Annotated in this window: 49 protein-coding genes, 1 tRNA gene, 4 pseudogenes and 1 other annotated feature; of the genes and pseudogenes, 18 read left to right on the forward strand and 36 right to left on the reverse strand. The window is 61.7% G+C overall.

The window, feature by feature from the left end:
• Positions 1-563: 563 nt before the first annotated feature.
• Positions 564-1025 (reverse strand): Lrp/AsnC ligand binding domain-containing protein, encoded by a 462-nt coding sequence (locus tag ACUXUR_RS04140; RefSeq protein ID WP_445501079.1) that lies wholly within the window; start codon positions 1023-1025, stop codon positions 564-566.
• A gap of 112 nt (positions 1026-1137) precedes the next feature.
• Between ACUXUR_RS04140 and putA the strand changes: the two genes are divergently transcribed.
• Complete coding sequence (gene putA / locus ACUXUR_RS04145) at positions 1138-4236, forward strand: bifunctional proline dehydrogenase/L-glutamate gamma-semialdehyde dehydrogenase PutA (RefSeq protein ID WP_445501080.1); 3099 nt, start codon at positions 1138-1140, stop codon at positions 4234-4236.
• Between the two features lie 337 nt (positions 4237-4573).
• Here the strand turns inward: putA and ACUXUR_RS04150 are convergent, their stop codons facing one another.
• From ACUXUR_RS04150 to ACUXUR_RS04175, 6 genes are all read right to left on the reverse strand, one after another.
• Positions 4574-4975 (reverse strand): F0F1 ATP synthase subunit epsilon, encoded by a 402-nt coding sequence (locus tag ACUXUR_RS04150; RefSeq protein WP_445501081.1) that lies wholly within the window; start codon positions 4973-4975, stop codon positions 4574-4576.
• 117 nt (positions 4976-5092) lie between these two features.
• The gene (gene atpD / locus ACUXUR_RS04155) at positions 5093-6547 is read right to left on the reverse strand and encodes a F0F1 ATP synthase subunit beta (protein WP_445501082.1); all 1455 of its coding nucleotides are present in this window, start codon (positions 6545-6547) and stop codon (positions 5093-5095) included.
• 21 nt (positions 6548-6568) lie between these two features.
• The gene (locus ACUXUR_RS04160) at positions 6569-7441 is read right to left on the reverse strand and encodes a F0F1 ATP synthase subunit gamma (protein WP_445501083.1); all 873 of its coding nucleotides are present in this window, start codon (positions 7439-7441) and stop codon (positions 6569-6571) included.
• 54 nt (positions 7442-7495) lie between these two features.
• Complete coding sequence (gene atpA / locus ACUXUR_RS04165; protein WP_445501084.1) at positions 7496-9025, reverse strand: F0F1 ATP synthase subunit alpha; 1530 nt, start codon at positions 9023-9025, stop codon at positions 7496-7498.
• A complete protein-coding gene (locus ACUXUR_RS04170; protein WP_445501085.1) occupies positions 9025-9597 on the reverse strand; it encodes a F0F1 ATP synthase subunit delta in 573 nt (190 codons plus the stop codon). The genes atpA and ACUXUR_RS04170 overlap by 1 nt, the downstream gene beginning before the upstream one ends.
• 214 nt (positions 9598-9811) lie before the next feature.
• On the reverse strand, positions 9812-10372 hold the full coding sequence (locus ACUXUR_RS04175; RefSeq protein WP_445501086.1) for a histidine phosphatase family protein: 561 nt from the start codon (positions 10370-10372) through the stop codon (positions 9812-9814).
• Between the two features lie 170 nt (positions 10373-10542).
• Between ACUXUR_RS04175 and ACUXUR_RS04180 the strand changes: the two genes are divergently transcribed.
• A complete protein-coding gene (locus ACUXUR_RS04180) occupies positions 10543-10761 on the forward strand; it encodes a hypothetical protein (RefSeq protein WP_445501087.1) in 219 nt (72 codons plus the stop codon).
• Here the strand turns inward: ACUXUR_RS04180 and ACUXUR_RS04185 are convergent.
• Positions 10730-12892: a primosomal protein N' gene (locus ACUXUR_RS04185; RefSeq protein ID WP_445501088.1), complete on the reverse strand. Its 2163-nt coding sequence runs from the start codon at positions 12890-12892 to the stop codon at positions 10730-10732. The genes ACUXUR_RS04180 and ACUXUR_RS04185 overlap by 32 nt on opposite strands.
• 72 nt (positions 12893-12964) lie before the next feature.
• Between ACUXUR_RS04185 and ACUXUR_RS04190 the strand changes: the two genes are divergently transcribed.
• Positions 12965-13945, forward strand: a complete 981-nt coding sequence (locus ACUXUR_RS04190; protein WP_445501089.1) for a tyrosine recombinase XerC — start codon at positions 12965-12967, stop codon at positions 13943-13945.
• Between the two features lie 4 nt (positions 13946-13949).
• Here ACUXUR_RS04190 and ACUXUR_RS04195 read toward each other — a convergent pair whose 3' ends face one another.
• From ACUXUR_RS04195 to sdhC, 14 genes are all read right to left on the reverse strand, one after another.
• Positions 13950-14576: a thymidine kinase gene (locus ACUXUR_RS04195; RefSeq protein WP_445501090.1), complete on the reverse strand. Its 627-nt coding sequence runs from the start codon at positions 14574-14576 to the stop codon at positions 13950-13952.
• 9 nt (positions 14577-14585) lie between these two features.
• A complete protein-coding gene (gene lpdA, locus ACUXUR_RS04200) occupies positions 14586-15986 on the reverse strand; it encodes a dihydrolipoyl dehydrogenase (protein ID WP_445501091.1) in 1401 nt (466 codons plus the stop codon).
• Between the two features lie 118 nt (positions 15987-16104).
• A complete protein-coding gene (gene odhB, locus ACUXUR_RS04205) occupies positions 16105-17340 on the reverse strand; it encodes a 2-oxoglutarate dehydrogenase complex dihydrolipoyllysine-residue succinyltransferase (RefSeq protein ID WP_445501092.1) in 1236 nt (411 codons plus the stop codon).
• 63 nt (positions 17341-17403) lie between these two features.
• On the reverse strand, positions 17404-20364 hold the full coding sequence (locus tag ACUXUR_RS04210; RefSeq protein WP_445501093.1) for a 2-oxoglutarate dehydrogenase E1 component: 2961 nt from the start codon (positions 20362-20364) through the stop codon (positions 17404-17406).
• 59 nt (positions 20365-20423) lie between these two features.
• Positions 20424-21311: a succinate--CoA ligase subunit alpha gene (gene sucD, locus ACUXUR_RS04215; protein WP_445501094.1), complete on the reverse strand. Its 888-nt coding sequence runs from the start codon at positions 21309-21311 to the stop codon at positions 20424-20426.
• A 12-nt stretch (positions 21312-21323) separates the two neighbouring features.
• On the reverse strand, positions 21324-22523 hold the full coding sequence (sucC, locus tag ACUXUR_RS04220) for an ADP-forming succinate--CoA ligase subunit beta (RefSeq protein ID WP_445501095.1): 1200 nt from the start codon (positions 22521-22523) through the stop codon (positions 21324-21326).
• Between the two features lie 110 nt (positions 22524-22633).
• Entirely contained in the window at positions 22634-23596 is a 963-nt protein-coding gene (gene mdh / locus ACUXUR_RS04225; protein ID WP_445501096.1) for a malate dehydrogenase, read from the reverse strand.
• 228 nt (positions 23597-23824) lie between these two features.
• Positions 23825-24457, reverse strand: a complete 633-nt coding sequence (locus ACUXUR_RS04230; RefSeq protein WP_445501097.1) for a TetR/AcrR family transcriptional regulator — start codon at positions 24455-24457, stop codon at positions 23825-23827.
• Positions 24454-25635 (reverse strand): cell division protein ZapE, encoded by a 1182-nt coding sequence (gene zapE / locus ACUXUR_RS04235; protein WP_445501098.1) that lies wholly within the window; start codon positions 25633-25635, stop codon positions 24454-24456. The genes ACUXUR_RS04230 and zapE overlap by 4 nt, the downstream gene beginning before the upstream one ends.
• A gap of 149 nt (positions 25636-25784) precedes the next feature.
• Positions 25785-26369 carry an AprI/Inh family metalloprotease inhibitor gene (locus tag ACUXUR_RS04240; protein WP_445501099.1) on the reverse strand — a complete coding sequence of 195 codons (585 nt, stop codon included), beginning with the start codon at positions 26367-26369 and terminating at the stop codon, positions 25785-25787.
• Positions 26370-26534: 165 nt separating this feature from the next.
• Positions 26535-27317: a succinate dehydrogenase iron-sulfur subunit gene (locus ACUXUR_RS04245; RefSeq protein ID WP_445501100.1), complete on the reverse strand. Its 783-nt coding sequence runs from the start codon at positions 27315-27317 to the stop codon at positions 26535-26537.
• A gap of 14 nt (positions 27318-27331) precedes the next feature.
• Positions 27332-29155 carry a succinate dehydrogenase flavoprotein subunit gene (sdhA, locus tag ACUXUR_RS04250; protein ID WP_445501101.1) on the reverse strand — a complete coding sequence of 608 codons (1824 nt, stop codon included), beginning with the start codon at positions 29153-29155 and terminating at the stop codon, positions 27332-27334.
• Positions 29156-29166: 11 nt separating this feature from the next.
• Positions 29167-29583, reverse strand: a complete 417-nt coding sequence (gene sdhD, locus ACUXUR_RS04255) for a succinate dehydrogenase, hydrophobic membrane anchor protein (protein WP_445501102.1) — start codon at positions 29581-29583, stop codon at positions 29167-29169.
• Between the two features lie 12 nt (positions 29584-29595).
• Positions 29596-29991, reverse strand: a complete 396-nt coding sequence (sdhC, locus tag ACUXUR_RS04260; protein ID WP_445501103.1) for a succinate dehydrogenase, cytochrome b556 subunit — start codon at positions 29989-29991, stop codon at positions 29596-29598.
• A gap of 203 nt (positions 29992-30194) precedes the next feature.
• On the opposite strand from sdhC, the gene ACUXUR_RS04265 reads away from it, so the two are divergent.
• Together ACUXUR_RS04265 and ACUXUR_RS04270 are read left to right on the forward strand one after the other, a co-directional pair.
• Complete coding sequence (locus ACUXUR_RS04265; protein ID WP_445501104.1) at positions 30195-31082, forward strand: LysR substrate-binding domain-containing protein; 888 nt, start codon at positions 30195-30197, stop codon at positions 31080-31082.
• A 118-nt stretch (positions 31083-31200) separates the two neighbouring features.
• Positions 31201-31875 carry a hypothetical protein gene (locus ACUXUR_RS04270; protein ID WP_445501105.1) on the forward strand — a complete coding sequence of 225 codons (675 nt, stop codon included), beginning with the start codon at positions 31201-31203 and terminating at the stop codon, positions 31873-31875.
• Here ACUXUR_RS04270 and folD read toward each other — a convergent pair whose 3' ends face one another.
• Genes folD through ACUXUR_RS04285 form a run of 3 tightly spaced genes read right to left on the reverse strand, consistent with a single transcriptional unit; the run spans position 31876 to position 33398 of the window.
• A complete protein-coding gene (gene folD / locus ACUXUR_RS04275) occupies positions 31876-32778 on the reverse strand; it encodes a bifunctional methylenetetrahydrofolate dehydrogenase/methenyltetrahydrofolate cyclohydrolase FolD (protein WP_445501106.1) in 903 nt (300 codons plus the stop codon).
• A 3-nt stretch (positions 32779-32781) separates the two neighbouring features.
• Positions 32782-33096 (reverse strand): DUF167 family protein, encoded by a 315-nt coding sequence (locus tag ACUXUR_RS04280; RefSeq protein ID WP_445501267.1) that lies wholly within the window; start codon positions 33094-33096, stop codon positions 32782-32784.
• An 11-nt stretch (positions 33097-33107) separates the two neighbouring features.
• A complete protein-coding gene (locus ACUXUR_RS04285; protein ID WP_445501107.1) occupies positions 33108-33398 on the reverse strand; it encodes a YggT family protein in 291 nt (96 codons plus the stop codon).
• 180 nt (positions 33399-33578) lie between these two features.
• On the opposite strand from ACUXUR_RS04285, the gene ACUXUR_RS04290 reads away from it, so the two are divergent.
• Positions 33579-33654: transfer RNA gene (locus ACUXUR_RS04290), tRNA-Ala, on the forward strand.
• 133 nt (positions 33655-33787) lie between these two features.
• Positions 33788-34102 (forward strand): hypothetical protein, encoded by a 315-nt coding sequence (locus ACUXUR_RS04295; protein ID WP_445501108.1) that lies wholly within the window; start codon positions 33788-33790, stop codon positions 34100-34102.
• 599 nt (positions 34103-34701) lie between these two features.
• Here ACUXUR_RS04295 and ACUXUR_RS04300 read toward each other — a convergent pair.
• The 4 genes from ACUXUR_RS04300 to ACUXUR_RS04315 form a co-directional block, all read right to left on the reverse strand.
• A complete protein-coding gene (locus ACUXUR_RS04300) occupies positions 34702-35001 on the reverse strand; it encodes a P27 family phage terminase small subunit (RefSeq protein WP_445501109.1) in 300 nt (99 codons plus the stop codon).
• 257 nt (positions 35002-35258) lie between these two features.
• Entirely contained in the window at positions 35259-35999 is a 741-nt protein-coding gene (locus ACUXUR_RS04305) for a hypothetical protein (protein WP_445501110.1), read from the reverse strand.
• The gene (locus tag ACUXUR_RS04310; protein ID WP_445501111.1) at positions 35987-36241 is read right to left on the reverse strand and encodes a DUF927 domain-containing protein; all 255 of its coding nucleotides are present in this window, start codon (positions 36239-36241) and stop codon (positions 35987-35989) included. Before ACUXUR_RS04310 ends, ACUXUR_RS04305 begins: the two co-directional genes overlap by 13 nt.
• Complete coding sequence (locus tag ACUXUR_RS04315; RefSeq protein WP_445501112.1) at positions 36234-36659, reverse strand: DUF927 domain-containing protein; 426 nt, start codon at positions 36657-36659, stop codon at positions 36234-36236. Before ACUXUR_RS04315 ends, ACUXUR_RS04310 begins: the two co-directional genes overlap by 8 nt.
• 847 nt (positions 36660-37506) lie before the next feature.
• On the opposite strand from ACUXUR_RS04315, the gene ACUXUR_RS04320 reads away from it, so the two are divergent.
• A complete protein-coding gene (locus tag ACUXUR_RS04320) occupies positions 37507-38217 on the forward strand; it encodes a L,D-transpeptidase family protein (protein ID WP_445501113.1) in 711 nt (236 codons plus the stop codon).
• Positions 38218-38262: 45 nt separating this feature from the next.
• On the opposite strand, the gene ACUXUR_RS04325 is transcribed toward ACUXUR_RS04320, so the two are convergent.
• Both ACUXUR_RS04325 and ACUXUR_RS04330 read right to left on the reverse strand, forming a co-directional pair.
• On the reverse strand, positions 38263-39747 hold the full coding sequence (locus tag ACUXUR_RS04325) for a SulP family inorganic anion transporter (RefSeq protein WP_445501114.1): 1485 nt from the start codon (positions 39745-39747) through the stop codon (positions 38263-38265).
• Between the two features lie 69 nt (positions 39748-39816).
• Positions 39817-39872, reverse strand: a sequence feature (sul1 is cis-regulatory element that is thought to sense ions involved in sulfur or methionine metabolism; They are found in Alphaproteobacteria).
• 269 nt (positions 39873-40141) lie between these two features.
• Positions 40142-41158 carry an AraC-like ligand-binding domain-containing protein gene (locus tag ACUXUR_RS04330; RefSeq protein ID WP_445501115.1) on the reverse strand — a complete coding sequence of 339 codons (1017 nt, stop codon included), beginning with the start codon at positions 41156-41158 and terminating at the stop codon, positions 40142-40144.
• Positions 41159-41304: 146 nt separating this feature from the next.
• On the opposite strand from ACUXUR_RS04330, the gene ACUXUR_RS04335 reads away from it, so the two are divergent.
• From ACUXUR_RS04335 to ACUXUR_RS04370, 8 genes and pseudogenes are all read left to right on the forward strand, one after another.
• A complete protein-coding gene (locus ACUXUR_RS04335) occupies positions 41305-41556 on the forward strand; it encodes a DUF6894 family protein (protein WP_445501116.1) in 252 nt (83 codons plus the stop codon).
• 166 nt (positions 41557-41722) lie between these two features.
• Entirely contained in the window at positions 41723-42040 is a 318-nt protein-coding gene (locus tag ACUXUR_RS04340) for a hypothetical protein (protein WP_445501117.1), read from the forward strand.
• Between the two features lie 168 nt (positions 42041-42208).
• Positions 42209-43705, forward strand: a complete 1497-nt coding sequence (locus tag ACUXUR_RS04345) for a diguanylate cyclase domain-containing protein (RefSeq protein WP_445501118.1) — start codon at positions 42209-42211, stop codon at positions 43703-43705.
• Positions 43621-43996: pseudogene (locus ACUXUR_RS04350) on the forward strand (dihydropteroate synthase). The gene ACUXUR_RS04345 and the pseudogene ACUXUR_RS04350 overlap by 85 nt, the downstream one beginning before the upstream one ends.
• Positions 43993-44361, forward strand: coding sequence for a dihydroneopterin aldolase (gene folB / locus ACUXUR_RS04355; RefSeq protein ID WP_445501119.1), 369 nt, complete (start codon positions 43993-43995; stop codon positions 44359-44361). Before ACUXUR_RS04350 ends, folB begins: the two are co-directional and overlap by 4 nt.
• Positions 44354-44826 (forward strand): annotated as a pseudogene (folK, locus tag ACUXUR_RS04360) (2-amino-4-hydroxy-6-hydroxymethyldihydropteridine diphosphokinase). Before folB ends, folK begins: the two are co-directional and overlap by 8 nt.
• A gap of 324 nt (positions 44827-45150) precedes the next feature.
• Positions 45151-45348: pseudogene (locus ACUXUR_RS04365) on the forward strand (alpha/beta fold hydrolase); the annotation flags it as partial.
• Positions 45349-45682 (forward strand): annotated as a pseudogene (locus ACUXUR_RS04370) (transposase); the annotation flags it as partial.
• A 337-nt stretch (positions 45683-46019) separates the two neighbouring features.
• Here ACUXUR_RS04370 and ACUXUR_RS04375 read toward each other — a convergent pair.
• The 5 genes from ACUXUR_RS04375 to ACUXUR_RS04395 form a co-directional block, all read right to left on the reverse strand.
• Complete coding sequence (locus ACUXUR_RS04375; RefSeq protein WP_445501268.1) at positions 46020-48308, reverse strand: xanthine dehydrogenase family protein molybdopterin-binding subunit; 2289 nt, start codon at positions 48306-48308, stop codon at positions 46020-46022.
• A gap of 19 nt (positions 48309-48327) precedes the next feature.
• Positions 48328-49314: an FAD binding domain-containing protein gene (locus ACUXUR_RS04380; RefSeq protein WP_445501120.1), complete on the reverse strand. Its 987-nt coding sequence runs from the start codon at positions 49312-49314 to the stop codon at positions 48328-48330.
• Entirely contained in the window at positions 49311-49862 is a 552-nt protein-coding gene (locus tag ACUXUR_RS04385; protein ID WP_445501269.1) for a 2Fe-2S iron-sulfur cluster-binding protein, read from the reverse strand. Before ACUXUR_RS04385 ends, ACUXUR_RS04380 begins: the two co-directional genes overlap by 4 nt.
• Positions 49863-50180: 318 nt before the next feature.
• On the reverse strand, positions 50181-51095 hold the full coding sequence (locus ACUXUR_RS04390) for an AraC family transcriptional regulator (RefSeq protein WP_445501121.1): 915 nt from the start codon (positions 51093-51095) through the stop codon (positions 50181-50183).
• A 2782-nt stretch (positions 51096-53877) separates the two neighbouring features.
• Positions 53878-54129: a hypothetical protein gene (locus tag ACUXUR_RS04395; protein ID WP_445501122.1), complete on the reverse strand. Its 252-nt coding sequence runs from the start codon at positions 54127-54129 to the stop codon at positions 53878-53880.
• Between the two features lie 1165 nt (positions 54130-55294).
• Here ACUXUR_RS04395 and ACUXUR_RS04400 point away from each other — a divergent pair.
• Together ACUXUR_RS04400 and ACUXUR_RS04405 are read left to right on the forward strand one after the other, a co-directional pair.
• Positions 55295-55594, forward strand: a complete 300-nt coding sequence (locus ACUXUR_RS04400) for a hypothetical protein (RefSeq protein WP_445501281.1) — start codon at positions 55295-55297, stop codon at positions 55592-55594.
• A gap of 173 nt (positions 55595-55767) precedes the next feature.
• On the forward strand, positions 55768-55971 hold the full coding sequence (locus tag ACUXUR_RS04405) for an integrase core domain-containing protein (protein WP_445501270.1): 204 nt from the start codon (positions 55768-55770) through the stop codon (positions 55969-55971).
• Positions 55972-56188: the final 217 nt, after the last annotated feature.

Consider the following 56188-nt stretch of genomic DNA (forward strand, 5'->3'; position numbering starts at 1 on the left):
CCGACGCTTGAGCCATGATCGCCGTACCTCGGGATGGCCGGGCGTGTCCCGGCCCTCCCCGTCGTGGACCCGCTGAGCCATGAAGACGTGGATCCCCGGCCCACGGCCGGGGATGACGCGAGAGGCTGCGGCAGGCGGGAGGGCGCAGCCGGAACATGTTCCCACTTTGTTCTTGACAATATGCCTAAACTGAGTTACATCTGCTGCATCCCAACCTGCTGGGGGCGCGCTCGCGAGGCGTCGTGACTGCGGGGTCGGGAGCGGTCCCGTGCCGGAGGTGAACGCAGGCTCGTGTGACGGGAGGCCCAGGCTGTGCCCGGGGTTCAGGATTGGTCCGGAGCCGCCCGCTGAAAGCGATGCGGTGGCCGCTTCGGGCAGTTGCTGGGACCGCGCCGCCTGTCCGCCTAAAAGAACCGTGCGCGAGGAGCCGTTCGGTTCCACGCTTCACCTCACAGATCGAGCCGGACCGCTCCTCGCGCCCCCCTCGACTGCTCACCCTCGGAACGCCACCGGCCCCGGGGATGCTACCGCTTGGCTCTTTGACAAATAACGGACGAGTGGCCTCAGACCGGCAGCACTCCGTCGCTCTTCACTTCCTCCATCACCGCGTAGGTGCGGGTTTCCTTGACGCCGGGCAGCGCCAGCAGGATCTCGCCGAGGAAGTGGCGGTAGGCAGCCATGTCGGCAACACGCGTTTTGACCAGATAATCGAAGCCGCCCGCGACCATGTGGCATTCGAGAACTTCCGGAGCGCGCTTCACGGCTTCGGCGAACTTTTCAAAGACATCCGGCGTCGTCTTGTCGAGGGAGACCTCCACGAAGACCAGGAGCTCCAAGCCCAGCCGATGCGGATCGAGCCGCGCTCCGAAGCCTGCGATGAAGCCCTCCCGCTGCAGGCGCTTCACCCGATCGCTGGTGGAGGTGGGTGAGAGGCCCACCTTCTCGGCGAGGTCCACCGTGGAAATCCGGCCATCCTGCTGCAGGAACTTCAGGATCTTCCGATCGATTCGGTCAATCTCCGTCATTTTCACGCCTATTTAGCTTCTTTCCCTAAAATATTAAGGCAAGAACCGCAATATTGCCATCGAAACGCGGTATGGGAGCCCGTATATTCCCGGGAAACTCCCAGAGGAAACCATGGCTCAGAATTTCAACGCCGCCCTGCCCTTCAACCCGCCCTTCGCCGAGGATGACAAGGCCATTGCCGCCCGCCTCCTGGCGAGCTCTCGCCTGTCCCCTGAGCGTGAGCGCCGCATCGACGAGCAGGCGACCCGCCTGGTCGAGGCGATCCGCGCCAAAGGCGGCGGTCTCGGCGGTGTCGAGGAAATGCTGCGCGAATATGCACTCTCCACCAAGGAGGGTCTCGCCCTCATGGTGCTGGCGGAAGCGCTTCTTCGCGTGCCGGATGCCGCCACCGCCGACAAGCTCATCGAGGACAAGCTCGGCCAAGCGGATTTCGCGAGCCACGAAGCCAAGTCCGACGCCTTCCTCGTGTCCGCCTCGGCCTGGGCGCTCGGCATCACCGCGCGCGTGATCCAGCCCGGTGAGACGCCGGAGAGCATTCTCGGCCAGCTCACGAAGCGCATCGGCCTTCCCGCCGTACGCGCCGCCACCCGCCAGGCCATGCGCGTGATGGGCAACCACTTCGTGCTGGGTCAGACCATCGAGGAAGCGCTGAAGCGCGCCACCTCCACCAAGGGCCGCATCTATCGCTATTCCTTCGACATGCTGGGCGAGGGTGCCCGCACGGCGGACGACGCCCGCCGCTATTTCGAATCCTATTCCTCCGCCATTGACGCCATCGGCCGCTCCGCGGGCAACGAGCCCCTGCCGAATCGCCCCGGCATCTCGGTGAAGCTCTCAGCACTGCATCCGCGCTATGAGGCGACGAGCCGTGAGCGCGTGATGCGCGAACTCGTGCCGCTCGTCATCGCGTTGGCGCAGAAGGCGAAGTCCTACGACCTCAATTTCACCATCGACGCGGAGGAGGCGGATCGTCTCGAACTGTCGCTCGACGTGATCGAGGCCGTGATCGCCGATCCGTCACTGGCGGACTGGAAAGGTTTCGGGCTTGCCATCCAGTCTTATCAGAAGCGGGCGGGCAGCGTGATCGATGCGATCGCCGCCATGGCCGAGCGCCATGATCGTCAGATGATGGTCCGTCTCGTGAAAGGCGCCTATTGGGATACGGAAGTGAAGCGCGCGCAGGAGCGTGGGCTCGACGATTATCCGGTCTTCACCCGCAAGGCGATGACGGACCTGCATTACATGGCCTGCGCCGAGAAGATGCTTTCGCTTCGTCCGCGCATCTTCCCGCAATTCGCAACCCACAATGCGCTGACCGTCGCCTCCATCCTCGAGCGCGCAGGCGGCACGGACGGTTTCGAGTTCCAGCGGCTGCACGGCATGGGCGAAGCGCTTTACGCCCGTCTCCTCGAAGATAATCCGGGCCTTGGCTGCCGCGCCTATGCGCCGGTCGGCGGCCATCGCGATCTCCTGGCCTATCTCGTGAGGCGGCTCCTCGAGAACGGCGCGAATTCCTCCTTCGTGTCGGTCGCCGCCGACCCCAATGTCCCGGTGCAGGCCTTGCTGAAGCGTCCTGCCGACATCATCGTCTCTGCCGATCAGGCCCGTCATCCCAAGCTCCCGTTGCCGCGCGATCTCTATGGTACCGAGCGCCCGAACTCGAAGGGCGTGGAGTTCGGCCATCAGGCTTCGCTCGATGCGCTGCTGAACCAAATCAAACAGGCGGCTTCGCAGACCTACCGCGCCGATCCGCTCCTCGACGGCAAGGTTGCTTCCGGCGAGACGCGCCCGGTCGTCAGCCCCATCGACGGCACGACCGTTGCCGGCCAAGTGACGGAAGCAACTCCCGAGGTCGCCGACCGCGCCATTGCGTCCGCCCGCGCAGGCTTTGCTATGTGGAGCCGTACGGATGCTGCAACTCGCGCGAAGGCGCTGGAGCGCGCAGCCGCTCTGCTCGAAGAGCGCCGCGGTGCGGCGTTGCATCTCCTGCAGACGGAAGCGGGCAAGACGCTCGACGACGCGCTCTCCGAAGTTCGCGAAGCGGTCGATTTCTGCCGCTACTACGCGGCGCAGGGCCGCACGCTCTTCGGCTCCGGCGAGCCGATGCCCGGCCCGACCGGCGAGAGCAACGTGCTGCGCCTTCGCGGACGCGGCGTTTTCGTGGCGATCTCGCCCTGGAACTTCCCGCTCGCGATCTTCCTGGGGCAGGTGAGCGCCGCGCTGATGGCCGGCAACGCGGTTGTGGCGAAGCCCGCCGAGCAGACGCCCCTGATCGCCGATCTCGCGGTGCGCATCCTGCATGAGGCCGGGGTCAGCAAGAGCGCGCTGCACCTCGTTCCAGGCGATGGTCGCGTGGGCGCCCGTCTCGTCGAGCATAAGGATGTGGCCGGCGTCGTCTTCACCGGCTCGACGGAGGTGGCGCGCATCATCAACCGCACACTGGCGGGCAAGGATGCGGCGATCGTTCCGCTGATCGCGGAAACCGGCGGCATCAATGCGATGATCGTCGATGCCACCGCGCTGCCGGAACAGGTTGCCGACGACGTCGTGACCTCTGCGTTCCGCTCGGCGGGTCAGCGCTGTTCGGCGCTGCGACTGCTCTGCGTGCAGGAGGATGTGGCCGACCGCATGATCGAGATGATCGCAGGTAGCGCGCGCGAGTTGAAGCTCGGCGATCCGCGCGACGTCTCGGTCCATATCGGCCCGGTGATCGACCGCGAGGCCAAGGACAAGCTCGACGCGCATGTCGAAGCCATGAAGCGCCAGGCGAAGGTGCATTATGCCGGCACCGCACCGGCGAATGGCACCTATGTCGCGCCGCATATCTTCGAGCTCAACAAGCCGCACGATCTCGCACAGGAAGTGTTCGGCCCCATCCTCCACGTGGTGCGCTACAAGGCCGATCGTCTCGAAGAGGTCATCCAGGCCATCGAGGGCACCGGCTATGGCCTCACGCTCGGCGTGCATTCGCGCATCGATGCTACCGTGAACCGGGTTGTCGAGGCTCTGTCGGTCGGCAACGTCTATGTGAACCGCAACATGATCGGCGCAGTGGTCGGCGTGCAGCCCTTCGGCGGTCATGGTCTCTCCGGCACCGGCCCGAAGGCTGGCGGCCCGCACTACCTCCTGCGTTTCGCCACCGAGCAGACGGTAACCATCAACACGGCTGCAGCCGGCGGCAACGCGAACCTGATCGCGATGGGGGAGTGAGGGCCTCGGCTCTCGCCCTCCTCCACCGCTCCGGGACACGTCATCACCGGCCCCGTGCCGGTGATCTCGTTTTCAGCCCTGCTCCGCCCTCATCCTGAGGAGGATTGCGCGAACAATCCGTCTCGAAGAATGTTTCAGTGCGCTCTGGACCCTCCTTTGAGACGGCGCTACGCGCCTCCTCAGGATGAGGTGAGAGGCATTAAAACGAGATGGCCGGGACAAGCCCGGCCATGACAAAGTGGATCTTCATCAGCATGCGAGGTGGAAACCTCACGCCGTCTCCGGGAAGCGATGCCATGAAAAGAAAAACCCGGCTCGGGGCCGGGTTTGCTTCAAATCAGTAGTTCAGCGCCTCTTTGGCTTCGCGCAGCTGGGCGATGGCGGATTCCGCCGCGTGCTTCGCGGCCGGGTCGCTGGTGGCATCCCAGTGCATCTCCGCCGTCAGGATTTCCTGGTCGAGAATTGCCTGGGTCAGCTCCTCCTCAGGAAGAGCGCGCTCGGCAAGAACCGTAAGGCCGTTCTGGTTGACGTCGGCGAAGCCGCCGCGCACCAGAACCCGGCGGCCATTGCCGGGATTGCTCGTGATGACGAGGAAGCCGGTCTTGAGGGTCGTCATCACCGGCGAGTGGCCGGCGAGAACCGTCATGTCGCCTTCGGTCGCAGGCAGGACGACCGCATCGACGGCGCCTGAGAAAAGCACGCGCTCGGGAGAGACGAGTTCGAAAGTGAAGGTGGCCATCTGAGCTTCTCGTCATCCGTCCGCTCTCAGGGAAGCGGTCCGGGATCGTTGGAGACAGGCTTTTACAAAGCAGTCCCGGAGCGTGCGGGCACGCTCCGGGACAATGCCGATTTCAGTTTAAGCAGCTTCCGCTGCGAGGCGCTGGGCCTTCTCGACGGCTTCCTCGATGGTGCCGACCATGTAGAAGGCGGCCTCGGGGAGGTGATCGTAATCGCCGTTCACGAGCCCCTTGAAGCCCTTGATGGTGTCTTCAAGCGCAACGAGCTTGCCGGGCGAACCGGTGAACACTTCCGCCACGTGGAACGGCTGGCTGAGGAAGCGCTCGATCTTGCGGGCGCGGGCAACCGTGAGCTTGTCCTCTTCGGAGAGCTCGTCCATGCCCAGGATCGCGATGATGTCCTGAAGCGCCTTGTAGCGCTGCAGCACCTGCTGAACCTGACGGGCGACGTTGTAGTGCTCCTCGCCGACGATCGCGGCGGACAGCATGCGCGAGGTCGAGTCGAGCGGGTCTACGGCAGGATAAATGCCCTTCTCGGCGATCGAACGCGAGAGCACGGTCGTGGCGTCGAGATGGGCGAACGAGGTGGCAGGAGCAGGGTCCGTCAGGTCGTCGGCGGGCACGTAGATGGCCTGCACCGAGGTGATCGAGCCCTTGGTGGTGGTGGTGATTCGCTCTTGCAAGGCGCCCATGTCGGTGGAGAGCGTCGGCTGATAGCCCACGGCCGAAGGAATACGGCCGAGAAGCGCCGACACTTCAGAGCCTGCCTGGGTGAAGCGGAAGATGTTGTCCACGAAGAACAGCACGTCCTGGCCCTGATCGCGGAAGTGCTCGGCGACGGTCAGGCCGGTCAAAGCGACGCGAGCGCGAGCGCCCGGGGGCTCGTTCATCTGGCCGTACACGAGAGCGCACTTGGAGCCGGTGGCCGAGCCGTTGTTCTCGCGCGGGTCGACGTTCACGCGGGACTCGATCATCTCGTGATAGAGATCGTTGCCCTCGCGGGTACGCTCGCCGACGCCTGCGAACACGGAGTAACCGCCATGCGCCTTCGCGACGTTGTTGATGAGCTCCATGATGAGCACGGTCTTGCCGACGCCTGCGCCGCCGAAGAGGCCGATCTTACCACCCTTGGCGTAGGGAGCGAGCAGGTCGACGACCTTGATGCCCGTGACGAGGATCTGACCCTCGGTGGACTGCTCGGCATAAGACGGAGCCGGCTGGTGAATGGCGCGCTGGGCCTCACCGGTGATCGGGCCGGCTTCGTCCACCGGCTCGCCAATGACGTTCATGATGCGGCCGAGGGTGGCCGCGCCGACGGGCACCGAGATCGGTGCGCCAGTGTCGGTGACTTCCTGACCGCGCACCAGACCCTCGGAGGTGTCCATGGCGATGCAGCGAACGGTGTTTTCGCCGAGCTGCTGCGAGACTTCGAGCACCAGGCGGTTACCCTGGTTGGTGGTCTCGAGAGCGTTCAGGATCTCCGGCAGGTGGCCCTCGAACTGCACGTCGACGACGGCGCCGATGACCTGCGTGATGTGACCGACATTCTTGCCGGCGGTAGCGGTGTTAGCCATGTGAGGCTCCTCTCGGATTCGTCAGAGCGCCTCGGCGCCCGAAATGATTTCGATCAGTTCCTTGGTGATCATCGCCTGACGCGACCGGTTGTAGGTCATCGTCTGCTTCTTGATCATCTCGCCCGCGTTGCGGGTCGCATTGTCCATGGCGCTCATGCGAGCACCCTGTTCGGAAGCGGCGTTCTCGAGCAGCGCCCGGAAGATCTGCACGGTGAGGTTCCGCGGCAGAAGCGTCGCCAGGATCTCGCCTTCCTCAGGCTCGTACTCGTAGACCGCATCCGACGAAGCGCCGGTGGTCTCGATCTGGGCCGGAATGATCTGCTGCGCCGTCGGGATCTGCGCAATCACCGAGCGGAAGCGCGAGTAGAACAGGGTCGCCACGTCGAACTCGCCGGCTTCGAAGCGCGAAAGCACCTTCTGAGCGATCATGTCGCCCTGCTCGAAGCCGATCTGACGCACGGAGCGCAGGTCGACGAACTCGATGATCTGCTCGGCGAACTGGCGACGAAGGATGTCGTAGCCCTTCTTGCCCACGCAGATGATCTTGACCGTCTTGCCCTCGGCGAGAAGCCGGTTGGCATGGTCGCGAGCCAGACGTGCGATCGAGGAGTTGAACGCGCCGCACAGGCCGCGCTCGGCCGTGCAGACGATCAAGAGATGAACCCGATCGGCACCGGTGCCGGCGAGCAGACGCGGCGTATCGGGTCCGACAGTGATGCCGGACGCGAGATTACCGAGCACCGTGGCCATGCGTTCCGCATAAGGACGCGCGGCTTCCGCCGCGCTCTGCGCGCGGCGCAGCTTCGCGGCGGCCACCATCTGCATGGCCTTGGTGATCTTCTGCGTCGCCTTGACCGAGGCGATGCGGTTACGAAGGTCTTTCAAGCTCGGCATCGAGCGGCCCTACCCTCTCCGGAGTTCCGGCTGGATCTTACGAGAACGTCAGTCTTACGAGAAAGACTTGGCGAAGTTCTGGACGACGTCCTTGAGCTTCGCTTCGGAGTCGCTCGACAGGTCCTTGGAAGCACGGATGGCCTCAAGGAGATCGGCGTGCTTGCTGCGCAGGGTGGCCAGCAGACCATCCTCGAAAGCGCGCACACGGTTGAGCGGCAGGTTGTCGAGATAGCCGTTCACGCCGGCGTAGATCACGGCGACCTGCTCTTCCATCTTCAGCGGCGAGAACTGCGGCTGCTTCAGGAGTTCGGTCAGGCGCGAACCACGGTTCAGCAGGCGCTGCGTGGTGGCGTCGAGGTCGGAGCCGAACTGTGCGAAGGCCGCCATTTCGCGGTACTGCGCCAGCTCGCCCTTGATCTTGCCCGCGACCTTCTTCATCGCCTTCGTCTGGGCCGAGGAGCCCACGCGCGACACGGAGAGGCCGACGTTCACCGCCGGGCGGATGCCCTGGTAGAACAGATCCGTCTCAAGGAAGATCTGGCCGTCGGTGATGGAGATCACGTTGGTCGGGATGTAGGCCGACACGTCGTTCGCCTGCGTCTCGATGACCGGCAGAGCGGTGAGCGAGCCGGCGCCGTTATCGTCGTTGAGCTTCGCAGCGCGCTCCAGCAGACGGGAGTGCAGATAGAACACGTCGCCAGGATAAGCCTCGCGGCCCGGAGGACGGCGGAGCAGGAGCGACATCTGACGGTAGGCGACGGCCTGCTTGGACAGGTCGTCATACACGATCACGGCATGCATGCCGTTGTCGCGGAAGAACTCGCCCATGGCGCAGCCGGCGAACGGAGCCAGGAACTGCATCGGGGCCGGATCGGAAGCGGTCGCGGCGACGACGATGGAGTATTCCAGAGCGCCGTTGTCCTCGAGAGCCTTCACGAACTGAGCGACCGTGGAGCGCTTCTGACCGACCGCGACGTACACGCAGTACAGCTTCTGCGATTCGTCGTCGCCCTGGTTCAGCGGCTTCTGGTTCAGGATCGTGTCGAGCGCGATCGCGGTCTTGCCGGTCTGACGGTCGCCGATGATCAGCTCGCGCTGGCCACGGCCGACCGGGATAAGGGCGTCAATGGCCTTCAGTCCCGTCGCCATCGGCTCGTGCACCGACTTGCGCGGAATGATGCCCGGAGCCTTCACGTCGACGCGGCGACGCTCGGTCGACTGGATCGGGCCCTTGCCGTCGATCGGATTGCCAAGAGCATCGACGACGCGGCCGAGCAGGCCCTTGCCGACCGGCACGTCCACGATGGCGCCCGTGCGCTTCACGGTCTGGCCTTCGGCGATCTCACGGTCGGAACCGAAGATCACGACGCCGACGTTGTCGGTTTCGAGGTTGAGGGCCATGCCGCGCACGCCGCTCTCGAATTCAACCATCTCACCGGCCTGAACCTTGTCGAGGCCGTAGCAACGGGCGATACCGTCACCGACGGACAGGACCTGACCGACTTCGGTGACTTCAGCTTCGGTACCGAAGTTCTTGATCTGCTCTTTGAGGATCGCGGAGATCTCAGCGGCTCGAATGTCCATCAGCGGACCTCTTTCATCGCTAGACGAATGGAATTGAGTTTGGTGCGCACCGAGGCATCCACCATGCGGGAGCCCATCTTTACGATGAGACCGCCGATGAGGCTCGGGTCGATTTTGACGTCGACAGCAACGTCAGCCTTGGCGACGTCGCGCAGCGCCGCCTTGATTTCGTTCAGAACGGTGTCCGACGGAGATTCCGCCAGAATCACTTGGGCCCGCACGATGCCCTTCGCATTGGACACGAGGTCCTGATACGCGCGGATCATGTCGGGAAGGGCAAAGAGGCGGCGCTTCGAGGCAACGAGACGGATGAAGTTGCCCGCTAGGCCCGCAATGCCGACCTTGGCGAGAAGGGCATCCATCACACGGGACTGCTCTTCGGCCGTGAAAACGGGGTTACGGATCAGGCGCTGCAGGTCTTCGCTGCCCCGGATCATTTGTTCGAAACGGCCGAGGTCGCCGGCGACGGCGTCCACGGCGTTGGCCTCCCGAGCGAGCTCGAACAGCGCCGATGCGTAGCGCAACGCTACGCCCGACAGGAGGGGTCCTTCATGCGAACCGCTTTGCGCCACGTAATCGTCTCTCTCAAGTTACGGGTTTCCGATCGGCAAGCTCTTATGAAACTGAGCTTTCGGGAAACCCGTCAGGTCGATGGAAGTGAGCCTTCAGCGGGACCGTCTCCGCCCTCAGGCGGGGGTGCACTAGCATGGGTTTTCCTGGGGCGCAAGGCGAGCTAGGCCAGGAGCGGTCCGTAAAAAGTCGGTGAGGTCGATTGAGGGTTAAAGATCACAGCTCCAGAACGGCCACCTCGCAATTGCCAAGGTATTGCCCGGTCAGTCGGCTGAAGAAGGTGCCGTGGCCAACGACCGCGATCATTTCCTCCGGTCGCTGCTCGAGCCAGCGGCGGAACTCCTCCACCCGGCTCTCGAAAACATGGCTCGGTTCGTAGATGAATCCGCGCGGGTCCAACTCCCCCTCGTTGTGCCACCAGATCTCGTCCAGATGGTCGAAGGCGAGATGCGGGAAGTCCTGAGCCAGGAGGGCCGGATGGCGGCCCACGTCGCAGCTGCTCTCCAGATGCTCCCGGTGGAGGCACTCGATATGGATCGGCGGCTTGGCCGGGTGGTCGCCGAAGAGTCCCAAAGTGGTCTGGATCGCTCGTGTCAGTGGTGAGGTGACGACCAGCTCATAAGCATATTGCCGCAGCTCGAGGGCTCGCTCCGCCACCTGCCTGCGGCCAAGCTCGGTGAGGGGCGCATCGAAATGCAGCGGGTCCTCGCCGGTCTCGGCGAAATGAGCGTTGAAGGTCGACTGGCCGTGGCGAATGCAGTGAACGATCTTGGGCATGGGGCTCCAGGGAATAGGTCTTCTTGCGCCTGCTATCGACCACAAAAACTCATCTCCGTCGACCCAATTGAGGTAGTCCGCCGCATCTGTGCTTTTGCGCACTTGAGAAGCCGGAGCCGGGCCCCACCCTAACAAATGGTTAACACGAGGCCTCCGTTGAGGACGCTCCCATGCGCTTGTTCGCCACCGTTACTCTGCTCGCCTTGGGTCTGTTCTGGAGCTATCCGTTCTTCGCTCCGGAGATCGAAAAAGCTGTGCGCGACAAGGTCACGCCCGCACCGCGTGGCGGGGAGCCCGTTCTCGTGCTCGCGCCTGCGGATATCCGGGTGCCGCCCCGGGAAACTGTCGCGGCCCGACTTACAGAAAACTCTGAGGATCCACGTCAATAGAGACGCGGGTATTGCCTTTCACCTTCGGACAGCGGGCGAGCCAAGAGCGCAAGTAGCCCTGCAGATCGACCTCCCGCTCCGTCTTCACGAGCAATCGATAGCGATAGCGGCCCCGGATGAGGGCGAGCGGCGCCTCGGCGGGACCGAGCACCATGACCCCGGGCGGCGGCTCCGTTACCATGGCCATGGCCCGGGCATGGGCCTCGGCGACTTCGCGCTCCTCCGCGGAAACGATGAGCGAGGCAAGCCGCCCGAAGGGCGGAAGCCCCGCCATTTCGCGAACGCGCGTCTCCTCCTCGTAGAATCGCTCGGCATCGCCTGAAACCAGGGCAGCAATCACCGGATGATCCGGCTGCCAGGTCTGGACGAGGGCCCGCCCCGGTTTCTCGCCGCGCCCGGCGCGACCCGTGACCTGCTGGAGCATCTGGAAGGTGCGCTCGGCCGCCCGGGGATCGCCGGAGGTCAGGCCGATATCGGCATCGAGCACGCCCACCAGCGTCATGAGCGGGAAATTGTGTCCCTTGGCGACGAGCTGGGTGCCGATGACGATATCGACCTCGCCGGCCGCAATTGCCGCGAGCTCCGTGCGCAGCCGCTCGGTGCCGCCGGGAAAATCGCTGGAGAGCACGATGGAGCGCTTGTCCGGAAAGAGATCCGCCACTTCTTCCGCGATTCGCTCCACGCCCGGACCGCAGGGAACCAGCGAATCGATGCTGCCGCATTCCACGCAGGCCTGAGGCGTGCGCTCCACATGCCCGCAGTGATGGCAGACGAGGGAGCGCCGGAAACGGTGCTCCACGAGCCAGGCCGAGCAGTTCGGGCATTCGTAGCGATGCGCACAGGCGCGGCAGAGGGTGAGCGGCGCATAGCCACGCCGGTTGAGGAAAAGAAGCGCCTGCTCGCCGCGGCCGACCGTCTCCTCCACCGAGGCCAAGAGGGTGGGCGACAGCCAGCGACCTTTCGGGATCTGCTCGTGTCGCAAATCGACGGCGCGAATCTGCGGCATGGAGCGCCCGCCGAAACGCTCGGGCAGCTTCACATGGCGATAGCGCCCGCGCGCCACATTCACGCGGCTCTCGATAGAGGGGGTGGCAGAGGCGAGCACCACCATGGCGTTCTCGATCTTGCCCCGCACCACCGCCATGTCACGGGCGTGATAATGCACGCCGTCGTCCTGCTTGTAGGCGGTTTCATGCTCCTCATCGACCACGATGAGCGAGAGATTCGCGTAAGGCAGGAACAGTGCCGAGCGCGCGCCTGCCACTACCTTCACCTCGCCTGAGGCAATCGCCGCATAAAGCCGCTCGCGCTTGCGGCCCGTCACGCCCGAATGCCAAGTGGCCGGCTTGCACCCGAAACGCGCGGCGAATCGGTCGAGGAACTGCGCGGTAAGCGCAATTTCCGGCATGAGGATCAGCGCCTGCTTGCCCTGCCGCAGGGCCTCGGCCACCGCCTCGAAATAGACTTCCGTCTTGCCGGAACCCGTCACGCCTTCGAGGAGGATCACGGGCGGATGCGCCTCATGCATCGCCGTGACGATCTCGCCGGCCGCGTCGCGCTGCCCATCGGAAAGCGTGGTATCGCCGAAAGCGGGATTGGGGAGGCCTGCCACCGGCTCCTGCAGCAGGGACAGGGTTTCGAGAACGCCTTCGTCGATCAGCCCGTCGATGACGCTCGCGCTGACGCCTGCCGCATGGGCGAGCTCGCTTTTGAGGCGCACGACGCCATCCTGCGCGGTCTCGATCACATTCTGCCGTGCGGGCGTCATGCGCTTCGGCAGATTGGCTGTGAGCCTGACGCCGATACGCACGATTTCTGAACGATCCGGATCGGGAAACTTCAGGCTCATGGCAAGCGCCGAGCCCTTAGGCGACAGCGTGTACCAGGACACCCAATCGAGGAACTTGCGCATTTTGGGCGAGAGGTTCGGGCCTTCGAGAGTGCCCGTCACCTTCTTGAAATTGCCGCCCTGCCCTTCGCGCAAACCCCAGACGACGCCCGCCACCTCGCGGGTGGCCAACGGCACCTGCACCACATCGCCCTCCTCGAGCGCGAGGCCATCCGGCACGGCATAGGAATAGGCCGTGTCCAGCGCCAGCGGAATGAGGACATCGGCAATGCGGCTTGTCATTCGAAAGGGGTTAACCTGTGGCTGTTACTTTTGTCTGCCCTTGCATATAGCGGCGCCACGTCAAAGAGCGAAATGTCAAGCAGCGACGCACAGAAGGCCCTCGATCTCGCCCTGCCCGGCGCGGAGGATACCCGCCGGGAGGTGATGGCGTGGCTCAATGGCCTTGCCAAAGAGCGCAGGCTCTCGCCGAAGACGGTGGAGGCCTATGCCCGCGACATCCGGCAGTTCCTCGTCTTTCTCACCGAGCATCTCGGCGAGAGCCCGACCATCAAAGGCGTGCTGGGGTTGAAGCCCCTCGACATCCGCTCGTTTCTGGCCTCGCGCCGGAGGAATGCGGTGGGAAGCCGCTCCCTCATGCGCCAGCTTGCGGCCCTGCGCTCCTTCGCGCGCCATCTCGAACGGGAAGGGCACGGCACGGCCTCCGCTTTCGCGGCGATTCGCACGCCGAAAGTGGACAAGAACCTGCCGCGTCCCCTCTCCGCCTCCTCAGCCGTTGCGGTGACGGACAAGGAGACGCGCGCTTCCGATGATCGCAAACCCTGGATCCTGGCGCGCGACGCCGCCGTGCTCTCGCTGCTCTATGGCGCGGGGCTTCGTATTTCCGAAGCGCTCGGCCTCCAGCGGCGCGATGCGCCGGTGAACGGCATCGATTCGATCACCGTGACCGGCAAGGGCGGCAAGGTGCGCAGCGTCCCCGTGATTCCACCGATCCAGCGGGCGGTGGAGGAGTACCTTCACCTCTGTCCCTATGCGATTGCGCCGGAAGGCCCGCTTTTCGTCGGCGCGCGCGGCGGGCCGCTCTCGCCCCGCATCATTCAGCTTGCGGTCGAAGAGCTGCGCGGCGCATTGGGGCTACCCGACAGCGCGACCCCTCATGCGCTGCGCCACTCCTTCGCCACGCATCTGCTCGCCAAGGGCGGCGACCTGCGCGGCATCCAGGAACTTTTAGGCCATGCATCGCTCTCGACGACGCAGCTCTACACGAAGGTGGATGCGGCACGATTGATGGATGCGTTCAACGCGGCGCATCCGAGGGCGAGGGTGAAAAGCTGAACGCTTACTCCGCCGCCACAACCGCCTGCGCCAAAAGCTGGCGTGCGGCAGGACCGATGTCGCCCTTCGTCCAGTGCGGACGGCAAACGGAGACGTAGCGGCTTTCGCCGCCCACTTCGATCACGGGGCCTGAACGCACGGCCTCGCCGTTCGGGTCGAACTTCAGGATCATCGTGGCCTTGCGGCCGCAATGACAGAGCTGCTTGATTTCCTGGAAATCGTCGGCGAGCGCCATCATGGCCTGAATCGCCTCGCTGAACAGCGTTCCGTAGACGTTGTTCTTCAGGCCATAGGCCATGACGGGAATGCCGAGTTCATCGACGATCCAGGCGAGCTGGCGAACCTGCTCCGCCGTCATGAACTGAACCTCGTCGATGAGGACTGCGGTCACCTTCCTTCTGGCGTGCTCCGCTGTCACGATGGCATCGATCGCCTCGTCCTTCCTCAGGACCGTCGCATCGGCTTCGATGCCGATGCGCGATCTCACCTTGCCGACGCCGAAGCGGTCGTCGATGGGACTCGTGAACAGCAGCACATGGCCGCCGTTCTCGATGTAGTTGTGACGAACCTGCAGGAGATGCGTGGTCTTGCCTGCATTCATCACCGAGTAGAGGAAGTGAAGTTTTGCCATGAATCCATATTACATATGGATGGCGCGCTTCTCCACCGCGAGAGCGGCTTCCTTCACAGCTTCCGCAAGGGTCGGATGCGCGTGGCAGGTGCGGGCCATGTCCTCGGACGAGGCACCGAACTCCATGGCGATGGCCGCCTCGTGGATGAGGTTGCCGGCCTCGGGGCCGATGATGTGCACGCCGAGCACCTTGTCAGAGGCGGCATCCGCGAGGATCTTCACGAAACCGTCCGTGGTGCGGTTCACCTTCGCGCGGCCGTTCGCCGTGAATGGGAACTTGCCGACATTGTAGGCGATGCCAGCACTCTTCAGCTCCTCCTCGGTCTTTCCGACGGAAGCGACCTCGGGGAACGTGTAGACGACGCTCGGGATCACGTCGTAGTTCACGTGGCCCGCTTTGCCGGCGAGGATTTCGGCAACAGCAACGCCCTCGTCCTCGGCCTTGTGCGCGAGCATCGGGCCTGCGATCACGTCGCCGATGGCATAGATGCCGGTGACGTTCGTGGCGAAATGCGCGTCGGTCAGAACACGGCCGCGATTGTCGAGCTGAACGCCCACATGGTCGAGGCCAAGGCCTTGGGTGTAAGGCACGCGGCCGACGGCCACGAGCACCACGTCGGCCTCGATGGTCTCAGCAGCACCGCCGGCCGCAGGCTCGAAGGTGAGCGTCGCACCCTTGCCGGTCTTCTCGACCTTCGTAACCTTCGCGCCGAGCTTGAACTGGAAGCCCTGTTTGGAAAGGATGCGCTGGAAGTTCTTGGCGACCTCGCCGTCCATGCCGGGCAGGATGCGGTCGAGATATTCCACGACGGTGACTTCAGCACCGAGACGACGCCATACGGAGCCGAGTTCGAGGCCGATCACGCCCGCGCCGATGACCACGAGACGCTTCGGCACGCTCTCGAGTTCGAGCGCACCGGTGGAGGACACCACCACCTTCTCGTCGATCTCGATGCCCGGCAGACGCGTCACGTCCGAGCCGGAGGCGATGAGGATGTTCTTCGTCTGCAGCATCTGGTTGGAACCGTCTTCGGCGGTCACTTCGACCTGACCGACGGCGGCGATGCGGCCGGTGCCGATGAAGGCATCGATCTTGTTCTTCTTGAGCAGGAATTCAACGCCCTTGGTGTTGCCGTCGACGCCTTCCTGCTTGAAGGCCTGCATCTTCTTCAGATCGAGCTTGGGCGCGCTGACGCCGATGCCGAGACCCTCGAAGTGATCACGCGCGTCTTCGAACATATGCGAGGCGTGGAGCAGCGCTTTCGAGGGAATGCAGCCCACGTTGAGGCAGGTGCCGCCATGGGTCTTGCGCTTTTCGACGACGGCGGTCTTGAGGCCGAGCTGCGCGGCGCGGATGGCAGCCACATAGCCGCCGGGGCCGGTGCCGATGACGATGAGATCGTAGGACATGTGTTCGCCCCCTTGGACGTCATGGCCGGGCTTGTCCCGGCCACCCATTCGCAAGGATGGCCACCCGGCTCAAAAAGGTGGATGCCCGGCGCGAGGCCGGGCATGAGGTGAGTCTTTCTTAGAGATCCAGAACGAGGCGAGCCGGATCTTCCAGGGCTTCCTTGACGCGCACGAGGAAGGTCACGGCTTCCTTGCCGTCGACGATGCGGTGATCATAGGAGAGCGCGAGATACATCATCGGGCGCACGACGATCTGGCCGTTGCGGACCACCGGACGCTCCTCGATGCGGTGCATGCCGAGAATGCCCGATTGCGGCGCGTTGAGGATCGGCGTCGACATGAGCGAGCCGTAGATGCCGCCGTTGGTGATAGTGAAGGTGCCACCCTGCATCTCGTCGATGCCGAGCTTGCCGTCACGGGCGCGGCGGCCGAAATCGGCGATGGTCTTCTCGATGCCGGCGATCGACATCAGGTCCGCGTCGCGCACCACCGGAACCACGAGGCCCTTCTCGGTGCCCACCGCGATGCCGATGTGATAGTAGTTCTTGTAAACGAGATCCGTGCCGTCGATCTCGGCGTTCACAGCCGGGATCTCTTTCAGAGCCTGGATCACAGCCTTGGTGAAGAAGCCCATGAATCCGAGCTTCGTACCGTGCTTCTTCTCGAACACGTCCTTGTACTGGCTGCGCAGCGACATGACTGCGCTCATGTCCACGTCGTTGAACGTGGTAAGCATGGCGGCAGTGTTCTGCGCATCCTTCAGACGGCGCGCGATGGTCTGGCGCAGCTTCGTCATCTTCACGCGTTCTTCGCGCTCGGCGTCGACCGGAGCGGACGGAGCGCGCACGGACACCGGAGCGGCAGGTGCGGGAGCGGCAGCGCCGGTGGCGATCGCAGCGAGCATGTCGCCCTTCGTCACGCGGCCATCCTTGCCGGTTCCTGCAACGCCTGCGGGGCTGACGCCGCTCTCGGCAGCGAGGCGGGCCACGGCCGGGCCGTGATCCTTCGCGGCACCAGGAGCAGCCGGGGTCGGAGCAGGAGCGGCAGGTGCCGGTGCTGCCTTCGGAGCCTCAGCCTTGGGAGCAGCAGCAGGAGCGGGAGCGGCAGCAGCCGCGCCGCCTTCGATCACGGAGCCGAGCACCGCGCCGGGAGAGACCGTTTCACCGTCCTTGGCGATGATATCGCCAAGGGTGCCGCTCGCTGGAGCGTTGACCTCGAGGGTGACCTTGTCGGTCTCGAGCTCGAGCACGGGCTCGTCGGCCTTCACGGGATCGCCGGGCTTCTTGAACCAGCGGCCAATGGTAGCCTCTGAAACGGATTCGCCGAGAGTGGGTACGCGGATTTCGGTTGCCATGATCGTTCTAGTTTTTTCTGAGCTTTTACAAGCCCGGGGAAAGGGTGAGAGCCTTCGCGGTTTTTACGCCGCGAAAGCCTCGTCGAGGAAAGCCTGCAGTTGGGCGAGATGCTTGGACATCAGGCCGGTGGCGGTGGCGGCGGAGGCGGGGCGGCCCACATAGCGCGGACGGTCCACCTTGGAGCCCGCGGTCTTGAGCACCCATTCGAGATAGGGCTCGACGAAGGTCCAGGAGCCCATGTTCTTGGGCTCTTCCTGGCACCACACCACGTCGGCCTTCTTGAAGCGGGAGAGCTCCGCAGCCAGCGACTTCGCCGGGAACGGATAGAGCTGCTCGACGCGAAGCAAGTAAACATCATCGATGCCCCGCTTCTCACGCTCTTCGAGCAGGTCGTAATAGACCTTGCCCGTGCAGATTACCACGCGCCGGATCTTGTCATCCTTCACCAGCTTGATGCCGTCACGAGCGGTCTGCGCATCGTCCTGAAGGACGCGGTGGAAATGCGTACCTTCCGAGATCGCGGCCAGCGCCGAGGTGCAGCGCTTGTGACGCAGCAATGATTTCGGCGTCATCAGGATCAGCGGCTTGCGGAAGTCGCGCTTCAGCTGACGGCGCAGAACGTGGAAGTAGTTGGCCGGCGTCGAGCAGTAGCTCACCTGCATGTTGTCCTCGGCGCACATCTGCAGGTAGCGCTCGAGACGGGCGGAGGAGTGCTCGGGGCCCTGGCCCTCATAACCGTGCGGCAGAAGGCAGACGAGGCCCGACATGCGCAGCCACTTGCGTTCGCCCGACGAGATGAACTGGTCGAACACGACTTGCGCGCCGTTGGCGAAGTCGCCGAACTGGGCTTCCCAAAGGGTCAGCGCGTTGGGCTCGGAGAGGGTGTAGCCGTACTCGAAGCCGAGCACCGCCTCTTCCGAGAGCATCGAATTGATGACCTCGTAACGGGCCTGACCTTCGGCGATGTGGTTGAGGTTCGTGTAACGCTCCTCGTTCTCCTGGTCGGTGAGAACCGAGTGGCGCTGCGAGAAGGTGCCGCGCTCCACGTCCTGACCGGAGAGACGCACGCGATGGCCCTCAAGAAGCAGCGAACCGAAGGCAAGCGCTTCCGCCATGGCCCAGTCGAGGCCTTCGCCGGTTTCCAGCATCTTCTTGCGGTTGTCGAGGAAGCGCTGGATCGTACGGTGGACGTGGAAGCCTTCCGGCACCTTCGTCAGCGCATCGCCGATGCGCTTGAGCGTCTCGACCGGCACACCCGTCTGGCCACGACGCGGATCGTCCTGATCCTCGCGCACGGCCTTCAGGCCCGACCAGCGGCCATCGAGCCAGTCGGCCTTGTTGGGCTTGTAGTTGGCGGCGATGTCGAACTCGGCGTCGAGCTTGGAACGCCAGCTGTTCTTCATCTCCTCGAACTCGGCCTCGGTCACGACGCCCTCGGCAAGGAGCTTCTGAGAGTAGAGTTCCGTGATCGACGGATGCGACCGGATCTTGCGGTACATCAGCGGCTGCGTGAACGACGGCTCGTCGCCTTCGTTGTGACCGAAGCGGCGATAGCAGAACATGTCGATCACGACAGGCTTCTGGAAGCGCTGACGGTATTCGGTGGCGACCTTCGCCGCGAACACCACGGCTTCGGGATCGTCGCCGTTCACGTGGAAGATCGGAGCCTCCACCATCTTCGCCACATCGGACGGATAGGGCGAGGAGCGTGAGAAGCGCGGATCGGTGGTGAAGCCGATCTGGTTGTTGATGATGAAATGGATCGAACCGCCCGTGCGGTGACCGCGAAGACCCGAGAGGCCGAGGCACTCCGCCACGACGCCCTGGCCCGCGAAGGCCGCATCGCCATGGATCAGGAGCGGCATCACCGCCGTACGGTTGTCCGGCGAGCAGCCATGCTGGTCCTGCTTCGCGCGCACCTTGCCGAGCACCACGGGATCGACGATCTCGAGATGCGAGGGGTTCGCGGTGAGCGAAAGATGGACGTTGTTGCCGTCGAAGTTGCGATCGGAGGAAGCACCGAGGTGGTACTTCACGTCGCCGGAGCCTTCCACGTCGTCGGGAGCAAACGAGCCGCCCTTGAATTCGTGGAACAGAGCGCGGTGCGGCTTGCCCATCACCTGCGTCAGAACGTTGAGGCGGCCGCGGTGGGCCATGCCGAGCACGATCTCCTTGCAGCCCAAGTTTCCGCCGCGCTTGATGATCTGCTCGAGGGCCGGAATCAGCGACTCGCTGCCATCGAGACCGAAGCGCTTTGTGCCGGTGTACTTGAGATCGAGGAATTTCTCGAAGCCTTCGGCCTCGATGAGCTTGTTGAGGATGGCGCGCTTGCCTTCCTTCGTGAAGGTGATCTCCTTATCGGGACCTTCGATGCGCTCCTGCAGCCATGCCTTCTCGACGGGATCGGAGATGTGCATGAACTCGACGCCGAGCGTCTGGCAATAGGTGCGTTCGAGGATCGCGACGATCTCGCGGATGGTGCCGAATTCGAGACCGAGCACGTTGTCGAGAAAGATCTTGCGGTCCCAATCGGCTTCCGTGAAGCCGTAATGGGAGGGATGCAGTTCCTCATCGCTCGGACGCGGATTGATGCCGAGCGGATCGAGCTTCGCATGTAGATGGCCACGCACGCGATAGGCGCGGATCAGCATGATGGCGCGCACGGAATCGCGCGTTGCCTGCTGCACGTCGGTTTGGCTGATCTCGGCGCCCTTGTCTTTAGCCTTCGCCTTGATCTTGTCGCCAACGGCCTTCTCGACCTGGGCCCAGTTGCCGTCGAGTGCGGAAATCAGCTCGCCGTTGGCGTGGATCGGCCAGTTCGGCTTTTCCCAGGAGGGACCCTTGGCCGCCTTCTCGACAGCCTGCTTGTCGTCCTTCAGCGCGCCGAAGAAGGCCTGCCACTCGGCATCCACCGAGCTCGGATCCGTTTCGTAACGGGCGTGAAGCTCCTCGATATAGGACGCGTTCGCCCCATAGAGGAAAGCGGTGTTCAGGAAGTTTTCGTTGGCGTCTTGGCGTGCCATGGCAATCTACAATCCAGAAGGTGATTGGCCGCCCCGGTATCGGGGCGGCCTATTCTTGGTTACTTACCCTTGAGAACATCGACCAGGGTCTTGCCCAGTCGTGCCGGGGACGGGGACACGCGGATGCCCGCGGCCTCCATGGCGGCGATCTTGTCTTCCGCGCCGCCCTTGCCGCCGGAGATGATCGCGCCGGCATGGCCCATTCGGCGTCCGGGAGGAGCCGTACGGCCGGCGATGAAGCCGACCATCGGCTTCTTGCGGCCCTTCTTGGCCTCTCGAGCAATGAACTCGGCAGCCTCTTCCTCGGCCGAGCCGCCGATCTCGCCGATCATGACGATCGACTCGGTCTTCGGGTCGGAGAGGAACATGTCGAGCATGTCGATGAACTCGGTGCCCTTCACCGGATCGCCGCCGATGCCGACGGCCGTGGTCTGGCCGAGGCCTTCGTTGGTGGTCTGGAACACGGCTTCGTAGGTGAGCGTGCCGGAGCGCGACACGATGCCGACCGAGCCGGGCTTGAAGATATTGGCCGGCATGATGCCGATCTTCGATTCACCGGCCGTCACGATGCCGGGGCAGTTCGGGCCGATGAGGCGCGACTTGGAGCCCGACAGGGCGCGCTTCACGCGTACCATATCCTGCACCGGAATGCCTTCCGTGATGCAGACGATGAGCGGGATCTCGGCCTGGATGGCCTCGCAGATGGCGTCAGCCGCGCCCGGCGGCGGAACGTAGACGACCGAAGCATCGGCGCCGGTCTTCTCGCGTGCTTCCATGACCGTGTCGAAAACGGGCAGGCCGAGATGCGTGGAGCCGCCCTTCCCGGGCGAGGTGCCGCCGACCATCTTGGTGCCGTAGGCGATGGCCTGCTCGGAGTGGAAGGTCCCGTTCTTGCCGGTGAAGCCTTGGCAGATGACCTTGGTGTTCTTGTCGATGAGGATGGACATCAGCTCGAAACCTTACTTTCCGCCGCGCACGGCGTTCACGATCTTCTGGGCGGCGTCGTCGAGGTCGTCAGCCGGAATCACGTTGAGGCCGGATTCGCGGATGATCTTCTTGCCCTCTTCGACGTTCGTGCCCTCGAGGCGCACCACCAGCGGAACCTGCAGGCCGACCGCCTTCACCGCAGCGAGAACGCCGCGAGCGATGACGTCGCACTTCATGATGCCGCCGAAGATGTTGACGAGGATGCCCTTCACGTTCGGGTCGGCGGTGATGATCTTGAATGCCGCCGTCACTTTCTCTTCCGAAGCGCCGCCGCCGACATCGAGGAAGTTCGCCGGCTCTTCGCCATAGAGCTTGATGATGTCGAGAGTCGCCATGGCGAGGCCCGCGCCGTTGACCATGCAGCCGATGGTGCCGTCGAGAGCGATGTAGGCGAGGTCGAACTTGGAGGCCTCGATTTCCTTCTCGTCCTCCTCCGTAATGTCGCGGAGCGCAACCACGTCAGGGTGACGGTAGAGAGCGTTGCCGTCGAAGGAGATCTTGGCATCGAGGCACTTCAGGTGCCCTTCCTTCGTGACGATCAGCGGGTTGATCTCGAGCATCTCCATGTCCTTCGCGGTGAAGGCCGTGTAGAGCTTCGTGACCAGATCCTCGGCCTCCTTGGCGAGCGGGCCGGTGAGGCCCAGCGCCTTGGCGACGGTGCGACCGTGATGGGGCATGATGCCGGTAGCCGGATCGACGGAGAATGTGAGGATCTTCTCAGGCGTATCGTGAGCGACCTGCTCGATGTCCATGCCGCCTTCCGTCGAGACGACGAAAGCGACCTGACCCGTGGCGCGGTCCACGAGCATCGAGAGATAGAGCTCGCGCGCGATATCGGAGCCGTCCTCGATGTAGAGACGGTTGACCTGCTTGCCGGCTTCACCGGTCTGGATCGTGACGAGGGTTCGGCCCAGCATCTGCTTGGCGAATTCCTTCACCTCGTCGACGGACTTGGCGAGGCGCACGCCGCCCTTCTCGCCGGCTTCGGCTTCCTTGAACTTGCCCTTGCCGCGGCCGCCCGCATGGATCTGGGACTTCACGACCCAGAGCGGGCCGCCGAGCTGCTTGGCAGCGGCTTCCGCCTCGTCGGCGGAGAAGATGGCGACGCCATTGGAGACGGGCAGACCGAACTCCTTCAGAATGGCTTTGCCTTGGTATTCATGGATGTTCATGTGTTTTCCTCTCCGTCATGCTCAGGTCTTGGCCCGGGCATCCACGCCTTGGCGGCGTGACGGTTAAAGACGTGGATGGCCGGCACAGGGCCGGCCATGACGTGCAGTGTTTAAGCAAGGGCCGGGTTGATTTGCTTGCAGGCGTCCACGAGACCCTGCACCGAAGCGACCGACTTCTCGAACATGGCCTTCTCTTCGCCTGAGAACGACACTTCGACAACGCGCTCTACGCCGTTCTCGCCGATCACGATCGGAACGCCGACGAACATGTCCTTCACGCCGTACTGGCCGTTGAGGTAGGCGGCGCAGGGCAGAACGCGCTTCTTGTCCTTCAGGTAGCTTTCGGCCATCGCGATGGCGGAAGCAGCCGGAGCATAGAAGGCGGAGCCGGTCTTGAGCAGGTTGACGATCTCGCCGCCGCCCTTGCGGGTGCGCTCGACCATGGCGTCGAGCTTAGCTTGCGAGGTCCAGCCCATCTTCACGAGGTCGGGCAGCGGAATGCCGGCGACCGTGGAATAGCGCACGAGCGGCACCATGTCATCGCCGTGGCCGCCGAGCACGAAGGCGGTCACGTCCTCGACCGAAACGTTGAATTCTTCGGCCAGGAAGTGGCGGAAACGGGCGCTGTCCAGAACACCGGCCATGCCGACGATCTTTTCAGGCTTCACGCCGGAGAACTTCTGCAGAGCCCACACCATCGCATCCAGCGGGTTGGTGATGCAGATGACGAAGGCGTTCGGGGCATATTGCTTGATGCCGTTGCCGACGGCTTCCATGACCTTCAGGTTGATACCGATGAGGTCGTCGCGGCTCATGCCCGGCTTGCGCGGCACGCCGGCGGTCACGATGATCACGTCAGCGCCTTCGATGGCGGCGTAGTCGTTCGCGCCCTTGTACTTGGCGTCGAAACCGTCGACCGGCGCGGATTCCGCGATGTCGAGACCTTTGCCCTGGGGAATGCCTTCCGCGATGTCGAAGAGAACGACGTCGCCAAGTTCCTTCAAGCCGACGAGATGGGCGAGCGTACCGCCGATCTGGCCTGCACCGATGAGCGCGATCTTTTTCCGGGCCATGGTCTGTCCTTGGATGTTGTTCAGGCTAGCGCCTTATAGGGAGTGGCGCTGTTTGACTCAGAAATGGGCCTGCTTCAAGCCAGCAAAAGGTTAACCAGCAAGGCTTCGAGGCTTCCCGATCTGAATGCTTAGCACGGCTGTTCCAGATAGCTCTTTCTTTTCAGCTACTTAGAGATTGTGGCGCGCAGCAAATTTTCCTGTTACATTTTTTTAAAAATGTAACTTAGCCTAGATGGTGCCAATCTCGAGGGACCGAAGGATGACTCGGATCATGGCGGCCAGACGCTGATCCAGGATGTCCTGGGGCACCTCCGCATCGAGCCTTACCGTCAAGGGATTGATAAAGCGATAAACCGCATCGCTGATGAAATGGAGCGCCCTTTCCCTGTCGCGTGGGTCGAATTTGCCCGTGACCATGCCTTCGTCCAGCACCCGTTCGATCAGCACCCTCATCCGGGACCGGTGCTTGCGGACAAGCGCCCGCGACGTCTCGGTGGCAGAGCAATAGACGTCGAAGAGGTGCCGGTCCTCCTTCAGGAGCTTCCGGTGGGCGCGGGCCCAGGCCTGGATCAGGCGCTCCAGCTTGTCGTCGGCAGGGTCTGGAGAATCCGCGATTTCGGCAATGGTCGCCTCAAGCTGCCGAAGCCATTGCCCCGCCACCGCATCGATGAGCGCGGCCTTGGAGGCGAAATAGCGGTATACATTGGCATGGGTCATGCCCGCGGCCTCGGCGATGCTCACCACCGTCACATGCTTGGGCCCGAAGTGCTTGAGCTGGTCGGATGCAATGGCAAGCAGGCGGCTGTCGGCCGGTGCATCGGCCTCCGCGATCCGCTGGATGCCGCTGCGAGGCCCTCTCATGTTTCGACGAGCCCTTCCGAACTGCCGGATTCCTCACGTCCATGCGGCAGGGAGAGATACTCCTCCGAGCGCATCTCGATGAGACGCGATACCGTGCGGTCGAACTCGAAGGCTTCGCGCCCGCTATCGGCCTGATAGAGCTCTGGCGCCTCGGCTTCGGCGGAGGCGAGCAACTTCACTCTGGCATCGTAGAACGCATCGACCAGCATGATGAAGCGCTTTGCCTCATTGCGGCGCTCGAAAGTCATCTTCGGAATGTTTTCGAGAATGACGGTCTCGAACTCATCGGCGATGGCAAGGTAATCGGCGGCTCCAAGGGGCTTCGAGCAGAGGTCGTCGAAGGAGAAACGCGCCACGCCGGAGGCTGCCTGCGGCACCTCGACCGGATGCCCTTTCACGGTCAGCGTCATCGGTTTTCCATGCTCGTGACCGGTCAGGCTCTTGAAGGCCCGCGTGAGCGCCGCATGAGAGTTCTCATCGGCGGGCGTGTAGAAGACAGGGCTTCCCGCCAGCTTTTCGAGACGGAAATCCGTGCGGGATTCGAGTTTCACGACGCTCATTCGCTCCTGCAGCAGAGCGATGAAAGGCAGGAAGAGCGCCCGGTTGAGACCGCCTTCGTAAAGATGCTGCGGCTCCACGTTGGAGGTGGCGACCACCACGACCCCCTGGGAGAAGAGCGCCGTGAACAGGCGGCCCAGGATCATCGCGTCCGCGATATCGGTGACGGTGAATTCGTCGAAGCACAGCACCCAGGCTTCCTGCGCCAGAGCCTCGGCCACGGGCGCAATGGGATCGTCGCCCTTCACCGCGCCGGTCTTCAGCTTCTGCCGGAAATAGTGGATCCGCTCATGCACATCCGCCATGAACGCATGGAAGTGGACCCGGCGCTTGCGCCTGACCGGCAGCGCCTCGAAGAACAGATCCATGAGCATGGTCTTGCCGCGCCCCACCGAGCCCCAGACATAGAGCCCTTTCGGCGGCGCGGGATTCTTCTTGCTGAACAGCCAGCCGAGCGCGCTGGGCTTGCGCGCCAGGCGATAATTGCCGAGGCTTTCTGCAAGCGCTTCGAGCTGACGGAGCAGCTTGACCTGCGCGGGGTCGCGCTCGATCACGCCTGAGGACACAAGCACATCGTAGCGGGCGGTGATGGATTGCGGAGGATGGAAGGTATCGGTCACGGATCAACCGATACCTTTCCCCTTGGCCAAGGGCAATGCACCTATGTGAGCAAGAGGCCTGCGCATCGTGCAGAACCGGGGACCACGCCAGTGACCCGAAGGGCCACGTCAGTAAAAAGTGGACCCGGCTTTCCACTTAAAACGATGAACTAGCGTGACAGCGTCAGCGGAGCACCGGACTTGGCGATCACCCCGGAGAGCGCCGAAGAGGATCCGCGCAGGCGCGCCGCCACCGAGCCGCCGGTCTGGTAGAGATAAACCTCGCCGTCGCGGTAATCCCAGGCGTTCACCTTCGACAGATCCTGGTTGGAGCAGCCCGAGGCCGAAGCCCGGTAGAGATCGAGTGCGGGCGAGCTCGACAGCTGGATGCGGCAGGACGAGCCTGCGGCATTCCGGACCGTCCAGTTGCCGACCATGGCGGTGCGACTTGCCGGAGCCGCGGGAGCGGGCGCCGGAGCCGGAGGCAGAGCAGCAACGTCGGTTCCGCCAGCGGGAGGCGCCAGGCCAGGAGCAAGGGGAGCGGGTGCACCGGCAATCGGGGGCAGGGCCTGGCCTTCGATGGGAGCCAGCGGCGCGGATTCGACCGGTCCCGACGGAACCGCCTCGATAGGCGCGGGAGCAGGTGCTGCGGCAGCGCCGCGTACCGGGGATCCGCCCAATCGCGTGGAGGAGCATGCGCTGAGCGCCAGAGCGGCGCACAGGGTAGCGGTCACGATCCAGAGAGAGCTCTTCATGACGGTCCTTTTTTGCTGAGCCGCCTGCTTGGCGGCTTTCGGCAGCATGTTCCGCAGCGAGCAGTCCCATGCACCGAGACAATAGCTTGGCCCGAAATTACGAGAACCTCGCCAACAAAAAAAGGCGCACAAGGCGCCTTTTCGAGAAGGTGTTGCAAGGAAGCGTCACACCGCCCGCGCGACCATCATCTTCTTGATCTCGGCAATGGCCTTGGCCGGATTCAGGCCCTTCGGACAGGTGTTGGCGCAGTTCATGATCGTGTGGCAGCGATAGAGCCGGAATGGATCATGCAGGTTGTCGAGACGCTCGCCGGTCGCCTCGTCGCGCGAATCGATGAGCCAGCGATAGGCCTGGAGCAGAGCCGCCGGACCCAGGAAGCGGTCGCCGTTCCACCAGTAGCTCGGGCAGGAGGTGGTGCAGCAGGCGCAGAGAATGCACTCATAGAGGCCGTCGAGCTTGGAGCGCTCTTCGGGCGTCTGGCGCCACTCGGTCTCCGGCTCCGCCGTCTCCGTCTGCAGCCAGGGCTGGATGGAGGCGTGCTGGGCGAAGAAGCTCGTGAGATCCGGCACCAGATCCTTGAGCACCGGCATGTGCGGCAGCGGATAGATCTTGATCGAATCCGACTCGCAATCCTCGATGCCGAGCGTGCAGGCCAGCGTGTTCTTGCCCATGATGTTCATGGCGCAGGAGCCGCAGATGCCTTCGCGGCAGGAGCGGCGGAAGGTCAGCGTCGAGTCGACGTTGTTCTTGATCCAGAGCAGCGCGTCGAGAACCATCGGGCCGCAATCGTCGCGATCGATGTAGTAGGTGTCGATGCGCGGGTTGGCACCGTCGTCCGGATTCCAGCGGTAGATGCGGAATTCCTGGACGTTGGAAGCCCCGGCCGGCTTCGGCCAGGTCTTTCCTTCGGTGTACTTGGAGTTCTTGGGAAGCGTGAACTGAGCCATCGTTGCTGTCTTCCTTAGTACACGCGAGCCTTCGGCTCGATGTACTGGATGTCGTTCGACATGGTGTAGGTGTGCACCGGACGGTAATCGAGGGTCACCCTGTGAGAGGTGTCATCGAGCCATGCCAAGGTGTGCTTCATCCAGTTCTTGTCATCGCGCTCGGAGAAGTCCTCGCGAGCATGAGCGCCGCGCGACTCCTGACGGTTGAGCGCGCCTTCCATGGTGACGACCGCCTGACCGATGAGGTTGTCGAACTCGAGCGTCTCGAGAAGGTCGGTGTTCCAGATGAGCGAACGGTCCGTGACCTTGATGTCGGACGCGGCGTTCCACACGTCGTGGATGAGCTTCTTGCCTTCTTCCAGAACCTCGCCGGTGCGGAATACCGCACAGTTGTTCTGCATGGTCTTCTGCATCTGGAGGCGCAGTTCCGCGGTCGGGGTCGAGCCGTTGGCATAGCGGAACTTGTCGAGGCGCGAGAGCGCAAGCGCGTCGGCGCCCTTCGGCAGATCCGCGTGACGGGCATTCGGCTCCAGGATTTCGGCGCAGCGAAGACCCGCCGCGCGGCCGAACACCACGAGGTCGATGAGCGAGTTCGAGCCGAGGCGGTTCGCGCCGTGCACGGACACGCAGGCCGCCTCGCCGAGCGCCATGAGGCCCGGCACCACCGTATCCGGGTTGCCGTTCTTCAAGGTCAGCACTTCGCCGTGATAGTTCGTCGGGATGCCGCCCATGTTGTAGTGCACGGTCGGCAGAACCGGGATCGGCTCCTTCGTCACGTCGACGCCTGCGAAGATCTTCGCACTTTCCGAGATGCCGGGCAGGCGCTCGTGCAGGATCTTCGGGTCGAGGTGATCGAGGTGCAGGTAGATGTGGTCCTTGTTCTTGCCCACGCCGCGTCCGGCGCGAATTTCCATGGTCATCGAGCGGGAGACCACGTCACGGGACGCAAGGTCCTTCGCGGAGGGCGCATAGCGCTCCATGAAGCGCTCGCCTTCCGAGTTCGTGAGGTAGCCGCCCTCGCCGCGCGCACCTTCGGTGATGAGGCAGCCCGCGCCGTAGATGCCGGTCGGGTGGAACTGCACGAACTCCATGTCCTGCAGCGGCAGGCCCGCGCGCAGCACCATGGCGTTGCCGTCACCCGTGCAGGTGTGAGCGGAAGTCGCCGAGAAATACGCACGTCCGTAGCCGCCCGTGGCGAGAATCGTCATATGGGCCCGGAAGCGGTGGATCTCGCCGGTCGACTGATTGAGCGCGACCACGCCGATGCAGCGGCCTTCCGAATCCATCATCAGGTCGAGGGCGAAATACTCGATGAAGAAGTTGGTCTGGTTCCTCACCGCCTGGCCGTAGAGCGTGTGCAGGATCGCATGGCCCGTGCGGTCGGCGGCGGCGCAGGTGCGCTGCGCGGTGCCCTTGCCGTATTCGGTGGTCATGCCGCCGAAGGGGCGCTGATAGATCTTGCCTTCCGCCGTGCGGGAGAAGGGAACGCCCCAGTGCTCCAGCTCATAAACGGCAGCCGGCGCGTTGCGCACGAGGTACTCGATCGCGTCCTGATCGCCGAGCCAGTCCGAACCCTTCACGGTGTCGTACATGTGCCAGCGCCAATCGTCCGGACCCATGTTGCCGAGGGACGCGGAAATGCCGCCCTGCGCTGCAACCGTGTGCGAGCGGGTGGGAAACACCTTGGTAATGCAGGCGGTACGCAATCCGGCCTGCGAGCAGCCGACGGTGGCGCGAAGACCCGCACCGCCCGCGCCTACGACCACCACGTCGAAGGTATGATCGACGATATTGTAGGCCTTGCCGTTGATGGCCGGGCCGTTCGTTGCTTGAGCCATGAGAGAATTCCTTAAGCCAGGATGCGGCCGAGGCTGACCTTGAGGATGGCGTAGAGGCACGCCACCGCGATGATCACCGCATAGAAGTTGTTCGCGATGAGAGCGACGATCTTGTAGCCCTTCTCGTGCACGTAATCCTCGATGATGATCTGCATGCCGAGGCGCATGTGGTTCGTCACCGAGATCACGGCGAGGATGAGAATGATCGCGATCAGCGGATGCGAAATGATCGCGATTGCCTGCTCATAGGAGGAACCTGAGAGCGCCGCGACGATGATCACGAAGGAAATGATAAGCGGGATGTTCGACACCGCCGTCACGCGGTGGATCCACCAATGCTCGACGCCGTGCCCGGCAGCGCCGAGGCCCTTCACGCGGGCAAGCGGGGTGCGCATGGAAACGCGGGTGTCAACCCTGTTGTCGGCCATGGATCCGTCTCCTTAGAACAGCAGGAAAGCGATGACCCAGATCGCGACGGTGAGCACGATCGAGCCGATGAGGGTGAAGCGGGCCATGTTGATGCGCTGGACGGCTTCCATGCCGTAGCCGAAGTCCCACACCAGGTGGCGCACGCCGCCGAGCATGTGGTGCATGAGAACCCAGGTATAGCCGAAGAGGATCAGGTATCCGAGCGGCGAGCCGAAGAACCACTGCACAGCATCGAATGCGGCAGGGCCGGAGGCCAGGGCCACGAGCCAGATCGCGAAGAGGGCAATGCCGACATAAAGGGCAGAGCCCGTGATACGGTGGGCGACGGACATCGCCATCGTCCAGCTCCACCGGTAAATCTGAAGATGCGGGGACAAGGGCCGCGGGGCCACTTTCGCCTCAGCCATAGCTTTCACTCCTGATCGGCGACCTTGCATCGCCCGTAGTTTGGAATGGTTCGTATCGGAAGCGCGGGAACACCGCAATGCGCCTTCCGCCCGAGATGGTGACAAGAGGGCACACTTCGTCAGCGGCGAAGAATGCCCTGGGCTCGCTTAACGGACAATTTTTAATTATTCTTATCTCCCTTCGCGGATGACGAAGGAAACCTATGCAATTCGATCTGACTGATCTGAGCCTGTTCCGCCACGTGGTCGAAGCGGGCAGCATTACTCACGGAGCCGAGCGGGCCCATCTGGCGCTCGCCGCCGCCAGCACCCGCATCCGCAACATGGAAAAGTCGCTGGGCGCTCCCCTCCTCCTGCGTACTCGGGCGGGGGTGACCCCAACGCCGGCCGGGCGCACCCTGCTCCAGCATGCCCGCACCCTCCTGGCCCAGGCCGAGAAACTCAAAGAGGATCTGGGCACCTATACCGGGGGCTTGGCGGGCCAGATCCGCATTCTTTCCAACACCAATGCGCTCACCGAATTCCTGCCCGAGGCGCTCGGGGCCTTCCTCGCCCAGCACCCGCAGGTCTCCATCGACCTGGAGGAGCGGTTGAGCGATGAGATCGTGGGACTGATTGCCGAGGGTGTCGGAGATCTCGGCATCGTGGCGGGCACGGTGGATACCGGACGGCTCGAAACCTACCCGTTCCGCAGCGACCGTTTCGTGCTGGTGATCCCGAAGGGGCATCCCCTCGCCTCCCGCTCCAGCATCGCCTTCGCCGAGGTTCTGGAGCACGACTTCGTCGGCCTCGACCGGGCGAGCGCTCTCCAGCGCTTTCTCTCCGGCAAGGCGAGCCGTATCGGCAGGCCTTTGAGGCTCCGTGTGCAGCTGCGCAGCTTCGATGCGGTCTGCCGCATGGTGGAGGCGGGCGTGGGCCTCGGCATCGTGCCCGAGACGACAGCCCAGCGCGCCGCCCGCACCATGGCCATCAGCGCCGTCACTCTCGACGATCCCTGGGCGGCCCGCGATCTGACGCTCTGCATCAGATCGATCAAGGACCTGCCGCCGTCGGCCCGGCAGCTCGCGGAGCATTTGCGGCGGGAGGCTTGAGCGATCACGAGATTGGGAAGTCGCCGTCCTCTTGCCCGCCTCCAAAATGCCGCAGGGAGGACGAAAATCCTCTTGGCGCAAGCCGCTACGAAAATGCTGCGACAGACAGGAGGAACGAATGAGCAGGGTGAAGAGCTTCAGCCTCATGGGTACGGGCCTTCTGGCCCTCATCCCCTTCGGTGCCCTCGCCCAGGGCACCGGCACGCCTGCCGATACGACCTTCTTCGTGACCAGCGTCGGATCTGGCAAGGGCGCGGATCTCGGCGGGCTGGAGGGTGCGGACCGGCACTGCCAGAACCTCGCCGAGGCCGCCGGCATTCGCGGCAAGGCCTGGCGGGCTTATCTCTCCACCCAGGCCTCAGGCGGCGCAACGGCTATCAACGCCCGGGATCGGATTGGCCGCGGCCCCTGGCAGAATGCCAAAGGTGTCGTGATCGCCAAGGACGTGGCGGATCTGCACAGTGCCAACAACAACCTCAACAAGCAGACGGCGCTTACCGAGAAGGGTGAAATGGTGAAGGGCCGGGGCGATACGCCGAACATGCATGACATGCTCACCGGATCGCAGCCCGACGGCACGGCCTTTCCGGGAGCGCAGGACATGACCTGCGGCAACTGGACGAAGAGCGGCGCGGACGGATCCGCCATGCTGGGACACCACGACCGGACCGGAACGGACCCGGGACCTCCAGGGCAATCCTGGAACTCGTCGCATCCCTCTCGGGGATGCAGCCAGGATGGCCTGCGGAGCACCGGCGGCGCAGGCCTGTTCTATTGCTTCGCGGCGAACTGATCAGGCAGCGAAATCCACCTGCGGCATCGGTATGCTGCGGCGCAGGCACGCGGCCTCCAGCGTGTTGCGCAGGAGGCAGGCGATGGTCATGGGCCCGACGCCACCGGGGACAGGCGTGATGGCGGAGGCAACCTGCGCCGCCTCCGCATAGGCCACGTCGCCCACCACCTTGGTCTTGCCCTCACCGGCGGCAGGATTCGGCACCCGGTTGATACCCACATCGATCACGATGGCGCCGGGTTTGACCCAGCCGCCCCGCACCATCTCGGGCCGGCCGACGGCAGCCACCAGAATATCGGCCTCGCGGCACACTCCCGGCAGATCGCGGGTCTTGGAATGAGCCACGGTCACCGTGCAGCTCTGGGCGATGAGGAGCTGCGCCATGGGCTTACCGACAATGTTGGAGCGCCCCACCACCACGGCGTTCAAGCCTGCCAGATCCCGCCGCACGGATTGGATGAGGAGCAGACAGCCGAGCGGCGTGCAGGAGACGAGGCCCGGGACGCCGGTCATCAGCTTACCGGCATTGATCGGGTGAAAACCGTCCACGTCCTTGGCCGGATCGATGGCCTCGATCACCTTCTGCGCATTGATCTGCTTCGGCAGCGGCAGCTGGACGAGAATGCCGTCCACCGCCGGATCGGCATTGAGCTGCGCGACCAGGCCGAGAAGCTCCGCCTCGCTCGTGGAGGCGGGCAGCACATGCTCGAAGGAGCGCATGCCCACTTCCACGGTCTGGCGAGCCTTGTTCTTCACATAGAGCTGGCTTGCCGGATCCTCGCCCACGATCACCACGGCCAAGCCCGGCATCACGCCCCGACCCGACAAGTCTCTAACGGCATTAGCGATGCGGGTCCGCAGACCCTCGGCATAGGCTTTTCCATCGATCTTCGTGGCAGTCATAGGCTAACGTCCCGTCAAAGCAGCGATATCTCTGGCGAGGGCTTCTCCCTCGCCGGCAATCAGAAATGTCTTCAGTCGGGCTGTCGCGCCCGCTTCGAGGCTCACGGCGGAGGCCGGCAGCCTCAACGCCTTGGCGAGCAGGCGCCTCACGCCCTCGTTGGCCGCCCCGTCCTCCGGCGCCGCCCTCACCCGGACCTTCAGGACCGGCTTGCCGTCGGAGAGCGCTTCCACCCCGTCGATGGCGTCGCGCCCGCCTTTGGGAGTCACGCGCACGCGGACCTCAAGACCTTCGGGCCGGATGCGCCAGGGGAATCTCAGGCCCCCCTCCCTTAAAACACGAAGGGCAGGATGTAATAGCGGATGGCTCGGTCCACCAGCATGATCAGGAGAATCAGGATGACAGGAGAGATATCGACGCCGCCCAGATTGGGCATGATGTTCCGGATCGGTCTCAAAACCGGCTCGGTCACCGCATCCAGGAACTTCCAGATCGAGCGGACGAACTCGCTGCGGGTGTTGACCACATTGAAGGCCACCAGCCAGCTCAGGATCGCCGAAGCGATGATGAGGTAGGTGTAAAGCTGCAAGGCAACCAGGATGACTTCGAACAGAGCGCGCATGGGGAACCTGTCGGGATCGGGCGCTGCTCATGTAACCCTCCAAGCGGGGCTGAACAACCCATGAGGCCTGCAAAACCGGCTCCGCTCCCCAAAAGGCGGTCTTCCGCCGCCTTCTCGCCGATTGACAGACCAAAGCAAGCGGGCCTAAAACTCAGCCCGCTTGGTTCTGATGAAGCGACCGGGGCTGTAGCTCAGATGGGAGAGCGCTGCAATCGCACTGCAGAGGTCAGGGGTTCGAATCCCCTCAGCTCCACCAATTTCCCCTTAAAAATCAATTGCTTATAGGCGACGGAACTTGAGCGCCACTCCCGCTTTAGTGGCCAGTAAGCCTATAGTAAGCGACTTATCGAAAGTCGTGATTAGCCCAAAGAACGAGAAGGGAATTCCGGATGCTGAATGGAGGCAGCCTGAAAAGTGGATCGGTGAAGCTCGGCCCGACAGAGCTCAGCAAGGACGATCTCAACCAGGTCATTACGAAAATCGATGCTCATCTGAACGGGCTGAATTCGAAGAACCTGGGCATCAAGTTCGGGGCTGACGTATTCGATGCTCTGGTTAAGGCCGGCAAGATCAAGAAAGCAGTCTTCTCGGTACTTGGAACCGGAGCCTTTCCGATGGAGCTGCCTGCGTATGATGGGACGTACGCAGCTTGGCGAGACTGGGAACTTGGTGATTGGGAAGTCGAGTTCGGTACGCCAGCTTAAGTTCTCGAGCTTAAGTTCTAATGAGCCGGAGACACGCTCTCCGGCTCAAATACTTTGCCAGTTAGCCGTCGCTTTTCGCCTGGCAGTAATAGGCCATGCCGTTCGAGATAGAGAGCTTGAGCCTCATAGAGTGGCGGATCCTGCGGGCTGATGGCCTCTCCTGCATTGAACCCATCACCATCGACCCGCCACCGCACTGGAATCCCAAAGGCATATTCAGGGACATAGGCCGATACCTCATGGAGGGGTGTGCCGATCCCACCTAGCCGCCTGCGAGGCTCCGGCAGCTCGCCATCGAAAAACAGGCCGGGATATGGTCCCGACAGACTGGCGCGGCGCGTCGAATGTCCACCACAAGGAGGGACGTGTGCCCGGGCGCTCGACAACCCAGCGCGCGATGACATTGTGACCGTATGCTTCCCAGAGCTTGGCTGCCGCGGTTTCCCCTGAGCCAAGCCTCCCGTTGCATCGCAACTCCCATAGCCGCCAGTCCTTTCCGTCTTGGAAGTGACCATCATCAACGGCATCGTTCAAGAATGCCCATTCAAACTCCGTGATGTTGCTGGTGCGGGCCCGGGAGCGTCTTGGTGTTCCCGTGGCTATGCTCCACTCAGATCAAGATTGAGGGCCCTCATGCCGGCCAGGAAGGCAGCGCGCGCATCACGTTCGGCACCTAGAAGCGGGTGCGGCTTGAGCTGATCGAAGCGATCTTTGACGGTTTCACCCTCTGAATCGATAGCTTCTCGGCACTTTCTGACCCTCCGATGGGCCTCTAAAGTAGTCCTAAGCAGGGCTAAAGAGGCCGCATCTTCGAACCGATGCGGCTCCATCAGCTCCCGCCAAAGGGTCTTCTCAGGTTTGTCTAAGTGCTTGGGAGGAGGAGATCTTGCCCCAGGCATAAGAGGCAAGGACGTCGTTTATGCTGTCATGTCAGACCCCATAATTTTTCAAAGGAAAACTCACCTCAGTGCGAACGGCGGACCCCGATCGGTCCAGGCCCCTAAGGCCCCGAGATTTTGCCTCCCCCCGCCCTGGTCCGAACACCTGGTGCCTAGCCAGCACCTCAGCCTCGGCACGCGGGATACCTTCGTCATATTAGAGGATGGCTGCTCGCTCTTCGAATGCTGCCTGCCAGTCCTCCTCATTCCAGACATCGCTATTTGCGTGGGGAACAAGGGGAACAGCACCGGCTTTCCGTGCGAGCGGAGCGAAAGCGGCGAGGCTCTTCATCGGACGAACCTCGGAACACTGCTTCTTCAGATGACGGATGCTCGCCATCTCCAAGGATCGATGGCTTCACCACATAGACCCGGACAGGACTGGAGAAGCCGGGCAGGCGCTCCTTCTTCTGCGGCTTGCCATCTCCACCCCTAGCGAGGAGGCCTCTCGCGGCCAGGGTCTTTGCCACCGCACCGGCATCCAGACCAGCTGCCACCTCCGAACGCCACACCTCAGGCAGCACCAGGTACTCAATGGCGCCGCCTTCTCCCTTGCGACGGAAGCCAGCACGATTGCTGATCCTCACCTCGATAGGTGCGCCTATGCTATCGGTCGGCGCCAAGTCGCCCATAGGCTCAAAACGAGAGGTGCCATGAAGCTCGATGAAACGGCGAACAGTTGTGATGGCCTCACGCTCCTCAGCCGGTTCAATCCCGCCACGGGTTTCGAGCCACGCCTTGAAGCAGGATGACGCCGCCTGCGTTGCCTCCCCTGGCTCCCAGGGCAACACCCCGAAAGCAGTCGCCATCTCGCCACCGGCAGCGGCAAGACCAAGGCGGGCTGCCACTCGGCTCACCTGTCCGTCTGCGCTCTTCGGACAGTTGAGCGCCAGGAACTCCTCACGATAGGCATTCACCGCGGGAGCAACGGCATCGAAGTCCTTTGTCAGGATCTGCATGAACCCGCGACAACCAGCGCTGTCGTCTTGCCCGTTGAGGAGCCGCCTCGGAAATGGAAGTCACCGGACTCAGATCCTGTTGGATAGCGGAGCGGAGCCGCGAATGCGTTGAGGGCAAGGCCTAAGCGAGAGTTGCCGACGGCATAGCGGGCCACATTGTCCTGCCACTCCTTCAGGCTTCCGGCTCGACGGTATGCATGATCGACGGCGCCCGTCGTCTGCAGGAAGTAGCGCTCACTCATTGGTGCCTCCGAAGTTCTCATCGAAGCCGATGAAGCTCTTGCCCTGCCAGCCGGTGCGGCTGACACACCGGGCCTTCTCTCCAGGGCGCGCGGTGCTGATGTATTCGTGCAGGGCATCGCGGGCGAACTTGCCGGGCGCCATGATGAGCCCGCGGGAAAGCAGCCGCTCTCGATATGCTGCCCCATCACCGGCAAGCATCGCCATCGGCATGGCCCAATGCTTCACCCGGTTGTCTCGGTCGGTTATGGCGAGGAGCCGGCCCCATTCCTCACCTTCAGAGCTGCGGGTTTCAGCAGCCACCTCAAGGGGCGAGCAGAACCACTTCCATTCTACGCTGATGAAGCCGGTTTCCTTGTCGGCGCGCTCAATTCGCTTTTCGACGCCATTGGCGACCAGACGGAAAGGCCAGCGCGGCATGGGTTGACCGTCTGCCACCTCAGCAGAGCCGCGCCCTTCAGCGGCTTGGTACGGCACGAGGAAGGCGGGATCGTTTCGCAGACCCTCTGTTCTCTCCGCGGTCCATCCTTCATCAAGAGCATCGGCCAGATCCCGGCCGTCAGGTATCGATTGCCGTCGAAACCCTTGAAGCTCATTGACGTCCTACAGATGGCCTTTCCGCCCTGCGGGCCGGATCCGCATTGTGAAGATGCTCCGATTGATGAATCGGCCCCTTCCCTCATGGAGGCAATGCGCCGGCATCGCAGACAAGTGAAGATTCTTCTGTTCAGTGTGGCGACTGCATCTGCCGTCGCTGCGGCCCTTGGATGGACACATTGATCTCGAACCGGATGAATGATCTTGAGAGTGTCCAGTTTTGGCACTTTAAGGGAAGACCACAGGCAGTGAAATTCGCTGACTTCTCAGAATGTCGGGTGTTCCCCGCGTGAACGGACATTCGGCGTACTTCAGCCCTGGGCCATGTGCAGACCTAAGCATTGGTCGGCATCGAGCCGACCCAGCACGTCCCGCCGAATCGATCGATAGATTGGGTCGATGACCGCCCGCGGGTCAGATATGCAACGCGAGTGCCTTGACGTGCATCAGGATGGTGGCGATCAGATGAGCCACGCCGAGCACCACGCGAAGCGGGACTGCGAGACCGCGTGGACGTTACCGGCTTTGGTGCATGGCAAGCCCGCGCAGCGAACGCCCGGGCTTGCCAATCAAGCCATGTGACGGCAAGCTCCAGCTCAGCTAGACGTTCAGCGGGTGTATGCCGGAGTATTGTCTCGTCGGGCAACAGGACATGGGAAACGGCCAAGTCATGATCATGGACAGTGGGAATGCCAATGCTGGCGAGACAGACGAAGTCGCTTTGCTCAGGCGTCGGGCGGGGCTTCTCAGCCGCCGGTCGTTTCTGGTCGGCTCGGCCGTCGGTGTCGGCGCGCTGGGGCTGGCCGGTTGCGTGACCTCCGACGGCATGAGCCTCGCCGAAGCGGCGAAGGTCTACGGGCCGGTGCCCGATGAGAAATTCCCGATTCCGGCGGTCGATGTCAGCAAGGTCGATCCGAAATATTATCGCCAGACAGTTCGCTACGACACCAAAGAGGCACCCGGTACGATTATCGTCGATCCCGCCAATTACTACGTTTACCGCATCGAGGATGATGGAAACGCCACCCGCTATGGTGCCAATGTCGGCCGCGACGGGTTCCGGTGGAGCGGTGACGCTTATGTCGGGCGCAAGGCCGAATGGGCGACCTGGACCCCTCCCAAGGAGATGATCCGGCGCCAGCCCGAGGCGGCCAAATACGCCCGTGGCATGCCGGGGGGCCTCGACAATCCGCTCGGTGCCCGCACGCTTTATCTCTATCAGAACGGCGCTTACACGCTCTACACAATCTACGCCAGCCTCGACGCCGAATCGATCGGCAAAGGCATCACAAGCGGCTGCGTCGGCCTCTTAACTCAGGACATGATGCACCTGTACTCACGAACGCCGGTCAAGACGAAGGTGGTCGTCCTGCCAGCATAGCAACGGCGCCAGCCCCGGGCGGAGATGAGCCCGCCCGGAAGGGTCTCAGTGGCCGAGGACCTTCTCCATGGCCCTTGGATCGTTGTGCACGGCCAGCTTGTCCATGATCGTCGCGCTGGCCTCGTTGAGACCGACCACTTCGACCTCAATCCCCTCGCGGCGGAATTTCAGGACGGCACGGTCCACGGCGTTGACGCCGGTCAGGTCCCAGATGTGCGCCCGGCTGACGTCGATGCTCACCCGCTTCAGAGGCTCCTTGAAGTCGAACGCCGCCATGAAGTCCTCCGCTGAGGCAAAGAAGAGCTGCCCCTCGACGAGGTAGTCACGCTCTTGGCCATCAGCCGTCAGTGTCGAAGTGACGCGGAAGATCTGCGCCACCTTCCAGGCGAAGAAGATGCCGGAGAGCAGGACGCCAAACCCGACTCCAAGAGCCAGGTTGTGGGTTCCCACGACCGTGAACACGGTTGCCAGCATGACGATGCTTGAGCGCCGGGGATGCTTGCGCAGGTCGTTGAGGGAAGACCAACTGAAGGTGCCGATCGAGACCATGATCATGATCGCGACGAGAGCGGGCATCGGGATGATGCGCACGAGATCACCCAGGACCAGGATCAAGAACAGCAGAAACGCCCCGGCGACGAAGGTCGACAGCCGCCCCCGCCCGCCTGACTTCACGTTGATGACCGACTGCCCGATCATGGCGCAGCCCGCCATGCCGCCGATGAAGCCAGTGCAGAAGTTGGCGATGCCCTGGCCGATGGTTTCCCGGTTCTTGTCGCTTTCGGTGTCGGTCATCTGGTCGACGATGGCAGCCGTCAGCAAGCTCTCAAGCAGGCCCACGGCGGCAACGCTGACCGAGTACGGCAGGATGATCCAGAGTGTCTCAAGGGTGAAGGAGATGTCGGGGATCAGAAACACCGGCAGGCTGTCGGGCAAGGCGCCAAGATCGCCGACGGTGCGCACGTCGATGTCCAAGTAGGCCGTGAGCGCCGTCAGCACAATGATGCAAATGAGCGGCGAGGGAATGGCCTTTGTGAGGCGTGGGAACAGGTAGATGATGGCGAGGCCCGCAGCGATCATGGCGTAGGTCTGCCAGGGCATGCCGATCAGCTCCGGCAACTGCGCCATGAAGATCATGATCGCCAGCGCATTGACGAAGCCCGTCATGACGGAGCGTGAGACGAAGCGCATCACATAGCCGAGGCGGCACAGCCCAGCCAGCACCTGAATGACCCCGGCGAGGATCGTCGCCGCCAGCAGGTATTCCAGGCCATGATCCCGCACGAGGGTGATCATCAGCACGGCGGTGGCGGCGGTTGCCGCCGAGATCATGCCCGGACGGCCACCGGTGATCGAGATGATCACGGCGATGGAGAAGGAGGCGTACAGTGCCACCTTTGGGTCGACGCCCGCGATGATGGAGAAGCCAATCGCTTCCGGGATCAGGGCGAGGGCGACGACGACGCCGGCGAGCACGTCGCCACGGATGTTGGAGAGCCAGTCACGGCGGAAGTCATCGATTAAAGTCATGGGATTCCAGAAAGCACAGGAAAGCCAGGCCCGTGGGATGATGGGGCTGCTGAAGGGCTTTGGTTACTGGATGGTCCGGCGGATCGGCGGCCGGAAGAGCCACCCGGAGTTGCACCGGGTCCTTATTCACTGAAGGGCGTTTTGCCCGCCTTCGGCGGCAAGATCAAGCCCGAACTGTCGCCTTTGAGTCAGGCAAGGAAATTGCCGATCCATCAGGAACGTCTGCTGTTCCTTTCTTGAGCCGACATTTGGTCTACTTCGCCGAAGTGCCAGGGAGAGACTCTCAGAGAAGATCTAATACTCGCAGTGGTGCGGCACACTTGTACCCTAGATTCCCCACGCGTCCTTCATAACACTGCCCCGTTATGATGCGGAACATCCGTTTGGGGAACAGTCACTCTTGCTTTGACAGTCTGCGGAACTCGCTAGGGAGAATTCCGTAAGCCGCCTTGAACCGGCGGCCGAAGTGAGTCATGTCTGAGAAGCCCCAAGCGGACGCGATCTCGCTAACAGTACGGTGGGCTTGGAGCGGGTCCTTCAGAGCCCGGCGGCAGCGGTCCAGCCGCCGCGATTGGATCAGACGGACAATCGACGTACCTTCTTGAGCAAGCAGCGCGTTCGCGTAACGCACGCTCACTCCGGCAACGGCTGCAACGGCCTCAGCGTCAAGCCGGGGATCGCTTAAACGGGATTCGATTGCGGCACGCACATTCAAAAGAGCGGATGCCTTGGCCGACGAAAGATACGGCCTTGGCCTCTCATGCGTCTTTGCCAGCGAGACGGCCACGAGATCAAGCGTCTGATCCATGACCAACTTCGTGGCGGCCGTGCCCAATTGACCTGCGTAATCCGGCAGCATGGCCAGAAACGCTGAGGCCAAGCGGTGCTCCGCCTCCATTGGCTTCATGCACCGGGTGACCATGTGGGTTGTTTTGCCGACTCGGGCCTCCAGGGCACATCGGGGCGCCTTGAGAACCAGCAACCTCACACCCGCCGAGAACTTCCCCTCATATGGCAAGAGTGGATCGAGCAGAGTCAGATCACCTGCCTCCATGACAACCTCGCGGCCAGCCTGCTCCAACACGAGCTGCCCCGAGATCAAGCGGCAGACAAAAACCTCGTCATTCGGCATTCGAGTGCAGTGGCGCTGCGTGTGCGAAACCCTCATGGGCGAGTTCTCGAAGAGAACAAGGCCCAGGTCGGCCAAGGCACCGGAGTGCATTTCAGCCTGAAAGGTGTGGCGGCACTCAGGCGTGGAGTCATGCGCGACGAGATTTTTGCACGCAACGTCGTGCCAATAATCAAATCGGTCGCGCGGATGAACCTCCGCTGTCGAGAAAAGCCTCTCCATCATCTCCACCCCAGTGTCGTGTTGAATTGGCCGAGAAATTGTTCCCACCCAGCCGATCATTGCGGTGCTCCCACAAGTATAAGCCAACACTACTATCGTCGTACCCCATTGGAAAGCTGGATATCCATGAACAGTCGCGATGTTATCTTTTCCAAGATGCCCCCCAGCAATCATGGAACACTTAAATTTGTGAATCGATCCGCCCCATGTGTTCCCGTTACTACTTCAATCTGACCGATGGAAACCAGATCATTCGTGACGACGAGGGTCTCCAGCTCGCAGACATCAATGCAGCCGTCGGCTACGCCATCAAGGCGATCGAGGAACTGAGGGCTGAGGCCCGGGCGCCTTCGGAAGAGTGGCTAGGCTGGAGAATGGAGATCACCAACGGCACCGGTGAGATGGTCTGGGTAATCCCCTTGGAGCCATGGCCCTTGAAGACGTGCTCTTGGCATTAGAAGAGCAGTCTTCACGCGCGCCCGTAATTCAAGGGCGCTTCAGATGCGCGCTGCTTTCAACTTGTGGGTGGTTACAGAGCCATCCCGCTAAAACAGGCGCCAAAACCTCAGGGTGTCAGGCAGCCAAAGCTCAGGCGCCAGATCAACATCCAGGCAGTAATCCAATATGAAAAGAATCGCTTTGGCTCTTTCGGCAACTCCGATTCTAGGAGCGTGTACTGATAATGGTCAGGCTTATTATTTGGCGTCTCTCCACTTAAAAAGAGACTACGTCGCCTGCAAGAACCGTGACCTCATCAAACTAATCGCCAGCAACTATGGAAACCCCAAGGGATTCGATGAACTCGTAAAGATCGGCTTGAGAGGCAGAAACTGCCGCATGTTTAGAACCGGCGAAAAGGTGGTGGTTTCCATCAACAAATATTCCGGCAGAATAGAAACTATCGATGATCCGGTTTCCAGCATACATTACGCCACCTTTTGATCCAGCAGACTGAGAAAGATTATATTACTATTCGTCAATAAAGTTCGTTTCTACCAAACTTGAATATTGCAACAGAAACGAAATACAGGTCAGATTTCGTCAAAAACTACGAACAAAACATTCCTACTACTGCTTACCCCAGCCCCTGAATTTCCCGTCGGTGCCGTAATGACCCTCGATCCCCGCACCTTAGGCGCTGCATTCGTGCTGCTTTCAGCCATGCTCGGCATGCTGTTGCTCTTCGCCTGGATGCATAACCGAAAGGTCCATTCGCTGGCGTGGTGGGGCGCCACATTCGGCCTGACCGCGATCGGCATTGGAATGTTGACCCTGGGTCGAGGCTCTCCAAGTTATCCCGTTTTGCTCCTCGCGAATGCCTTGGTGGCGTTCGCCTATGGTGTACTGTACGCGGGCTGCCGGGCCTTCAATGTCCGCACAAACAGGCCTTCTGCCATCATCTGCGGCGCGGTCGCCTGGGTTGTTGCTTTTCCCGTCATTCACGAGATGGCAAATGCCAGGCTTCTGCCTCTGTCGCTGATTGCCGGCGGGTACGCGGCCCTGTCAGCCTGGGAGCTTTGGAGACGTGCTCCGCAGCGTCTGACCTCACAACGGGCGGCTGTCATCCTTCTGTCCGCTTTGGCTGCCTTCAATCTCGTTTGCGGACTGCTTGGGCTGAAGCTGACTTCGATCGTCTGGATTGATGCGTTTGCCGACAGGTGGTCAGCGGAAACAGCGCTTGTGCTGGTGGTCTATGCCCCTGCGCTGGCCTTCGTCTTCCTGTCGATGGCCATGGAGCACATCGAGTTCGATCACAGGAAAGCTGAACGGGCTTTGCGCGAGAGCGAGGAGCATTACCGCCATTCGGTTGAACTGAACCCGCAGATCCCCTGGGCGGCCGACTCAGAGGGACACATCATTGATGCATCCACCCGATGGTTCGAGTTGACGGGAATGCCTTTGGAAGCGGGGCTACGTGCTGGCTGGATCAAGGCTCTCCATCCCGACGATGTAGCTTCCATGCAGGAGCGATGGATGCACTCGGTGTCGTCGGGCGAGGTTTTCGACCTAGACTACAGGGTGCGTGTGGCCGATGGAAGCTATCGCTGGTTTCGATCACGTGCGACGGCCCGACAAGCTGACAATGGTGCCGTGATCCGTTGGTACGGCACGTTGGAGGACGTTCACGACCAGAGGCTTGCACAGGAGCAACTGCATTGGGCTGCCTATCATGACGATCTGACGGGCCTGCCCAACCGCAGGCTCTTTCGGGAGCGTCTCCAGCAGGCACTCGATCACGCCGATCAGACGCTCGATCGGGTCGGCCTGCTGATCCTTGATCTGGATGACTTCAAGAGGATCAACGACCGGTTCGGGCACGATGCCGGTGACAGGCTTCTGAGAGCATTTGGCAAACGGCTAGTTCATCTCGTGCCATCGGGAGCCACCATCGCCCGCCTGGGCGGCGACGAGTTCGCCGTCATCCTGACCGATATCAGCGATGAGATGGAGGTCGTAGCGACGGCCAGGGCCATTCAGACCGGGATGCTGGAACCTCTCAGGCTCACCACTGGAGCGCAAGAGTGCCGCACCAGCATCGGAGGCGCAGTCTCTTCGAGCGCTCCCTGGCTCTGGCCCCGGACGCAGGCCTCCCAGATACACGCCTGATCCTTGATCCCGGCATCGGCTTCGGCAAGTTAGCAGACCAAAACCTTGAGGCCCTCCGTCGCCTGCCGGAATTGAAGCGCTGGGCTTTCCCGTGCTCGTTGGGGCCTCCCGCAAGTCAGTCCTGAGCCGTTTCTATGATCCCCAAGTGTGCCACGGGATCGGCTCTTCGGCAGGCTTGGAGCGCATGTGGCTGCCGTGAGCAGAGGGGCCGACATCGTCCGCGTCCATGACGTCCAAGCCCATGTGGAAGCCTGCCGCGTCGCTGACATCCTGCTGAGGAACATACCTTGACCGATACGATCACGCTCTCCCGCCTGGCGCTGTATGCCCACCATGGCGTTCATGCCGAAGAGGCGCGCCTGGGGCAGCGCTTTTATGTGAGTCTGACCTGCTCTCTTGATCTCAAGCCTGCCGGGCAGGCTGACGATTACCATCAGTCAGTCTGCTACGCGAACCTCGCAAAGCTGGCGTATGAAATCGGCACCACTCGCCGCTTCCACACCATCGAAGGCTTGGCCGAGGCCATTGCCGCAGGCGTCCTCGAGCGATTTTCACGGATTGCATCGATAACGGTCCAAGTGGAAAAGCCTGAGGCCCCGGTTCCTTTCATCCTCGACAGCGTTGCGGTCGAGATCCGGCGGTCGCGCAATGGCTAAAGTAGCTTTCAGTCTGGGCAGCAATCTGGGTGACAAGCGAGACAATATTGCCAGGGCTCTTTCCGCCCTTGATCGCAGCGGAGCACGGATTGTGGCCCGCTCGGCCGACTATCGCACCGAACCATGGGGACCGGTCGTACAGGGCTGGTTCGTGAATGCCTGTGCTCTGGCTGAGACGGATCTTGCGCCGGAGGATCTTCTAGCCCTCTGCCTCCGCGTCGAGCAGGCGCTTGGACGTGTCCGTGAGACCAAGTGGGGCCTCGGGTGATCGACATCGATATCCTGACCTACGACAACCTTGAAGTAAGATCCCCGACCCTGACGCTTCCCCATCCCTATGTGGCGGAACGCGCCTTCGTACTCGTGCCCCTGGCCGAAATCGCACCTGATCTGATGCTCCGTGGGCAACGCGTTGCGGACCTGCTCACCACTGTAAGCGGTCGCGATATCACCAAGCTCGCCTGACTTACCGTTCAATCATTGCTTGAGTTAAAGCCTGCCACACCGTCGCCAAGGTCAGCATCGGATCATTTTCTGCCAATCTCCGACCGCTCGCGAACGTCTGCTTCGGCTGAGTTAGCGGTCCTCCGCCGAACTTCTCAAATGTCCCATGATCTGACCTTAATAAACGGAAGACCACCGCAGAGCCTCCCCGAGCCTTCGAGTAGCGCCATCAAGAAGAGACTATCCACCCGCACGCTTCGGCCCGATCAGTCGATGTCAAGTTCCTATCTCCCAAGGTCGCGCTATCTGTGTGCGATGAACTGAATAACGAAGTCGAGGTCGATCATGGATACTCGCGTCAGGCACCGCCGCATCAAGATCACTAACATTGACACCTTCTACCGTGAGGCCGGGCCGGACGCCGCTCCAGTCGTGCTGCTCCCGCACGGGTATCCTTGCTCGTCCTACGAGTTTCGCAATCTCATGCCGCGGTTAGCCGACCGCTGGCGTCTTATCGCCCCTGATTTTCCAGGCGCTGGCTATCTGGCGTCCACCCTCGATGCGGGGCCGCCGGTACGGCATGGACCGGGTCGCCCGAGACGGCGCCCTAACAAACTTCACGCCGACAAGGCCTATGATCATCGGCGCTGCCGAACCGAATGCCGGCGGCGCTCCATTGCGCCCCGGATTGCCCGTCGCGGTGTGGACGTCAGCGAGCGACTGGGGCGCTATCGCTGGGTGGTGGAGCGCACACTGGCATGTCAACCGCTTTCGCCGTCTCACCATGCGCTATGAACGACGGGAGGATATCCATCTGGCCTTCACCACACTCGGATGTGCTCTCATCTGCTTCAACCAATGCAAACGGTTTTGTTAGGAGCTCTTAGTCGCCGAACCTTCATCTCTTCTCAGGTTTTGACCGGGGTCATGCTTGCACGCCTGTAGGGGGATAGGTCCCAGTGCGTGGTGTAGCTCGACGGGAGCGCAGCGGTCGGCCCGCGCGCCTCCAGGCTTCTGTCGCCTTTAGGACGTCGGTATCGGTCGAGAATATGAATTATCCAGATAGAAGGATCCCCTGTGCATTCGACTATCAGACCGAACCGCCTTACCGTCATTACAGCGCTTCTGGCTGGCTCGCGTGCCGATCTGGGAGACCCCATCGGCTTCGTCAGCCACAGGCGCACATCTGAACGGCATGACGCCTGCTTGTTGTTTCATATCAGCTTGTCGAGCGTAATCGGCAGATCGCGAATGCGTTTTCCGGTTGCGTGGAAGATCGCGTTGGCGACCGCCGCCGCCGCGCCCGTAATGCCGATCTCGCCGACACCACGTGCGCCCAGCGGCGCGTGCTCGTCGGGAATGTCGTTGTAGATGATCTCGATGTGCGGCACGTCGAGATGAACCGGAACGTGATATTCGGCGAGCGAACGGTTGACGATGCGCCCTCGACGCTCGTCAAACACGGTCTCCTCCGCCAGCGCCATCCCGATGCCCATGATGATGCCGCCACGGAACTGGCTGCTCGCCGTCTTGGGGTTGATGATCCGGCCGCAGTCGAACGACCCGAGCCAGCGCGCAATCCGTACCTCGCCCGACTCTTCATTGACCCGAACCTCGCAGAACTGCGCTCCGTACGACGCCATGGAGTACTTCATGATCTCCAGCGGCATGCTCGCGCTCTCCTCGACTTCGACGAAGTCCTTGCCGGCCCGCTGCAGGATCGAGGCGTAGGTTTCACCCGCGTTTGCCTCGCCGGTGCGGAACAGGCCGCCATCGCGGGCCTCGATCTCGTTGGCGCCCGCCAGCGGCGAGTCGTCGCCCACGAGTTTGAGCAGTTCGCGATGCAGCTTCTCGACTGCCGGCTGCACCGCAGCCGCGATCGTCACCGTCTGGCTGGAGCCACCCGCCGTGATCGGTGAATCGGGCAAAGCGGAATCGCCATATTGAAATGACACTTTGTCGACCGGCAGACCGAGACGCTCGGCGGCGTGCTGAATCTGCACTGTCGCCGCTCCCATGCCCATTTCACTCGCCGCAGCCTGCACCAGCGCAGTGCCATCGGCAAAAACACGAACGCGAACTGTCGCAGGCCAACGGAAGTGCGGATAATACGCCGTCGCCACGCCTTGACCGATCAGCCATTTGCCGTCGCGGTACGAGCGCGGTTCAAGATTGCGCCGGCTCCAGCCGAATTGTTCTGCGCCCCGGCGATAGGCCTCAACCAGATTGCGCATCGAAAATTCCGTGCCTTTCACCGGGTCCTTTTCAGGCTCGTTGATGCGGCGGAGCTCGATCGGATCGATCCTCATCTCATACGCAAGCTCGTCGATGGCTGACTCCAGCGCAAAAGTGGCGATCGACTCCCCTGGCGCTCGCATCCAGGTGTTGGCAACCGTATCGAGATTAACAACTTTCTGACCGATGAGCATGTTTTCGGAGGCATAGAGATGCCGTGGAGTGAGCGAAAACTGTTCAGGGTATCTGGCGTTCTCCGTCGTTGCCGTGGTGCCGGTGTGAATAAGCGCGATGAATTGTCCGTCTTTGTTTGCTCCCAAAGCGACGCGCTGTTCCGAGGGCGTGCGACCGCCGACAATCCGAAAGACGCCTTCGCGCGAGAGCACTAATTTGACAGGACGCCCCGTGACCTTGGCCGCCGCAGCGCAAAGCGGAGTATAGGGCCACAATGACCACTTGCCGCCGAAACCACCCCCAACGAATGGCGAAATAACGCGAACCTGTTCGGGCTTGAGACTGAAGACCGTGGCAAGCTGGTGCTTGAAACCGTTCACGAACTGCGTCGAATCGAAAACCGTCAGTCTGCCGTCCTCGTCCCAAGCGGCGATGGCCGCGTGCGGTTCGATGGCGTTGTGATTGTGGCGTGGCGTCCGATAAACGTGGTCAACTTTGAATGCCGCTTCCGATAGGGCCGTTTCGGCATCGCCGATTGTGACTTCAGGCTCCTCGCCCAGAACATCTGACGGAACGACGGCTTCCGATTTCAAATCGTCAAACGAAGCACGCGGGGCCTCCACATCATACTCGACGCGGACCAGCCACGCGGCATGCTCCGCCTGTTCGAGTGTTTCGGCGACGACGACCGCCACCGGCTCTCCGTCATAACGCACCGTGTCATCTTGGAGAATCGGCAAATCGCTTCCCCCGACACCTTGAGCAAGATCAGTGACGTTCAAGAGCTTCGGGTTCTTCATCTTCGGCGAGTTTTCGTGCGTGATAATCGCGATCAATCCTGGCGCCTTTTCCGCCTCAGACGTATCGATTTTGGCGATCCGTCCTTTGGCGATCGTGCTATGGACGAGCGCGGCGTAGGCCAGACCCTCAATCTGGAACTCGGCCGTGAAGGTTGCCTCGCCCTTGACCTTCAAGGGTCCATCAACCCGGCTGAGAGGTTTGCCGATATAGCCGTGCTTATGAATGAGCGGGTCAGGGTCCTTGTCAGGGATGAACTGGACGACCGTTTCCATCAGTTTCTGCAACACGCCCATCATCGCTCTCCGCGTTTCGTCAGGACCGTTCGGCCAACTCGCTCAGCACGCCGACGATCGTGCGTTTAGCCAGTTCGATCTTGAAGCTGTTGTGAGCCAAGCCCCTTGCCGGGGCGAGCTCGGCTTCGGCCGCCTGTCTGAAGGTATCCAGGTCAGCCTTTGCCCCGGTCAGCACTCGCTCAGCCGCAAGCGCCCGCCAGGGCTTGTGCGCCACGCCGCCAAGCGCCAGGCGCGCATTCTTGACCGTGCCGTTCTCGACCTCCAATGCTGCGGCCACGCTGACCAGCGCGAAGGCGTAGCTCGCCCGGTCCCGCACCTTCCTGTAGAGGGAGCGTTTGGCAAACCCGAGCGGCGGAATCTCAATTCCGGTAATCAGCTCATCGGGCTGCAGATTGGTGTCGATCTGCGGTGTATCCTCCGGCAGGCGATGAAAGTCATTGAAGGGAATGGTGCGTTCGCCATTCGGCCCGATCACGTTGATCTTGGCATCGAGCGCCGCCAATGGAATGCACATGTCCGACGGATGCGTGGCAATACAACTGTCGGAAGCCCCGAGAACTGCATGCATTCGGTTAAAGCCGTCGATGGCGTCGCACCCCGATCCGGGGGCGCGCTTGTTGCAGCGCGCCACCGTGTCATAAAAATAAAGGCAGCGCGTCCGCTGCATGAGGTTACCGGCGACCGTCGCCATGTTGCGGAGCTGACCGGAGGCTCCGAACACGATCGCCTGGGCCAGGAACGGATACCGTTCGCGGACGCTCCGATGCATAGCAACCGCGGTATTCGTGGCCGTGGCACCGATCAGAAGACCGCCATCCGGCGTCTCCTCGATCTGATCCAAGGGCAGCCCGGTCACGTCCACCAACGCATCGGGCTGCTCGATGTTCTCGCGCATCAGATCGACGAGGTTGGTGCCGCCGCCGAGAAACTTCGCATTGGGGGTCTGCAAGAGGAGATGAAGCGCGCTCTGTGTGTCCGACGCTCGTGCATAGGCAAAGTTCTTCATGGCGCCACCTCACTCCCGGCAGCTTCCCGGATGGCCTCGTAAATGCCGTTGTAGGCACCGCAGCGGCAGAGATTGCCGCTCATGCGTTCCTTGATCTCGGCCTCGGAGAACTCTATGGCATGAGCCGCCATGTCCGGAGTCACGGCGCTCGGCAGGCCGTCCCGGAATTCGTGGAGCATGCCGAGCGCCGAACAAATCTGCCCGGGCGTGCAATAGCCGCACTGAAAACCATCATGTTCGACGAACGCGGCCTGCAGGGGATGAAGCTCTCCATCACGCGCCAGACCCTCGATGGTGGTGATCTCTCGGCCTTCATACTGAACGGCGAGCGACAGGCACGACAGGATGCGTTCGCCGTCCACCAAAACGGTGCAGGCGCCGCAGGCGCCCTGATTGCATCCTTTCTTTGACCCGGTCAGCCCCAGATGTTCGCGCAAAGCGTCGAGCAGCGAGGTGCGCGGTTCGAATTCAAGCGGATAGTCCGTCCCGTTGACCCTGAGGCGTACCAAGGATTTGCTTGCGGGCGAAAGGAGTTCCGCTTGGGGCATTTCGTTGGAAGGCTGCATAGTCGCGTCCCCTGCAATGATACCAACCTACGCTGGATTCGACAGCCTCAGAGCTGCCTACCTCCATGGCTTCCTTCAACAGTCGTTGGATTGGCGGTGACCCCTCGGAAGGAGCCTTGCGCAAGAAAATGTAGAGCAGATTTATCAGCGCACTTTGCCCGTTCTGACGAAGTTTTTGCCTAAAACGCTGGGCACTTCGTCGTCGCTGCCGAGCACCCTGGACTGATACTAGGTCCTCCCACCGCTGGCAGCGGGATTGCAACGAGGCTCCCGGTCGTGTCATGGCCGTGCCGGCGACAGCTATCGCGACCGCAGGCGCCACACATCGCGTTGAGGCGGTGCGCCGAAGACACGGCCGTATTCACGACTGAACTGCGACGCACTTTGGTATCCAACCAACCTAGCCGCTTGGCCGACGTCCATATTCTGGTTCAGCATCAACTGCCGCGCTTCTTGCAAGCGCAACTGTTTCTGAAATTGCAGCGGACTCATTCCCGAGACGGCACGGAAGTGCTGCCTGAACGTGGAGGGACTCATGTTTGCCCTGGCCGCCAACTCGTCCACGCGAACGGCCTTTGTGAAATTCTCTTTGAGCCAGGCCACGATCCTGGCGATTTGCTGACGGGGAGGTTCCTCCGCCACAAGCTGTCGCAAGTGAGGTCCGTGGGGACCCATCAGCAGGCGGATGATGATTTCTTGCTGGATCAGGGGAGCCAAGCGCGGGAGGAGGATGGGATCGTCGAGCAAATCGATCAGCCGGCGCAGAGCATCGAGCAAGCCCGGATCAAGCCATTCGACTGAAACCGGCCCAAGTGTGGCAGCCACGTCAGAGAGCAGCAGCTTCATCTCCGACGCCGTTTGTGCGACTGAGTGCGGGTCCAGCCTGAGCAGGAGGCCGAGATAGGGTTCGCGTGTCGTGGCACGCGTGACATGTGAGACGACCGGCAAGTCGATCGTCGTCAGCAGACACTGGCCGGGGAAGTAGTCGATGATCTTATCGCCCACCATGACATGCTTGTCGCCCTGCGCCGCGAGGGCCAAGCTGAGGGGGTAAATGCATGGTACCGGCTCAGTCGGTGCATCCCGGCGGTGAAATGAAAGCGCCGGAAGCGCCGTTTGGTAGTCACCGGCGCTATCGACATGGCGCTCGATCGCGTTCGCCAGGACAGCAATCGCTGACCATTCCGCATTCATCGCGCCATCGTGTCGAAACATGCAGTTGACCTTCCGCAGTTCGTGGCATGAGGGCTCGCGACCCCAGACGGAATTGTAATCTTGTATTGCTACTTGCCACTCGACGCTGGAGCAAGCGACAGACACAACATAGACCGGATCTTTGTCAGCAGTGGGTCAGCAACTGATGATGATCTCTGCCCTTCGTGAAGATCTTCCTGCAATGGGCGAGCAGACCAACGCCTTACCTCCGGCCTATGCCATGAGCCGACATTATCGGGCTTCGACAAGGCTCCTAAACCTGTTGTCGCGAAGGTGAACCGCGCCAGTCGCTTATGGAGCGGCACGGCTCGACCCGTTGCCACCAAAACCGTGTTTGGCTTCACTCCCGAAGCAGACACGATTTTCCGCAATCAACGATGCGCTCTCCGTCCGCTGGAAGGACGTGGATATGAGTGCTCCAACGATCCGCATCCTCAAAACCAAGAACCGCCATCCTCGCACGATCCCGCTCACACCCAAGGCGGTTGAGATATTGGCTGGAGACAAAGGATGATCGGGTATTCCCCGTGACATCAAATGCTGTTCGTCTCGCGTGGAAGCGGAGGACGGGGGCTGGTCTTGAGGATTTACAGCTACATGACTTGAGGCATGAGGCTGTGTCTCCCTTCCTTGAATATGGACTAACCGTGCCTGAGGCAGCTCTAATCAGGGACACCGTGATCCACGCATGTTGAGCCGCTACACCACTCACCTGAGGCCGGAAAGGTGGCTGAGAGGCAGGCGAAGGTAACAACCTGGGAAGGCGAGAAGAAAGATCTGCGAGATTAGAATGTCACCTCTCAGACCTTTCAAACCGCGCATGTCAAACAGCGCATGACCCAACAGCCTATTGACGGCAGCGGCGGACCCGGCGTGTGACTATATCGCCATCCTCGTCCTCTTCACGAATGACCACGGTTCGGCAGCGATTTACGCTTCCTGTCGATAGTTCATCGTCGTCGTAAACACGACGGCGCTCAATATACCGACGCTCATAGCGACGTTCATCAGGTCCAACCCGGACGCTCGGACCATCGGGTCCAATACCGAATTGAACTTGAGCCAATGAAGGCGTCGAAGTGACGACAGCTGATCCAATCAACGCCGCCGTTAATAGCCAAGTTGCCTTCTTCATCATTTCCGTACCCTCGTAAATGACCGTCGCGAGCCAACGCATTACTTTGCGTTACGTTTCATGGACGCGTGAGGCAGATTGGAATGGCGTGGAGGCGACAAAAGAAAAGCGCCCGGGAGGGCGCTCTCAAGTGTTCGGCCCGTAGGGGCAAATCCAAGGCCGAGAAGCAACGGTAAATGAAAAATTAACAGACCAACACAGCTCGAAGGTATTACCCCTTCTGGATGCCTGTTCACGCAGGGACCAAATCAGATACCGCTAAGGTAGTCCGTAGGGGCATCACGGGCGCAGGGCCGCAGACTTGAACCGGATCAGAGTTCAGGCGCGGCCCTTTTCTTTAGCGTAACCGAGCTTTCAGGCCCTGAGTTTCCCAACAATCCACCTCTCAAGCCTCGGCAGTCCCTTCCGCTGTACCCCAACCCAGCTAGTCCAACCTTTCAGGCCCAGGACATGGATAAACAGGATGCGGATGGTAGCCCGGCTAAGGTTTAACACTATAGTTGAGTTCTCATTCACGAACTCGTGATGGGAACCCAATGCGTCCGAGCGATCCATTTCCGCTAGAGCGTTGTTCCAGTCGCCTGAGGGCGGCGATTTTGTCAGAGTTCCAAGGGCGACATCCCACACTTCAGGAAGTGGCGAGCATCCCACCGCGACAGTGGTTAACGGTACCTGGCGTCGGCCAGACCTTGCTCATGGAACTGGAGGCTGTTGTCGGGGGGCATCAAGAGTGGATGAAGACTAGTACCCCTGCAAGCCCGACCGACGCCGAAATGATTGATCAGCTTGAACGATTACAGCGTGATCTGGAACGTCTCCGCCGCGAGCTCCGGACCCTCATAGATAACATTCGACGGAAACCGTTTAATCCTGACAGTCCAGACGACCGCTGACCTCACGGCGAAAGGGGAGGCATCGGAAAGCCCTTGGTTGTGCCTTCTATTAGGGAGCATGGAATGACGCTCCCTCTCAGCTCCCTCTTCCCTACCGTTTAACGATCGCCCTCGCGGAAGCGGATCACCGTAGCTGAGGGTTTGCCGATCTGTGGGTTTGTCAGGGTATTTTTATCACCCCTTAGCCGCCCTACCGTCCAAGAAAGGCTGAAGCCAAGATCGTAGTTGCATACGCTGACACAACAAAGAAGGGGCCAAGCACAGACGCCGACACAAGTAGGAGAAGCGAGTTCTTGAGGGTACGCATGGTGAGGCTCCTGTGTTTTGGAGCCTTTAGCCTAAGGCTGAGAGTGTTAACCCATGGCTAACCTTAGCCTTAAAGGTTCGAACGCTCAGAGTTACAACACCGCAAGCGTAGCCATTCGTTGCTATCGCGCTATCGTTCTTCTGAGCAAGGAAGGCTGATGGAAAGGCCCAAGGTCCGTGAGGTCCTCCGGTCCTGGTACCGCCAAGCTGCCATCTCATTCTTGGACTGAGGCCATGATGGCGAAGCACATCGCGGCGTCCCTCAACTTGTTCAGCCGCCAGTACGGTGGGCTTGGCCCCTGCCTGCAAGGGTCAGCCGGGTACCGGCCGCAGCATAACCGGAAGGGCGATGGGTGGAAATGTGAGCCGTACCCACGCCGCCGCTGACTCGAGCCAGCCGGCAGAGTTCAATCCGAAGGGTTTATGCAAACTGGCTTCTCAGGCATGACTATGCCCTTGCTCGTGCAGCCAATGCTTTACGCCACTTCAAGGCGGCGTTGTTGCGCCACTCGACGACAAACCGGAGGGCGCAAGCCGCCACGGCCAATCCTATACCTGCTCGCCACCACCTTATGTTCGGGGATGGTTCAAGATTATGCCACCCCACCAAGTTGAGCACCGGCTCCTCGACGAAAACCAGGAGGAAGTACGATATGAGGAACATGACGATGGCGATCACTGCTGCTGCAACATATTTCATCTCGCCTCACCCATTCCCACGCCTCGATAACGTGCCCTGCGTTGAATCCATCAGAGCATGATCGGTCCTGTGTGGTTAACGAATACCTGCGGAAAGCCCCATTGCCTTCAGGCGAGGTGAGTTTCGCCCAGTCCCTTACGAGGTACTTGAGGGTCTGCCCTGCCGAATGGCGAGAAATTCTCCGAGCCTATTGCTCAGCCCGAGTTCAGCCTTCATCCCCATCCATAGTGCAAATCCACTTTTGGGTCCGATGCTCTAGATGCTAGCTTAGTGCATGGATGACCTGGTCCGTTTCTTACGAGGGTAGAACGCTTGGTCGTAGACTTAGCTATGTCATTGCTGTTTATCGCTGCCGGCTCTCTCGGGATGCTTCTGCTGCTTGTCAGTTGGTTCGGCGGTAGGATGATAGAGCCTGAGTTAGAGACCAACCTTGATCCAATCCTAGGTACGCGGGATCAACTCGCTATCTATGAGTCTCAAGGCTCCTTTGTTCCTATGCCACGCCACCTCACAACCCATGATGAAATGGTGACTTGGATGGTCCGGGAAATGCCTAAGCTCGTCGCAAATCCGCCTTCCAGTGGATCATGAGAAACGGCAACAACGGCAAGGTCCGAACAAAGTGCCAGGGCTCAGGCTAATCCATCTGCTGCGTCAGCTAAAAGCAGCAGATGCGGCGCCAGGATTACGGCTGAGACTACACTGGCCAAGGCTCCTCCGAAGCGGAGGCTTTAGCGTGGGACCTAGAATCTAGGCCGGGAAGAGGCGCAACCTTGGCTAAACAAAAGAGGCTCCTCGTAAGGAACCTCAGTTTCACAGAGGAGGACCGATGACGTCAGCCAAGACAGTCTCATCCTGCGTCTCAGGCTGGTCAATTCAAGTATCCTTACAGATAGTGAAAGAACGCCTGCCCTCACGACGGCAGGAAGGCGCCGACATATCCTGAAAAATCTTGAGAGCTTATCGCTCAGCCTATGTTCAGCCCTGTTCCCGGTGAGGCGGGAAGTCCGCGCCTACGCCTCCATGGCCACGCCGTACCAGCCTACGATTTCGGGATTACCTCTCTAGAGAGGAGCTGCCACCTACTAAGAATGGATAGCCTATATTGCCCTCTGCCAACTGGACAAGTTATCTTTTCATATCAGAAAAATACGGAGGAATGGCCATGTGGGGAATCAAAAATAACCACGCCTTGTATGGCCGCAATATCTCAAGATCTAGAGTAAATCTGACGGAGATAGATTTAAAGATACTTTGGGTGTCTCGCACACTGAGCACCATTGATTATCAGTACGAACCAGAATTCGTCAGGATAAATCAGAGTCTTGTTCATAAAGACATCAAGACGCTCATGCGTAAGGCGCTGATCTCGAGCTACCGCAGAAAGCGGGCACCTTATGTAAAGCTGCTTGCAGAGTTGCGGAGCCAGCAGCGCAAGTCCTCCGCTCATAATTCGGCAGATTAAGCTATACACATCGAGAGTAGGCCTCCAGGCATGGCAGCAATGCTCAAGCGGCACCTGCCGGTTTCAGTTCACGGTCACCACCCGCACACCTCTGCACGCAGCCAAGCCCCCGCTTCAGGTGTAGCTGTCGGACCGCTGGCTGGATCACGGCTGCGGGAGACAGGAGAGCTTACATCGAGCCGGGCAGCCCTTGGGAGAACGGCTATTGTGAAAGCTTCAACTCAAAGCTCTGGGACGAACTGCTGAAAGGAGAGATCTTCTACACGCTCGAGGAGGCTCAGTTGATCATCGAGAGCTGGCGACGGCACTACAACATGGGGCGCCCGCACCAGAAGTCTTGCTGCCGGCTTCCAAGCTGGCGCCGGAACCAACGCTGAATTTACATCACACACGGATCACCCACATGGGGCAGGCCACCCTACTTCGCCCCTCGCCGTCGGCTATGCACTCGGGCGCTTTTCTTTCGAGTGCATCAAAACCGAAATCCCGCCAAGCGGGAGGGAGGACCGAACGGAATTTATGCAGCGCTCCCGCGAGGTTCTGAACCTCGATGCGGGCTGTTCAGGTACCCTCGCTCAATGAACATCATCCCTG

The organism is Microvirga medicaginis, assembly GCF_052658925.1.

Excerpts from the sequence above, each read along its gene's own strand:
- ACUXUR_RS04140 (WP_445501079.1), bottom strand. The coding sequence starts at position 1,025 with ATGACGGAGATTGACCGAATCGATCGGAAGATCCTGAAGTTCCTGCAG.
- putA (WP_445501080.1), top strand. The coding sequence starts at position 1,138 with ATGGCTCAGAATTTCAACGCCGCCCTGCCCTTCAACCCGCCCTTCGCC.
- ACUXUR_RS04150 (WP_445501081.1), bottom strand. The coding sequence starts at position 4,975 with ATGGCCACCTTCACTTTCGAACTCGTCTCTCCCGAGCGCGTGCTTTTC.
- atpD (WP_445501082.1), bottom strand. The coding sequence starts at position 6,547 with ATGGCTAACACCGCTACCGCCGGCAAGAATGTCGGTCACATCACGCAG.
- ACUXUR_RS04160 (WP_445501083.1), bottom strand. The coding sequence starts at position 7,441 with ATGCCGAGCTTGAAAGACCTTCGTAACCGCATCGCCTCGGTCAAGGCG.
- atpA (WP_445501084.1), bottom strand. The coding sequence starts at position 9,025 with ATGGACATTCGAGCCGCTGAGATCTCCGCGATCCTCAAAGAGCAGATC.
- ACUXUR_RS04175 (WP_445501086.1), bottom strand. The coding sequence starts at position 10,372 with ATGCCCAAGATCGTTCACTGCATTCGCCACGGCCAGTCGACCTTCAAC.
- ACUXUR_RS04180 (WP_445501087.1), top strand. The coding sequence starts at position 10,543 with ATGCGCTTGTTCGCCACCGTTACTCTGCTCGCCTTGGGTCTGTTCTGG.
- ACUXUR_RS04185 (WP_445501088.1), bottom strand. The coding sequence starts at position 12,892 with ATGACAAGCCGCATTGCCGATGTCCTCATTCCGCTGGCGCTGGACACG.
- ACUXUR_RS04190 (WP_445501089.1), top strand. The coding sequence starts at position 12,965 with ATGTCAAGCAGCGACGCACAGAAGGCCCTCGATCTCGCCCTGCCCGGC.
- ACUXUR_RS04195 (WP_445501090.1), bottom strand. The coding sequence starts at position 14,576 with ATGGCAAAACTTCACTTCCTCTACTCGGTGATGAATGCAGGCAAGACC.
- lpdA (WP_445501091.1), bottom strand. The coding sequence starts at position 15,986 with ATGTCCTACGATCTCATCGTCATCGGCACCGGCCCCGGCGGCTATGTG.
- odhB (WP_445501092.1), bottom strand. The coding sequence starts at position 17,340 with ATGGCAACCGAAATCCGCGTACCCACTCTCGGCGAATCCGTTTCAGAG.
- ACUXUR_RS04210 (WP_445501093.1), bottom strand. The coding sequence starts at position 20,364 with ATGGCACGCCAAGACGCCAACGAAAACTTCCTGAACACCGCTTTCCTC.
- sucD (WP_445501094.1), bottom strand. The coding sequence starts at position 21,311 with ATGTCCATCCTCATCGACAAGAACACCAAGGTCATCTGCCAAGGCTTC.
- sucC (WP_445501095.1), bottom strand. The coding sequence starts at position 22,523 with ATGAACATCCATGAATACCAAGGCAAAGCCATTCTGAAGGAGTTCGGT.
- mdh (WP_445501096.1), bottom strand. The coding sequence starts at position 23,596 with ATGGCCCGGAAAAAGATCGCGCTCATCGGTGCAGGCCAGATCGGCGGT.
- ACUXUR_RS04230 (WP_445501097.1), bottom strand. The coding sequence starts at position 24,457 with ATGAGAGGGCCTCGCAGCGGCATCCAGCGGATCGCGGAGGCCGATGCA.
- ACUXUR_RS04240 (WP_445501099.1), bottom strand. The coding sequence starts at position 26,369 with ATGAAGAGCTCTCTCTGGATCGTGACCGCTACCCTGTGCGCCGCTCTG.
- ACUXUR_RS04245 (WP_445501100.1), bottom strand. The coding sequence starts at position 27,317 with ATGGCTCAGTTCACGCTTCCCAAGAACTCCAAGTACACCGAAGGAAAG.
- sdhA (WP_445501101.1), bottom strand. The coding sequence starts at position 29,155 with ATGGCTCAAGCAACGAACGGCCCGGCCATCAACGGCAAGGCCTACAAT.
- sdhD (WP_445501102.1), bottom strand. The coding sequence starts at position 29,583 with ATGGCCGACAACAGGGTTGACACCCGCGTTTCCATGCGCACCCCGCTT.
- sdhC (WP_445501103.1), bottom strand. The coding sequence starts at position 29,991 with ATGGCTGAGGCGAAAGTGGCCCCGCGGCCCTTGTCCCCGCATCTTCAG.
- ACUXUR_RS04265 (WP_445501104.1), top strand. The coding sequence starts at position 30,195 with ATGCAATTCGATCTGACTGATCTGAGCCTGTTCCGCCACGTGGTCGAA.
- ACUXUR_RS04270 (WP_445501105.1), top strand. The coding sequence starts at position 31,201 with ATGAGCAGGGTGAAGAGCTTCAGCCTCATGGGTACGGGCCTTCTGGCC.
- folD (WP_445501106.1), bottom strand. The coding sequence starts at position 32,778 with ATGACTGCCACGAAGATCGATGGAAAAGCCTATGCCGAGGGTCTGCGG.
- ACUXUR_RS04285 (WP_445501107.1), bottom strand. The coding sequence starts at position 33,398 with ATGCGCGCTCTGTTCGAAGTCATCCTGGTTGCCTTGCAGCTTTACACC.
- ACUXUR_RS04295 (WP_445501108.1), top strand. The coding sequence starts at position 33,788 with ATGCTGAATGGAGGCAGCCTGAAAAGTGGATCGGTGAAGCTCGGCCCG.
- ACUXUR_RS04300 (WP_445501109.1), bottom strand. The coding sequence starts at position 35,001 with ATGCCTGGGGCAAGATCTCCTCCTCCCAAGCACTTAGACAAACCTGAG.
- ACUXUR_RS04305 (WP_445501110.1), bottom strand. The coding sequence starts at position 35,999 with ATGCAGATCCTGACAAAGGACTTCGATGCCGTTGCTCCCGCGGTGAAT.
- ACUXUR_RS04310 (WP_445501111.1), bottom strand. The coding sequence starts at position 36,241 with ATGAGTGAGCGCTACTTCCTGCAGACGACGGGCGCCGTCGATCATGCA.
- ACUXUR_RS04315 (WP_445501112.1), bottom strand. The coding sequence starts at position 36,659 with ATGCCGCGCTGGCCTTTCCGTCTGGTCGCCAATGGCGTCGAAAAGCGA.
- ACUXUR_RS04320 (WP_445501113.1), top strand. The coding sequence starts at position 37,507 with ATGATCATGGACAGTGGGAATGCCAATGCTGGCGAGACAGACGAAGTC.
- ACUXUR_RS04325 (WP_445501114.1), bottom strand. The coding sequence starts at position 39,747 with ATGACTTTAATCGATGACTTCCGCCGTGACTGGCTCTCCAACATCCGT.
- ACUXUR_RS04330 (WP_445501115.1), bottom strand. The coding sequence starts at position 41,158 with ATGATCGGCTGGGTGGGAACAATTTCTCGGCCAATTCAACACGACACT.
- ACUXUR_RS04335 (WP_445501116.1), top strand. The coding sequence starts at position 41,305 with ATGTGTTCCCGTTACTACTTCAATCTGACCGATGGAAACCAGATCATT.
- ACUXUR_RS04340 (WP_445501117.1), top strand. The coding sequence starts at position 41,723 with ATGAAAAGAATCGCTTTGGCTCTTTCGGCAACTCCGATTCTAGGAGCG.
- ACUXUR_RS04345 (WP_445501118.1), top strand. The coding sequence starts at position 42,209 with ATGACCCTCGATCCCCGCACCTTAGGCGCTGCATTCGTGCTGCTTTCA.
- ACUXUR_RS04375 (WP_445501268.1), bottom strand. The coding sequence starts at position 48,308 with ATGGGCGTGTTGCAGAAACTGATGGAAACGGTCGTCCAGTTCATCCCT.
- ACUXUR_RS04380 (WP_445501120.1), bottom strand. The coding sequence starts at position 49,314 with ATGAAGAACTTTGCCTATGCACGAGCGTCGGACACACAGAGCGCGCTT.
- ACUXUR_RS04385 (WP_445501269.1), bottom strand. The coding sequence starts at position 49,862 with ATGCCCCAAGCGGAACTCCTTTCGCCCGCAAGCAAATCCTTGGTACGC.
- ACUXUR_RS04390 (WP_445501121.1), bottom strand. The coding sequence starts at position 51,095 with ATGTTTCGACACGATGGCGCGATGAATGCGGAATGGTCAGCGATTGCT.
- ACUXUR_RS04395 (WP_445501122.1), bottom strand. The coding sequence starts at position 54,129 with ATGAAATATGTTGCAGCAGCAGTGATCGCCATCGTCATGTTCCTCATA.
- ACUXUR_RS04400 (WP_445501281.1), top strand. The coding sequence starts at position 55,295 with ATGTGGGGAATCAAAAATAACCACGCCTTGTATGGCCGCAATATCTCA.